Source organism: Xanthomonas arboricola pv. populi (assembly GCF_002939945.1).
GTDB lineage: Bacteria > Pseudomonadota > Gammaproteobacteria > Xanthomonadales > Xanthomonadaceae > Xanthomonas > Xanthomonas arboricola_A.
The window spans coordinates 1-57,671 of record NZ_MDEB01000009.1; the positions used below are offsets into that span (position 1 = coordinate 1).

A 57,671-nucleotide genomic window follows, 5' to 3' on the forward strand; every position below is an offset into this window, starting at 1 on the left:
GACTGGGGGTTTCTTTTTGTCCAAAATTCGACGCAACTCGACAAAGACAAGCCTATTCTTCGCCGAGGTGTCGTGTGGTCGACAGGCGTGCGCTTGACCACATGACTTATGGCTTTCGCACGAGGTTTTAGTAGGGGTACAGGCCAATAAAAACCCCGCCTGAGCGGGGTTTTTGTTTGTTCAATCGAATGCACTATGACATTTGCGTCGTGACGAGTATCAGTCGCCCAGTGTCAGGAGTGAGGCATTGCCGCCTGCGGCTGTCGTGTTGACGGTGACGACCTTCTCGGTGGCGAAGCGCAGCAGGTAGTGCGGGCCGCCGGCTTTCGGGCCGGTACCTGACAGGCCCTGGCCGCCGAAAGGTTGTACGCCGACGACTGCACCGATCTGATTGCGGTTGACGTAGACATTGCCGACCGCAACGCGGGAAGTGATGCGATCGATGGTCTCGTCGATGCGCGAGTGCACGCCCAGGGTCAGTCCGTAACCGGTAGCATTGATCTGGTCGATGACGGCGTCGAGTTGGTCGGCTTTCCAGCGAATGACATGCAGGACGGGTCCGAAAATTTCGCGTTGCAGCTGCGCGAGCGACGCCAGCTCGTACGCACGGGGAGCGAAAAAGCTCCCGTTAGCGGTGGCTGGTTCCAAGGCGGTGGTGCCGATCAGGCGGGCTTCGCGATCCATGCGCGCAGCATGATCGTCGAGGATCTTGAGCGCATCTGCGTCGATGACGGGACCAACATCCGTAGACAACAGGCTGGGATCGCCGATCTTCAACTCCCCCATGGCGCCGGCCAGCATGGTCATGACCTTGTCGGCGATGTCGTCCTGCACGAACAGCACGCGGGCCGCCGAGCAGCGTTGGCCGGCGGACATGAAGGCGCTGGAGATCGCATCCTTGACGACGGCTTCCGGCAACGAGGACGAGTCGGCGATGAAGGCGTTCTGGCCACCGGTTTCGGCAATCAGCACGCCGATCGCGGCGTCGCGGGACGCCAGAGTGCGGTTGATGACGCGTGCGGTCTCCGTGGAGCCGGTAAAGGCAACGCCCGCTACGCGCGGATCATTGGTCAGCGCGGCGCCGACGGTGGCGCCGTCGCCTGGCAGGAATTGCACGACCGCTTCGGGGATGCCCGCTTCGTGCAGTAGTTTCACCGCGGCGTAGCCGATCAGGTTGGCCTGCTCTGCAGGCTTGGCAATGACGCTGTTGCCGGCGGCCAACGCGGCGGCGACCTGGCCGAGGAAGATGGCGAGCGGGAAGTTCCAGGGGCTGATGCAGACGAATACGCCGCGGCCATGCAGCTGTAGTTCGTTGGATTCGCCGGTCGGCCCGGGTAGACGCTCGGGCGCACCGAACTGCGCGCGTGCCTGGCTTGCGTAATAGCGCAGGAAATCCACCGCCTCGCGCACTTCGGCCACCGCGTCGGGCAAGGTCTTGCCAGCCTCCTTGACGCAGATCGCCATGAACTCGGGCATGCGTGCTTCGAGCAGGTCGGCAGCATGCTCCAGGATGGTGGCGCGGCTGGCGGCAGGCGTGCGGTTCCAGGCCGGCTGCGCGGCAGCAGCGGTTTCCAGAGACGTCTGCACGGTGGACGGATCGGCCGCCTGCCACTGCCCGACTGTTTCGCGTCGGTCCGCCGGGTTGAGCACCGCCTGGTTGGGCGTGCTGATCACCGCGCCGGGCACCAATGGGCCGGCCTTCCACGGCTTGATGGCGGCATTGAGTTGCTCGGCCAGCTGACGCAGATCGTTGTCGTTGGCGAGATTGGCGCCCATGGAGTTTTTCCTGTGTTGGTTCTGGCTGCGCAACAGATCGGTCGGCAGCGGAATCTTGGGATGCGGAATGGAGCCGAACGCCGACACCACCTCGACCGGATCGCGGATCAGGTCTTCGATGGCGACGTCCTCGTCGGTGATGCGATTGACGAAGCTGGAATTGGCGCCATTTTCGAGCAAGCGACGCACCAGGTACGGCAGCAGGTCCTCGTGCGAGCCGACCGGTGCGTACACGCGGCACGGCAGCCCCAGGCGATCGGCCGGAATCACTTCGGCATACAGGTCATCGCCCATGCCGTGCAACTTCTGATGCTCGTAAGTCTTGCCCGCTGCGATCGCGCGCACTGCGGCAATGGTCTGCGCGTTGTGCGTGGCGAACATCGGATACAGCGCATCGCTGTGCGCGAACATGCGACGCGCGCAGGCCAGATACGACACATCGGTATTCTGCTTGCGGGTAAATACCGGATAGCCGGGGTGACCTTCGATCTGTGCGCGCTTGATCTCCGCATCCCAGTACGCGCCCTTGACCAGGCGCACCGGAATCCGACGACCGATGCGTCGTGCCAGATCGGCGAGAAAATCGATCGTGTACGGCGTGCGCTTCTGGTACGCCTGTACCGCCAGGCCGTAGCCTTCCCATCCATCCAGCGATGGGTCGGAGAAGGTGGCCTCGATGATGTCCAGCGACAGTTCCAGACGGTCGGCTTCTTCGGCATCGACGGTGTAGCCGATGCCGTAGGACTTGGCCAGTTGCGCCAGCTCGAGCACGCCCGGCACCAACTCGGCCAGCACGCGTGCGCGCTTGGCATGTTCGTAGCGCGGATACAGTGCGGACAATTTGATCGAGATGCTGGGCGCTGCAAATACATCAGTGCCGACGAAACTGCCGCTGCGGCCGATCGAGTGGATGGCATCGCGGTACGCCTGCAGATAACGCTGCGCATCCTTCATGGTCAATGCGCCTTCGCCGAGCATGTCGAACGAATAGCGGTAATCGGCGTTGTCGCCCTTGCGCGAGCGCGAGAGGGCTTCGCCGATGGTGCGGCCCATGACGAACTGGTGGCCCATGATCTTCATCGCCTGGCGCACGGCCAGGCGAATCACCGGCTCGCCGACGCGGCCGATCAGGCGCTTGAACGCACCCGGCACGTCGGCGCGGGTGAGGTCGTTGAGTTGCACCAGCTTGCCAGTGAGCATCAGGCCCCAGGTCGACGCGTTGACCAGCACCGAATCGCTGCCGCCGACGTGCTTTTTCCAGTCCGCATCGCCGAGCTTGTCGCGGATCAGCTTGTCTGCAGTGTCCTGGTCGGGAATGCGCAACAGCGCTTCGGCCACGCACATCAGCAGTACGCCTTCTTCGCTGCCCAGGTCGTACTGGCGCATGAAAGCTTCGATCGCGCCCTGGTCTTGCGCGCGTGCGCGGACGCGGGTGACCAGATCGGCGGCCACCGCCTGCACCTTGGCCTGTTCGGCGGCGGGCAGACGCGCCTGGTCGAGCAATTCGCGGACGTGTTCGGTTTCGTCCTTGAGCCAGGCGGCGGTGATCGCCGCACGCAATGCGCCGGGTGCGGCAGGCAGCTCGGGCGCCAACAGCGGGCGCGCAACTGAGGGAGAGGCAAGCGGGTCGAGCTGAGCGTTCATGCGAAGGGCGCCTGGGAATCCGTGCTCATTCTAGAGAGCCGCAGCCCCTGCGCACTTGTGTGGAAGCGGCAGCTTTTCCGCCGTTTTGTGCACGTGGCAAGCTAAGGCCAAGAAGGGCTCGATCGTTGCCGGCCGCAGCTGCGGGTATCGGTGCAGGCATCGGGAAGTGGTTGATTTACGCGTGTTTTTAGCTGCACTGCAGCAATTCGATGATTGCCGGAAACGCTTGCCGCATGCGTTCGCGCGGGTCTACCATCGGGCTGTTCCCGCAGTGCGCTGCGTGTTGCCAATGATCGAAGTACTGCCGTTGATGTCCGAAGGGGGCGGGACGCAGTTGCGGTTGCGGCCTCCGCGGGCATTGTCGGCCAGGCAGTTCGTGCAGCTGTTCGCAGTATTGGCGGGAACGATGTGGGTATGTGCGGGCCTGGGGTGGTGGACCGGCAATGCGTTCGCGCCGGTGTTCGCCCTGTTGCACAGTGGTGTGGTGGCGCTGGCGCTGCGGCAGTTGTGGCGAAGTGGCGAGCGCGAAGAAGCGATCCGGGTGGGAGATACCGTTGTCGAGGTGTTTGCGTCCGGACATGCGCCACCAGCGTTTCAGGCACATCCGCATTGGGTGCGGTTATGCACGGAACGCGACGACAGGGTGGTACTGGTCAGCAGCGGCAAGCAGATCGAGATTGGAAGTTTTCTCGGGCCGGCCGAACGTGTGGAACTGGCAACTACGCTGAAACGCTTGCTCGCGGCCGCCAATGGCCGTCACCGATGACGTAAGGGTCTAGGCAATGACGCAACGCAGCAGCTGGAAGGCGACGTATTCGAAGCTGGCCTTGGCAACGGTGGCGCTGCTGAGCGCTTCAGTTGCGGGGGCGCAATCGGCCGATCCCAAGGAATGGCAGCTCAACATGGGCCGCGGGGTCACCCAGACCGCGCGCATGGCCTACGAGGCGCACATGGTGGCGCTGTGGGTCTGCGTGGTGATCGGCGCGCTGGTGTTCGGTGCGATGGGCTATGCGATCTTCAAGTTCCGCAAGTCCAAGGGCGCGGTGGCTGCGCAATTCAGCCACAACACCACGGCCGAGGTGTTGTGGACGGTGATTCCGGTGCTGGTGCTGATCGCGATGGCCTGGCCAGCGACGGCCAAGCTGATCGCGATGTACGACACCCGGGAGTCGGAAATGACCGTCAAGGTCACCGGCTACCAGTGGATGTGGAAATACGAGTATCTGGGCCAGGGCGTGGAGTTCACCAGCCGGCTGGCGCGCGAATCCGACCGCATCCGCCAGAGTGGCGAGCGTCCGACCGCTGCCTCGCAGCCGCATTACCTGCTGGATGTGGACAACCGCCTGGTACTGCCGGTCGGCACCAAGATCCGTTTCGTGATCACTGCCGACGACGTGATTCATGCGTGGTGGGTGCCGGCCCTTGGCTGGAAGCAGGACGCCATCCCCGGCATCGTCAACGAGGCATGGACCAACATCGAGCAGCCCGGGGTGTATCGCGGGCAGTGCGCCGAGTTGTGCGGCAAGGATCATGGCTTCATGCCGATCGTGGTGGAGGCGCTGCCCAAGGCCGAATTCCAGCGCTGGCTGGCGGCGCGTCGCAATGCCAGCGCACCGCCTGCTGCACCGGCAGGCATGCCGGCACCGGCTTCCACACCTGCAGCAGCGCCTGCCGGCGAGGCCGCTCCAGCCGCTGCACCTGCTCCGGCCGCCGCGCCGACTGCCGCTCTTTAATCGCCCGCAACCGCATCGCTTCGTAGAGGTCGTTCCGTCATGGCGCATACCGCAGTCGATCACCACGGACACCACCAGCCCAGTTTCGTCGAGCGCTGGTTTTTCTCGACCAACCACAAGGACATCGGCACGCTGTACCTGCTGTTTTCCTTCGTGATGTTCATCGTCGGTGCGGCGATGAGCGTGGTGATCCGCGCTGAACTGATGCAGCCAGGGCTGCAGTTCGTCAAACCCGAATTCTTCAACCAGATGACCACCGTGCATGCACTGGTGATGATCTTCGGCGGTGTGATGCCGGCCTTCGTCGGCCTGGCCAACTGGATGATTCCGCTGCAGATCGGCGCGCCGGATATGGCGTTGCCGCGCATGAACAACTGGTCGTTCTGGTTGCTGCCGGTGGCCTTCACCTTGCTACTGCTGACGCTGTTCCTGCCCGGCGGCGCGCCCGCCGGTGGCTGGACACTGTATCCGCCGCTGTCGCTGCAGGGCGGCTACAACGTGGCTTTCAGCGTGTTTGCGATCCATGTCGCCGGCGTCAGTTCGATCATGGGCGCGATCAACATCATCGCCACCGTGCTCAACATGCGCGCGCCCGGCATCGATCTGTTGAAGATGCCGATCTTCTGCTGGGCCTGGCTGATCACCGCCTTCCTGCTGATCGCGGTGATGCCGGTGCTGGCCGGTGCGGTGACCATGCTGCTGACCGACAAGTTCTTCGGCACCAGCTTCTTCAACGCGGCCGGCGGCGGCGACCCGGTGATGTACCAGCACATCTTCTGGTTCTTCGGGCACCCGGAGGTCTACATCATGATCCTGCCGGCGTTCGGCGTGGTCAGCGAGATCATTCCGACCTTCAGCCGCAAGCCGCTGTTCGGGTATCAGGCGATGGTCTATGCGATCGCGGCGATCGCGTTCCTGAGCTTCATCGTGTGGGCGCACCACATGTTCACCGTGGGCATGCCGCTCGGTGGCGAAATCTACTTCATGTTCGCCACGATGCTGATCTCCATTCCGACCGGGGTGAAGGTGTTCAACTGGGTCAGCACGATGTGGAAGGGCTCGCTGACGTTCGAATCGCCGATGCTGTGGGCGGTGGCCTTCGTGATCCTTTTCAGCATCGGTGGATTTTCGGGCTTGATGCTGGCGATCGTGCCGGCGGATTTCCAGTATCACGACACCTATTTCGTGGTCGCGCATTTTCATTATGTGCTGGTCACCGGAGCGGTCTTTGCGCTGATTGCGGCGGTGTACTACTGGTGGCCGAAGTGGACCGGGCGGATGTACAACGAGGCCTGGGCCAAGTTCCATTTCTGGTGGACGATGGTATTCGTCAATCTGCTGTTCTTCCCGCAGCATTTCCTTGGCCTGGCCGGCATGCCGCGGCGGATTCCCGATTACAACGTGGTATTTGCCGACTGGAACCTGATCAGCTCGATCGGCGCGTTCGGCATGTTCGCCACGCCGTTCCTGATGGCCGGCATCCTGCTCGCCTCGCTGCGCAGCGGCGCCAAGGCCGACGCACGTGCCTGGGAAGGCGCCAAGGGACTGGAGTGGACGGTGCCGTCGCCGGCACCGGCGCATACCTTCACCGTGCCGCCGGTGATCAAGCCTGGAGATCTTGCGCATGAAGACATCGGTCACTGAGTCCGCGCCGCCGGCTGTGGCACGTCTGCTCTCGGCTGCCGAACGGCAGGCGCAACAGCGTCGCGCGGTACGCCGCACGGCGATCACCGTCGGCATCATCGCGTTGCTGATCTACGCGGGTTTCATCATGTCGGGAATCATCGGGCGGTGAACGCACGTGCGCCTGCACCTGCACCGACGGCCGGCTTGTTCAAGCTGCTGGGCGTGGTGCTGGGCGTGTTCGTGCTGACCTTTTCGCTGGTGCCGCTGTATCGCATCGCGTGCGAAAAAGTGTTCGGCATCCGCATGGAGCGCGCACCGGGCAGTACGCGCGGTAATGCCGCTGCGAGTGCAGGGGCTGGCAAACGCACGGTGCGGGTGGAGTTCGATGCCGGGGTCAATTCCAAACTGCCGTGGACCTTCCATCCCGAGCAGATGACGATGGATGTGGTGCCGGGCGAACTCAACGAGGCGCTGTATTTTGCGCGCAACGACAGCGCGCGTGCGGTGGTCGGCAGTGCGGTGCCATCGGTCGCACCGGCGCGTGCGTCCGGATACTTCAACAAGACCGAATGTTTCTGTTTTACCGCGCAGACCTTGCAGGCCGGCGAAACGCGCGACATGCCGCTGCGTTTCATCGTCGACCCTGCGCTGCCGCCGGAAGTCACCACGATCACCCTGTCCTACACGTTCTATCGCAACGACACCCTGACCTCGGAGTTGCAGGGCGGTGGCGTATCCAGCGCGCCGCGCGCGGCGCCGTAGTCCTTCATCCACACGCAGTCCCGACACGGAAGCAACGCCATGGCCGACCATAGTCCCAACGCCGATGCGTATTTCGTCCCGAGCCAGAGCAAATGGCCCTTCGTCGGGTCGATTGCGATGTTCGTGATGATGATCGGCGTGGCCAGCTGGCTCAACGACGCGGCATGGGGGCGCTGGACGTTCTTCGTCGGCATGGCGATGTTGCTGGCGACCTTGTTCATGTGGTTCGGCGATGTCATCCGCGAATCCAATGCCGGGCACTACAACCGTCAGGTGGACGGCTCGTTCCGCATGGGGATGGTGTGGTTCATCTTTTCCGAGGTGATGTTCTTCGGCGCCTTTTTCGGTGCGTTGTTCTACACGCGCGTGCTGACGCTGCCCTGGCTGGGTGGCGAAGGCGATGGCGTCATGACCAACGAACTGCTGTGGAACGGCTATTCCGCTGCGTGGCCGACCAATGGCCCCGGCACGATCGGTGGGCAGTTCCAGACCATTCCGGCCTGGGGCCTGCCGCTGATCAATACGCTGATCCTGCTCAGCTCCGGCGTGACATTGACCATCGCGCACCACGCGCTCAAGGGCGGTCGTCGCGGCGCGCTATTGCTGTGGCTGGGGCTGACCGTGCTGCTGGGCTGCGTGTTCCTGTTCCTGCAGGCCGAGGAATACATCCACGCCTACACCGAGCTCAATCTGACGCTGGGATCCGGCATCTACGGCTCGACCTTCTTCATGCTCACCGGCTTCCACGGCATGCACGTGCTGCTGGGCACGATCATGCTGGCGGTGATGTGGCTGCGTGTCGCGCGTGGTCACTTCACCCGCGACAACCACTTCGCCTTCGAAGCGGCCGCCTGGTACTGGCACTTCGTCGACGTGGTGTGGCTGGCGTTGTTCCTGTTCGTGTATGTACTTTGAGAATCGGGAATCGGGAATCGGGAATCGGGAATCGCCAGAGCGAGCCTGCTTTTGCTCTTACGATTCCCCATTCCCCATTCCCCACCGCGTCAGCGGCCGAGTCCATGCGGCTTGATCCAGCCGGTATAGATGCCCAGGATCACCACGGCGATCAGTGCGACCGATAGACCGATGCGCCAGGTCAGTGCGTTGACGGTGCGCTTGGTCTCGCCACGGTCGGTCAGCAGGTAGTACAGGCCTGCGCCCAGGTTCCACAGGATCACGATCAGGAAGGCGACAATCAGCAACGTCTTGAGCGAATCGTTCACAACAGCCCCGGTGGTCGTCGGCGTGGTAGCGGCATTGCACGCTTTTTTGCGTCGCTTGTCATGATGCGCAAGCACACGGCGGCGTTGGGATGGTGCCTGGCCGTGCTGGTCAGCGCGGGGTTTGCGTCGCTTGGGCAGTGGCAGCTGCAGCGCATGCACAGCAAACAGGCGTTGCTGGAACGCGCGGCGCAGGTGCGGCAGACGCCGTTGACCCTGGTGCAGGCGCTAGCCACGCCGCATGCGCTGGCCTGGGTGAGCGGAGAGGTGCGGTTTCTGCCGCAGCAGGTGCTGCTGGACAACCAGCTGCATGCCGGACGTGCCGGTGTGCGGATCTATCAACTCGCCGCGCCGCAAGGCAGCCCGGTCACGCTGCTGGTCGAGTTGGGCTGGCTGCCGTTGCCGGCCAATCGGCAGTTGCCGACGATCACCCCGCTGCAAGGGACCCGGGCACTGCAGGGGTTGCTGAGTGCGCCGCCCTCGGCCGGACTTGCGATGGGGCCGGCGTTGGCCGCCGCCGATGCGCCGCAGACCTGGCTGGCCACGCGTCTGGAGACCACCGCCCTGCGCAGCGCGTTTGGCAGGCGCGACATTTCGTCGCAGGTCTTGCGCCTGGATCCGGCACTACCGGTCGGTTATGCACGCGATCTGGAGATGCTGCCGAACACGCTGCCACCCGCGCGGCACTTGGGTTATGCGGTGCAATGGTTCGGTCTGGCCGCAGCCGTGCTGGTCACCGCGACGCTGTTGACGTGGCGGGCGCGTCGCCGCCGTCGACGCGGGCACTGATGCCTGCGGCATGAGAAAATCGTGGGCATGACCCCCTCCACTTCGGCTACGCCGCATTCGGTCAACCGCGGCCGCAGGATGCTGATCGCCCTGGCGGTGCTGTTCTTCGGCTCGATGTTGCTGGCCGGCGTGCTGCGCTTTTCCGGATGGCAGCCGGCATCGATGCGCAACCACGGCGAACTGCTCACCCCGCCTGCCGACCTGCGCGGGTTGGTGCCGCTGCGCGCGGACGGGCAGCCGTATGCATGGATGCCTGCCGAACGTGTGTGGCGGATTGCGCTCGCACCGCCTATCAATTGCACGCAGCAATGCGTGCAACTGGCGGCCGAGCTGGACAAGGTGTGGCAGCTGCTCGGGCATCGCGCTGACAAGGTGGAGGTATTGTGGATCGGCAGCCCGCCGGCCGGGTTGCCGCCGATGCCGGCCCTGCGTGTGCTGCGCGACGACGCGCGGCTGCGGCAGGGCTTGCCGCGTGCCGACGATGCCGCCGGCGTGCCGGTGTATGTGATCGACCCCAACGGCTTCGTGATCCTGCGCTATGCCCCGGGGTTCGACCCGGCCGGCCTGCGTGCCGATCTGGTCAAGCTGCTGAAACTGATGTGAGCCCGTTTCGATGAATCTGTTTGCGCCACCGGCATTGTTCCGCCACTTCCATCGCATGGCCTGGCTGGCTGCGCTGTTCACTGCGAGCACGATCCTGTTCGGGTCGTTCGTGCGGTTGTCCGATGCCGGCATGAGCTGCCCGGACTGGCCGACCTGCTATGGCCGCGTCACCTGGCCGCAGACCAGCGACGAAGCCAACGCGCATGTGGCCAGCAAGATCCGGCCGCTGGAATCGCACAAGGCCTGGCGCGAGCAGGTTCACCGCTTCCTGGCCGGTGCGCTCGGTGTGGAGGTGCTGGTGCTGTCGTTGCTGGCGGCGCGCCGCCGCCGCATGGGCATCGCCCAGGTGGTCTCTGCCGCGGTGCTGGTGGCGTTGTCGATTCCGCTGTACATGTCCGGCTGGCACGCGCTGGCGTTCGGCGTGGCGATTGCGGGCGAGGCCATCCTGTTGTTGGCGGCGCTGCGCTGGAGCAATATCGATCTGGCACGTGCGGCGGTGCTGACGCTGGCGGTGGTGATTTTCCAGGCGCTGCTGGGCATGTGGACGGTGACGTTGCTGCTCAAGCCCATCGTGGTGATGGGCCATCTGCTCGGCGGCATGCTGATGTTCTCGCTGCTGGTGTGGATGGCCTGGCGCGCGACCCACTTGCCGATCACGCTGGCGGACGCATCGCGGCTCAAGTGGCTGTTGCGCGCGGGCGTGGCGGTGCTGGGCCTGCAGATCGCGCTTGGCGGCTGGGTCAGTGCCAATTACGCGGCGCTGGCCTGTGGCGGTGGCAGCTGGTCGGCCGACAATTTCCCGCGCTGCGTCAGCCAGTGGTGGCCGCCGCATGACTTCGGCGAAGGCTTCACGCTCTGGCGCGGGATCGGTGTGGATTACGAAGGCGGCGTGCTCGATGGCGCGGCGCGTATCGCCATCCAGATGGCGCACCGGTTGTGGGCAATTGCGACGGCGCTGTATCTGTGGTGGCTGGCCTGGCGTCTGTCGCGCTCGCCGGGTATGCGCGTGTGGGCCGGTGCGCTGGCGGTGCTGGTGGCGGTGCAGGTGACGCTGGGCATGCTCAACGTCAAGTTGGCCCTGCCGCTGGAAGTGTCGGTGCTGCATAACGGCGGCGCAGTTGCACTCTTGTTCGTGCTGGTCTCGCTGCTGGCGCGGCTGCGCGCGCCGGAGTGAGCATGGCTGTCAGCGCACGCGATTACTGGGATCTGACCAAACCCAAGGTGGTGGCACTGATCGTGTTCACCGCCCTGGTGGGCATGTTCCTGGCCATCCCCGATATGCCGACGTGGGTGCAAATACGCACCGGTGCGTTGGGCTTTCTGGGTATCTGGCTGGCAGCGTCGGCCGCGGCGGCGATCAACCAATTGCTGGATGCCAAGATCGACGCGCAGATGGCGCGCACCTCGTGGCGCCCGCTGGTGGTGGGCAAGGTGCGGCCGTGGCAGGTACTGCTGTTTGCCAGCGTGCTGATCGTGATCTCCATGACCATCCTGGTGGTGTGGGTGAATGTGATCACCGCGGTACTGACGTTTGCGTCGCTGATCGGTTACGCGGTGATCTACACCGTGTACCTGAAGCGGGCGACCTCGCAGAACATCGTGATCGGGGGCCTGGCCGGCGCCACGCCGCCGATGCTGGGCTGGGCCGCAGTGACCGGCTTGCCGACCAGCGCCGACTGGATCAACGCCTCGCTGCTGGTGCTGATCATCTTCATCTGGACGCCGCCGCATTTCTGGGCGCTGGCGATCTTCCGGCGTGCCGACTACGCCAAGGCGGCGATCCCGATGCTGCCGGTCACCCACGGTGTGCCGCATACGCGCAGGCAGATCCTGGTGTACACGGTGCTGCTGGCGATCGTGACCCTGCTGCCGGTGGCGGTGGGCATGAGCGGGCTGTTCTACCTGGGCGGCGCGGTGGTGCTCAACGTGGTGTTCCTCTGGTACGCGTGGCGCATGCTCGATCCGCCGGACGAGCTGTTCTCGATGAAGATGTTCGGTTACTCCATCGTGTATCTGATGGCGCTGTTCGCGTTCCTGATGGTGGATCACCTGCTGTTGCCGTGGGTGCGCTAGCGGCAGCGCAGTGAAGCCCGCCGCCGCCAACAGCCATCGGTAGACCTGCGACGTCGTTGTCGGATGGAGAGGGCCGGTAGCTGGAACCGGCCCATCTCGCTGGTACCCGCCGGCTGCGCGCGCGGTCGGGCATCCGGCGGCCAACCGCCAAACCGCCGCTGCGATCTTGTCAGCGTGCCCACACTCGCGGTGCGGCTGGCTGCGCCGTCATGCCGGCTCAGCCCAACCAGCTGGCGCATTCGCCGGTGTTCTTGCTGCCGCAGCTGCTCTGCATCTTCTGCTGCAGTCGCGTCAGCACCGCATTGCCTTCCGGGCGATGCTGCTTGCTCCAGGTCTTCAAGGCGGCGCCCAGCGTGGCGAAGCGCTGCCGGGTGCGTTGGCGGTAACCATCGGGTTGCCCGGCCAGTTCGCCGATCACCTGCGTGGCAGCGGCCTCGATGCCGTCGGTGTCGTCCGGGCTGAGCCGGATCAGGCCATCCACATACATCACGCCCCACTGCACGCGGGTGGCCGGTCCTTGCGCGCTTTCGTACGCCTTCCTGAGCCAGGACAGCGCGGTCTTCTTATCGCCGCGTTGTTCGGCCAGATCGGCCAGTTCGGGCATGTAGTAGTAGGGCGTCTTGCTGCGCGTCAACTCGGCCAGCAGCAACTGTTCGGCGCCGCTGCGGTCGCCCACCTCGCCGAGCAATGCCGCGGCGGTACTGATGGTGGATTGGCGCTCCTCATCGGTCTTGGCGGTGTCGGTCGCCCAGTGCACGCGTTGCTGCACGGTGTCGACCACGGCCTTGGGCAGCGGCGGTTGCGGGCCCTTGGCCTCGGTTTCGGTGGACTGGCCTTGTGCCAGACGTGCCAGCTGGATCCGTGCATACGCGGTGCCGAGCCGGTCGGCGATCGGCAGGGCGGTGTCGGCATAGACCTTGTCCAGCGCCAGATTCAGCGCGTTGGACAAGGTGGTGCGCTCGCCGGCATCGCCGCTGGCAGCGGCGACCAGCCGTGCGGGCATGTAGCTCAGCGTGCCGAGATTGGCGCGGACCTCTGCCGGATCGGCCAGCACCGCTTCCAGCAAGGTGCGCGACGTCGCGCTGGCGGCCGGCGGCTCCTTGGCTGCGGTAATCGCTGCCAGGGCGAAGCTGCGTTGCAGGGCCGGCTGTGGCGCCGACCTGGACAGGCGCGTGAGCACATCGACGGCCTGCTCCGGCTTGACCAGCCGATCGTCGCTACCCCAGGCGTAGTTGCCGAGCACGGCCCAGTCGTCCGCGCTGAGTCGCTGCGGGGTCTGCAATGCGGTGTCGAGCAGTTGCCTGGCGGTGCTGGTGCTCTTGGCCGCCACCCGCAGCACATCGGCCAGACGCGCGTTGTCGGCATCGCCGGCCAGGCGGGTGATCTCGCTGCGATCCGGGCGCAGCACGATGATGGTCGGGTAGCCCTTGATGCCGAAGCGCTCGCCCCAGGCCTGCGCGCCTTCCGAATCGCCATCCAGATGCACCGCCACGAATTGCTGGGTGCGGGCGATGAAGGTAGGGTCCTTGAACAAGGTGGCCTTCAGGCGATTGCAGGGCGGGCACCAGGCCGCCCCCCAGTACAGCAGGATCGGCTTGCCGCTTTCCCTGGCCTCGGCGAAGGCATCGTCGACATCGCCCTCGCGCCAGGCGATGCTGGACGCGGGCGCCGGCGTGGTCGCCGCCTTGGTCTGTGCCGGGGCTGGCGGCGTGGCGGGCTTGTTGCAGGCAGCGAGCGTGGCCAGCACCGCCAGCAGCGCGATCAGGGGCGGGGCAGGGCGTCGGAACGACAGCGTCATGGCAATCACCGGTGGGGACGGCAGCAAGGTGGATCGAACACTCTAGTGAGCGGCACTGTGGCAGCGGCGGAGTGCGTCATGACCGTTGTATCTCTGCTTATAACCGGCTCCGGCACGCAACGCGAACCAGTGTCGCGCCGGGCGTAGCAGCCTGGCGATGGCGGCGCAGGCACCGCGCCGGCGGCAATCGGGCCTTCGCAGGTCACGCAGCGCGCGCTGCGCTGGGTGTCATCGATCAGAGCACCGCCGTGCACTGGCCGTTACATTCAATGACCACCGGGATTGGTCTGTGGCTCGCCCGGCGCGGTGCGCGCATAACGCGCGGCCACGAAGGCGCAGACAATCAGCTGCAGCTGGTGATACAGCATGATCGGCAACACGATCGCGCCCAGGCCACCGCCGGCAAACATCACCTTGGCCATCGGCACGCCGGTGGCCAGGCTCTTCTTCGAGCCGCAGAACACGATCGCGATCTCGTCGGCGCGGTTGAAGCGCAGGCGTCGCGCAATGAAGGTGATCGAGAGCATCGCCACTGTCAGCAACAGCGCGGCGGCACCGAGCACCGCGAGCAAGGCCGGCAACGGCGTCTTCTGCCACAGGCCTTCGTTCACCGATGCGCTGAAGGCGGTGTAGACCACCAGCAGGATGGTGCCCTGGTCGGTGTAACGCAGCACGGCGCGATGCCGTTCGACCCAGCCGCCGATCCACGGGCGCATGAAATGGCCAGCCAGGAACGGCACCAGCAACTGCAGCAGGATCTTGCCGATCGCCTCGGCCGGGTGCGCCATGGCGCCCTGACTGCCGACCAGGGCACCCATCAGCAACGGCGTGAAAAACACCCCCAGCAGGCTGGAAAGCGAGGCGGCGCACACGGCTGCTGGCACGTTGCCGCGCGCCATCGAGGTGAAGGCGATCGACGATTGCACCGTGGACGGCAGCGCGCACAGGAACAGCACGCCGATATACAGCTCCGGTGTCAGCGCAAGATGCGCGAGCGGTTTGAACAATAACCCCAGCAGCGGGAACAGCACGAAGGTGCAGGCCAGAATCAGCAGATGCAGGCGCCAATGCAGCGCGCCGGCCTTGACCGCCTCGCGCGACAGGCGCGCGCCATGCAGGAAAAACAGCGCGGCGATCGCCACGTCGGTGACATCGTCCATGATCGCCGCGGCAGTGCCCGAGACCGGCAGGAACGAGGCGAGCGTGACCGTGCACAGCAGCGCGAGGGTGAATGGATCAATGCGCAACCGCGCCAGCAGCTTCTTCATCGAGATCCCGGGAAATCCGCGCTTAGGCGCCTAGTGCGCGCCATTCTACGACGCGTACTCGCACGGCACCGTACCCGCCAGCGTGAGCTGATCCCGTTGCGCCAGTCCGCGTTACAACGCGGCGAGCGCCTTGAACAGCTCGCGCAGCTCGTATTTGTCGGTGTCGTCCAGGCCCTGCGCGCGCTGCTTGTCCTGCAGCTCGTCCAGGCGCTGACGCAGCAATTGCTTGTCCAGTTGCGCGACGACGTCATGCAGCTCCATCGCCCAGCTGTGTTCGTCGCCGGGCAGTGCCTGTGCGGCCAGTTTCTGCAGGGCAGCCTGTTCGTCGCGTTCGGCGAAGTGTTCCAGCAGTGCGCCGGTGCTGATTTCCGGGCGTTGCCGCACCAGTGCCAGCAGCTCCATCAACAGCTCGATGCCGGGCAGGCGCAGGCCGGAAAAATCGTGGTCGCCCTCCAGGCTCATCGCCAGCGACGGCCGCTGCAGCAGGATCGCGATCGACGCGCGCACCAGGCTGCGTTTTTGCGTGGGCGCGCCCATGCGTGCAGATGGCCGTCCTTGCGGTGCGGACACCTGTGTCGCGCTGGTGGCGCCCACGCCGGTCAGGCGCGACAGCTCCTGCTTCATCAGGTCGCCGAACGCGCCTTCGGGAATCTGCGCCAGCATCGGTTTTGCGCGTTCGGCCAGACGCGCCTTGCCATCGAGCGTGTGCAGATTGATCTCACGCGACATCTCGTCGAAGAAGAACTGCGACAGCGGCGTGGCCTGCTTCAGCCGCTGATCGAAGGCCTGCGCGCCTTCCTTGCGCACGATGGTGTCCGGGTCCTCGCCGTCGGGCAGGAACAGGAAGAACGCCTGGCGGCCGTCCTTCATGCGCGGCAGTACCGATTCCAGTGCACGCCAGCCCGCCTTGCGACCGGCGTTGTCGCCGTCGAAGCAGAAATACACATCCGGCGCGTTGCGGAACAGCAGTTCGGCATGTTCGGGCGTGGTCGCGGTGCCCAGCGTGGCCACCGCCTGGGTGACGCCGAACTGGAACAGCGAGACCACGTCCATGTAGCCTTCCACCACGATCAGCCGCTCGATCTTCTGATTGGCCTGGCGCACCTGCCACAGGCCGTACAACTCGCGGCCCTTGTGGAACAGCGCGGTTTCCGGCGAATTGAGGTACTTCGGCCCCGGGTCGCGGCCATCGGCCGGCGCGCCCATGATGCGGCCGCCGAAGGCGATCACGCGGCCACGGCGGTCGAAGATCGGGAACATCACCCGGTCGCGGAACTTGTCGTAGACATGGCCGCGATCGTTCTTGGAAAACAGCCCGGCGCGTTCGAGCACGCTCATGCGGCGCGCATCGGTGCCCAGCGTGTCCTTCAGTGCGCTATAGCCATCGGGCGCGTAGCCGATCTGGAAACGCGCGCGGTTGTCGGCATCCACGCCGCGGCCGTCCAGATAGTCGCAGGCGCGTTCGCTGCCTTCGAGCTGACGCTGGAAGAACTTGGTCGCCGCTTCCAGTGCCGAATACAGCTCGCGGCTGTCGTCCTGCTGCTGCGGGGTGCGTTGCTGGGTCTCGCGCGGGATGTCCATGCCGGCGCGCTTGGCCAGCTCGTCGACCGCATCGAGAAATTCGAGGCGGTCGTAATTCATCAAGAAGCTGATCGCGGTGCCGTGTGCGCCGCAGCCGAAGCAGTGATAGAACTGCTTGGTGGGGGACACCGTGAACGAGGCCGAGCGCTCGTCGTGGAACGGACAGCGCGCCGAGTATTCCTTGCCCTGACGCTTGAGCGGCACCCGGCCGCCCACCACCTCGACGATGTCGGTGCGTGCAAGCAGTTCGTCGATGAATGCGTCGGGGATGCGGGCCATCCCGCTAGGATATCCCAGCGGCCGGCGCTCGCTGGTGTCAGTGAGCGATGGCCCTCAGCGAAGCGGTGCGTGCCGCCCGGGTATGCGCGGCACCAGGCGCATCAAGTCGCGATCAACTGCGTGTCGGTGCTGCCGGGGGCTGCAGCGTGGCGCCTGGTTCGGCGGCGACCGGCGGCAGGTTGTCGGTATCCACACCGGCTTCGCGCAGCTTGCGATGCGAGCGCACGCGCTCGTCGATCACGGCAGTCAGCAGGGCGCCGACGAAGAACACCACCGAGGCGTAGTACATCCACACCAGCAGGATCACCAGAGTGCCCATCGAACCATACGCGCTGCCGGGGGCGGCCCTGGCGATGTACAGGCCGATGCCGTAGCGACCCAGTGCGAACAGCAGCGCGGTGATCACGCCGCCGACGAAGGCCTGCCGCCAGTTGACGGTGCGATCGGGCAGATAGCGATACAGGAAAGCGAAGGCGAGCGAATACAGCGCCAGGGTGGTGAGGTAGCCGATCGCCGGCAGCACCGATGGCAGACGTGCGAACACCACCTGCAACGCGGTGGTGGCAATCATCGATACGATCAACAAAAAGCCCAGTGCCAGGATGACGCCGAACGAGAACACGCGCTTCTTCAGCCACGCCATCAGGCCTTCCAGGCGCTGCTTGTCGGTGCGGAAGATCAGGTTCAGTGCGTTCTGCAATTGCGCAAACACCGCCGTGGCGCCGATGAACAGCAGCAACGTGCTCCACAGTCCGGCCAACGAGCCCACACCGGGCTGATCGGTGGCATTGCGGATCACCGTGTCGGCCACTTCCGCCGCGCTGCCGCCGGCCAGTTGCGCGATCTGCTGCACCAGCGCTTCCTGCGCAGGTGGATACAGCGATGCGGTCAGCCACAGCAGCAGCACCAGCAGCGGTGCCAGCGACAGCAAGGCATAGAACGACAGCGACGCGGCCTGCGTCATCACGTCGATCTCGAGAAAGCGATTGAGCAGTGCCATCGGCAGGCTGCGCTGCAGGCGGCCCAGATGCTTCTGCAGGTGTTCGGTTGAGAGCGTCGTCACCGGCGGGGGAATCCTTGGGCATACCGTTGTGTGCACGGGCGTCATGAGGCGAAGCCGGCATGCGGAATGCTTCGCCCGGACCTGTGCTGGCGAAGGTGTTCTAACAGGGCGCGTTCAAAGATCTGGTGAAAGCGAGCGCTGGATGTCGCGCGTCTGCTGCCGTTGAAACGGCGCTGCAACCAGCCGCACTCAGGCGGCTCGCTGCAGTGCCCTGGCCATCGGGCAACAGGGCACTGGGCAGGCGAGAACTCAGCCTGCCAGGTGCTGCTTGACCAGCGTCGAGACCTGGCCCATGTCGGCCTGACCGGCCAGCCTGGGCTTGAGTGCGCCCATCAGCTTGCCGATGTCGGCCGGGCTGCTGGCACCGGTCTGTGCGATTGCTGCCTGGATGGCGGCGACGATCTCGGCTTCGCCCATCTTGGCCGGCAGGTAACGCTCGATCACCACGATCTCCTCGCGCTCGATCTGCGCCAGGTCTTCGCGTGCGGCGGCTTCGAACTGTGTGACCGAGTCCTTGCGCTGCTTGACCATCTTGTCGAGCACGGCGATCACGGCGGCATCGTCCATCTCGATGCGCTCGTCCACTTCCTTCTGCTTGATCGCGGCATTGATCAGCCGGATCACGCCCAGGCTGTGCTTGTCGCCGGACTTCATGGCGGCTTTCATGTCATCGGTGAGCTGCTGCTTGAGGGGCATGGTGTAACTCCTGGGAGTGCGTGTTGCAGATGTGCCGATGCGCCATGACGGGCATTGCATCGGCAGGAAGTAGGGCCAGGCGCGGATGACGGCAGAGATGCCGGTCGCCTCTGCAGTTGCGCAGAGCGCAACGCTCGCCTGGCATCGGACCAATACAAAAAGCCGGCGACGCTTGCGCGTGCCGGCTCTTGGGTTCCACTCCGAAGGGCCGCGCCTTCAGCGCATGCCCGTCGGTAAGGAACCGCGTTCGATCAGTACAAGCGCTGGCGCTTGGTGACGTCGCGCGAGGAACGGCGCAACTGACGCTTCACAGCAGCGGCAGCCTTGCGCTTGCGCTCCTGGGTCGGCTTTTCATAGAACTCGCGCTTGCGGGTTTCGGCCAGCACGCCGGCCTTTTCGCAGGTGCGCTTGAAACGGCGGAGCGCAAATTCGAAGGGCTCGTTCTCGCGGACTTTAACGCTGGGCATGGGTTCTCCAGATAATGGGATTTCCGTCCGGGAGCCCCGGGCGGGTGCGAGCGGACTCGCGTGACGGAATTTCCGGGTTGCCCCGGCGAGCCGCGCATTATAACGACTTGCAGGCGGCCTGCAAGTCCCCGGCAGCATGTGCGCGTGCAGGCCTGATAAACCTTGCGCTTGCGCGGGATCCGGTGCCGATCACACGGCAGCGCAGCAGATCACCCTTGGCCGATCTGCGCAGGACAAAAGCTGCGAAAATAGACCGCATGTGCCTGCCTGCCGAGTTGCCGTGAAAGTTCTTGGGATTGAATCATCGTGCGATGAGACCGGCGTGGCGGTCTACGACACCACGCTGTCCGGCGTGCCGGCGCTGCGTGCCCACGCGGTCTACAGCCAGATCGCGCTGCATGCCGAATACGGCGGGGTGGTGCCGGAGCTGGCCAGTCGCGACCATGTGCGCAAGCTGCTGCCGCTGATCCGCCAGACTCTGGACGAGGCTGGATTGGGGATCGACGAACTCGATGGCGTGGCCTATACCGCCGGCCCGGGCCTGGTCGGCGCACTCCTTGTAGGTGCCGGGGTGGCGCGGTCGCTGGCCTGGGCGCTGGATGTGCCGGCGATCGGCGTGCATCACATGGAAGGCCATCTGCTGGCGCCGCTGATGGAAGACGACCCGCCGCAGCCGCCCTTTGTGGCGCTGCTGGTCTCCGGCGGGCACACCCAGTTGGTGTCGGTGAAGGCGCTGGGCGAGTACGCCGTGCTCGGCGAGACCCTGGACGATGCGGCCGGCGAGGCCTTCGACAAAACCGCCAAGATGATGGGCCTGCCGTATCCGGGCGGACCGCAGCTGGCCGCCCTGGCCGAAACCGGCACCCCGGGGCGCTACAAGTTCGCGCGGCCGATGACCGACCGGCCCGGGCTGGATTTCAGTTTCAGCGGGCTCAAGACCCAGGTACTGCTGGCCTGGCGCGCCAGCGACCAGTCCGACACCACGCGGGCGGATATCGCACGCGGGTTCGAGGATGCGGTGGTGGAGACGCTGGCGATCAAATGCCTGCGCGCGCTGGATGCGGCCGATTGCAACACCCTGGTGGTGGCCGGGGGCGTGGGCGCCAACAAGCGCCTGCGCGCGCGCCTGCAGGACGCGGCGCAGCGGCGCGGTGGCCGGGTGTGCTTCCCGCGGCCAGCCTTGTGCACCGATAACGGCGCGATGATCGCCTTCGCCGGCGCGCTGCGGCTGCAAGCCGGCGAGCGCGCCGACGCGGCGGTGCATGTGACGCCGCGCTGGGATATGGCTGCGCTGCCGCCGCTGGCGGCGGGGGAATCGGGAGTAGGGAATCGGGAATCGTAAGAGCGCTATTTCGATTCCGTTCGCGCTGCCCTGTCGTTGCTTGTGCTTCTCACCATTCCCTAATCCCCATTCCCGATTCCCCACCTATGGACAAAGTTTTTATTGAAGGCCTGGAAATCGATGCGCTGATCGGCATCTACGACTGGGAGCGGCGCATCCGCCAGACGCTGCGGTTCGATCTGGAGATGGGCTTCGACAACCGTATTCCGGCCGCCAGCGACGATATCGCCGATACCTTGAACTACAAGGCGGTGAGCAAGCGCGTGATCGAATTCGTGCAGGCTTCGGACTTCGGGCTGGTCGAGACCCTGGCCGAGCGCTGCGCGGCGATCGTGCTGGACGAGTTCGGCGTGCACTGGCTGCGGTTGAAGCTGAGCAAGCCCGGTGCGGTGCGCGGCGCGCAGGCGGTAGGGGTGATCATCGAGCGCGAACGGGCCCGCTGACGGCCACCGAGTGCTGCATCGGGCGGCGACTTCGAGCCATGGCCTTGCCCCGGAGATCCACCTGGCGCCGGACTAGCGATCCACAACCACGTTGCCGATCCACGGCACCAAAGCGCGGTTCAACCGGGCCCTACAAATCCCCAATCCCGAATTCCAAATCCCGCCACTTGCACCCTCGCGGTCGCGTCAGGCTAGAATTGACGGCCATGTAAACGTTTTCTCAAGGATCTCATGGCTGCTGATCGTATCGAAACCCTGATTGCCCAGATGACCGTCGAAGAGAAGGTCGGACAGTTGGGTGTGTTCGCCGACATGGTGCGGCCGTTCGCGCCGGACGTGAATCCCGAAGCCAATGTGCTCAACGCCGACGAGGTGCTGCAGCAGGTGCGCGCGGGCCGGGTCGGCTCGTTGTTCAATGGCGTCGGCGCCGCGCTGGGCGTGCAGATCCAGAAGGTGGCGGTGGAGGAAAGCCGCCTGGGCATCCCGGTGATCCTGGCGGCGGATGTGATCCACGGCATGCGCACGGTGTTCCCGATTCCGCTGGGCGAGGCGGCCAGCTTCGAGCCTGAGCTGGCCGAGCGTACCGCGCGCGCCACCGCGATCGAAGCGACTGCCGCAGGCCTGCACTGGACCTACGCACCGGCCGTGGACATCGCGCGCGACCAGCGCTGGGGCCGTGGCGCGGAAGGCGCCGGGGAAGACGTGGTACTGGGCGCGGCGTTTGCCGCCGCCCGCGTGCGCGGCTTCCAGGGCGGCGATCTGAAGGCCGACGATTGCCTGCTGGCCACGCCCAAGCACTTCGCCGCCTACGGCGCGGTGGCCGCGGGCATGGAATACAACACCGTGGACATCGCGCCGCAGACCCTGCGCGATGTGCATCTGCCGCCGTTCAAGGCTGCCTTCGATGCCGGCGCACTGACCGTGATGTCCTCGTTCAACGACATCAACGGCGTGCCGGCCAGTGCCAATCACGAATTGCTGACCGAGATCCTGCGCGGGCAATGGCAATTCCCCGGCGTGGTGATTTCCGATTACACCGCCGACATGGAACTGATTGCGCACGGCTATGCGGCCGATGAACGCGATGCGACCAAGAAGGCGTTCCTGGCTGGTCTGGATCTGAGCATGCAGAGCGGCTTTTATGCCGCGCATCTGCCGTCGCTGGTGGAAAGCGGCGAGGTGCCGATGGCCACGCTGGATGCCAGCGTCCGCCGCATGCTGCAGCTGAAGGAAGCGATCGGGCTGTTCGACAACCCGTACCGCTCGCTGGATCCGGCACGCGAAGCCGACACCGCGCATCTGCCCGCGCACGATGCGCTGTCGCGCGATGCGGCGCGGCGTTCGATCGTGTTGCTGAAGAACGACGGCGACGTGTTGCCGCTGAAGAAAAGCGGACAGCGCATCGCGCTGATCGGGCCGTTCGTGCAGGACCGCGAGAACATCGAGGGTTGCTGGACGCTGTTCGGCGACAAGCAGCGCTATGTGACCCTGGAGCAGGGCGTGCGTGCGGTGGTCGGCAGCGAGCATCTGACTGTGGTGCCGGGTTGCGGTTTGGAAGAGGCGCTGCCGGGCGGTATTTCCGCCGCCATCGATGCGGCGCAGGCCGCCGACGTGGTGGTGCTGGCGCTGGGCGAGCCGCAGCGGTTCAGTGGCGAGGCGCAGTCGCGTACCGAGATCGTGTTGCCGCCGGCGCAGCAGGCATTGGCCGAAGCCATCGCCGCCACCGGCACGCCGATGGTGGTGTTGCTGCGCAATGGCCGCGCGCTGGCGCTGAGCGGTGCGGTGCGCGACGCCGATGCGATTGCAGTGACCTGGTACCTGGGCACACAGACCGGCACCGGCGTGGCCGATGTGTTGTTCGGCGACTACAACCCGTCCGCGCGTCTGCCGATCAGCTTTCCGCAGGTGACCGGGCAACAGCCGTATTTCTACAATCATCTGCGCACTGGTCGCCCGGAACTGCCGACGCTGTCCGAGTACAAGGCACGCTGGCGCGAGATGCCCAACGAGCCGTTGTATCCGTTCGGCCATGGCTTGAGCTACACCACCTTTGCGTACGCGCAGCCGCAGTTGAGCAGCGCGCAGCTCGGCTGGGACCAGACCCTGACCATCACCACACGCGTCACCAACACCGGCCGCGTGGCCGGCGAAGAGGTGGTGCAGCTGTATGTGCACGATCGCGTGGCCAGCCGGGTGCGTCCGGTGCGCGAACTCAAAGGCTTTCGCAAGGTGTTGTTGCAGCCTGGCGAAAGCGCGGACGTGACCTTCACCCTGGCGCGCGATGCACTGGCCTTCACCAATCACAAGAACGTGTTTGGCGCCGAGCCCGGCGTGTTCGATGTATGGGTATGCGCATCGGCCAAGAGCGGCGAGGCAGTGACGTTCGAGTTGCTTGAGGCCTGAACGCGCGCGGGCATGGTATGGCGCACTCACGCCATAAGCAGCGGGGGGCAACTACTGCACCGGGTTCGACGATGACGGACGTGGCCCAAGGGCGCGCCGCCATCGGGTCAGAGGTGATATAGGCGCGTGCCTGGTCGATGTAGGGCCAGGGTCCGCTGGCACCGGCATGTATCGTGCCATGCACCGCACCGGATCGACCGCAGCGTTACCGCGAAAATCGTGACCACCGCCAGCACGCGGGTGACGCGTGTCGGTGGCACGATTCGCCTGGACGCGATCTTGCGGAGTTATGCGTCGTTGTCGACTGCCGCCTTGCTCTTGGGCGTCAGCTTGAGCAGGCGCCCGGTGCTGCCGCTGGCTTCGTCTTCCAGCAACCACAGCGCGCCGTCCGGACCCTGTTCTACTTCGCGAATGCGTGCGCCCATGTCGTAGCGGGCCACTTCGCGTGGCTGATCGCCGAGCGAAACCTGCACCAGCGCCATCGACGACAACCCGCCGATAAAGCCGTTGCCGCGCCATGCCGGGAACTGCGTGCCGCTGTAGATCACAAAGCCGGCTGGCGAGATCACCGGTGTCCAGCTGATCTTGGGTGCGGCAAATTCCGGGCGGGTGTCGTGATCCGGGATCGGGGTGCCGTCGTAGTTGTCGCCGTTGGAGACGACCGGGTAACCGTAGTTGGCGCCGCGCTGGATCAGGTTCAGCTCATCGCCGCCGAGCGGGCCCATTTCGTGCTCCCACAGGCGGCCCTTGCCGTCGAAGGCCAGGCCGAGAATATTGCGGTGACCCAGCGACCACACCTGCGCGGCAACGCCGCCCTGCGCAGCGAACGGGTTGTCGGCCGGTACGCTGCCGTCATCGTTGAGACGGATCAGCTTGCCGAGATTGGCTTGCATGTCCTGGGCGGGGGTGAACTTCTGGCGTTCGCTGGAGCTGATCCACAGCTTGCCGTCCGGGCCGAAGGCGAGCCTGTGCCCGAAGTGGCCGTTGCCGGTGACCTTGGGATCCTGGCGCCAGATCACCTTCAAATCCGACAGCGTGCCGCCCCCGGTGGCATCCAGCGTGAGCTTGGCGCGTGCCACTGCCGCGCCGCGGGTATCGCCCTGCCCGGGTTCGGCGTAGCTGACATAGACCAGGCCATTCTTGGCAAAGCGCGGATGCGCCAGGACATCGCCGAAGCCGCCCTGGCCGCCGTAGGCCACTGCCGGAATGCCGGTAATGGCGCTCTTGCGCTTGGTCTTGGGGTCCAGCCGCATCAACGCCCCGCGCTTTTCGCTGACCAGCAGGCTGCCGTCGGGCAGAAAGGTCATTGCCCAGGGTTCGTCGAAATCGGCAACGGTGGTGGCCTGGAACGGCCACTGCGCCTTGGGAATGGCGGCAGCCGGCGCGACGGCAGGCGCAGCACATGCGGCGGTGGTGGTAAACAAAGTGGCCGAGCAGGCCAGAGCAAGCAGACGTTGGACAGACATGTGGTCCTCCAGGGGATGGGGCGCAGTGACGTTGCAGCCCTCCCGCAACGTGTCCTGCGTTGGGTTTTCAAACACCTTACACGACGCCGTCGAGGCCGCCCTTGTCCTAGATCACTCTCTGCGGAACGCACTTATCCCGGATCGTTGTTTCACTATGAAAAGGAGGTTTCATGGCCGCATCGCGAAAACCTCGGCTGCATTCACCGCTGCGTGCTGCGTGCGTGCCGCGCTGCATAGCTGCTGGGCAGCGCTGCCCATCTGATTGGGCTGCGGAAGGCGCAAATGCTGCTGATGAAGTGGCTTACTGCCTGACGTCGCTGTTTGTTGGTGTGTTCGCATCGGTATCGTTGCAAGAGCGCGTGTGTGATCGCGTGGACGGCATTCCGGTGAGGGACGGTACTCACTGGAATGCCGGTTTCAGTCCGCAGCCGTTGCTGCGCGAGCCGTTGATACGACAACGCCACCTCGACGGTGGCGTTGTTGTGTTCAGGGCTTGGATTTGTTATCGCCAGTCACTAAATCTGTCGCATTCTCCCAGGCACGCTTGACCGCATGACGGGCCTTGCTCCAACTCAAGCCATCGGTGCCGCGGTTGGCTTCCCACTCGCGTTGCAATTCTGCTTCCACCTGATCGTAAGCACGTGCGTTTTCGCGGATACGCGCCTCGTGTCCTGCCAGGTAGGCTCCCTCGTAATCTTCGTAGCGGTCACCTTCGGTGTAATACGATTCTTCGGTGAAGCGTTCGCGCCAATAATTGGATACGTTCTGGCTGCGGTCTTCGTCAGGCGCGCGGCCTGGAATCTGATACGGCACGTTCATGCCCGTCTCCGTAATGAATGTGTGCTCTAACGTAGGCGGGCAGGTGTTAAATCCGTTGCCAGGCCCGGTGAGGAAGGCATCAAGACATGCGGCGTTTGTTGTCGATGCGGGCGCTGCGTGCGGCTTGCATGACGCGTTGCGCGCTCTCGATATCGGGCGTGCTGTAGACACGGCGCAGTTTCATTGCAAGTTCCCGTGCAGGTGAGGCCTGCAGCCTTGGACGGGCACGGGTAGTCGTGCGTGAGCGCTACGCGAGCGTCCTGCGAAAGCCGTTAGGCGGGCTTGCGCGGAAACAGGTAAATCACCCAGCCCACCAGCAGCGCCACCCCGGCAGCCGCCAGGTTCTGCCAGCTGGCGCTGGCGAGCAGGCCCAGCGACAGCAGCAGCGCGGCGATGGGAATGGCCGGCCCGCCAGGCAGGCGCAAGGTGTCGGTGCGTTGCCGGTAGCGACGCGCCAGCACGATCACTGCTGCAGCCGTGCCGATATAGGCAAACAGCCGGGTGACCATCGACAGCAATGCCAGCTGCGTAAACGAGCCCGACAGCGCCAGCGCCAGCGACAGCACGCCCTGGGTCAGCACTGCCGCTGCCGGGGTGTGGAAGCGCGGATGCACGCGTGCCAGAAATACGGGGCCGTAGCCATCGTGTGCCAGCGCGAACAGAAACCGCGGCCCGAGCATGACCGTATTGCTGGTGGTGCCGAGGATGGAAATGGTGGCGCCCACGGTGAGGATCAATGCCAGCGCTTCGCCACCGAAACGGCTTGCGGCATCGGCCAATGGCGTCGGCGAGGCGGCAAGATTGGGCAGCGTGCCCTGTGCGACGACCTGGACCGCCGCATAGATCAAGGTGACGGTGACGATCATGGTGATCAGCGCGAATGGCACGTCGCGACGCGGGTTGCGGTATTCGCCAGCGGCCGCAGGAATGTTTTCGAAGCCCGCATAGGCAAACAGCAGCAGCAAGGCCGCTTCGCCCAGATTGCCCAGATCGCGCAAATCCGGCGTGGTGCCGGCAAAGGCCCACGACCAGTCCACGTAGAACACACCGATTGCCACGAACAGCAGCAACGGCACCAGCTTGCCGATCACCAGTGCGATGCCGGTACGCGCAGCCGATTTCACGCCGATCACGTTGATGGCGGTGAGCATACCCAAAGAACCGACGACCACCAGCAAGCGTGCCCAGTGATCGGTCGCCACGGTCGGCCAGAACCGCGCGACCGCGTCGGCCAGGCCGTTGCTCAATGCCGCTGCCGAACTGATGCGGGTGAGCCAGATCATCCAGCCGATCTGAAAGCCGACAAACGGGCCGAACGCCTCACGCGTGTACAGATAACTGCCGCCCGGCGTGTCGAAATAGCTCGCCGCCTGCGCGTAGCACAACACCAGCAACGCCACCGCCAGACCCGCCAGCATCACCGCCCACAGGCTCATCGGCCCCAGCAGCGCAGCGGTGGCCGCCGGCAGCAGATAGATGCCGCTGCCGATGACATCGTTGATGGACAAGCCGACGATCTGCCAGCGGCTGACCACGCGGACCAGGCCAGTGGGGTCGGGTGCGGGAGCCGCGCTGCTCATCGGCCCACCTCCTTCAACTCGGGCAACTGCCACCGGGCTTGCAGGCGTGCGTATTCGGCACGCGGCAACAGCACGAACAGCGGTGTGTCGTCGGGCTTCAACCAGGCCAGCAGGCGTTGCATATCGGCCGGCGCCATCGCGGTGCAGCCGGCGGTGAACTGGCCCGGCGTGCGCCACAGGTGCGCGAAGATGCAGCTGCCGCGCCCGGGAACCGCGTTGGGATTGTGGGCGATCACAAAGCCCTCGCTGTAACGCGCATCGCCGGGATGTTGCAGGTCCAGGCGCATCGGTTCGGTCGATCCGGCCACTGCGGCCTCACCGACCTGCGCGGCGTCGACGATGCGGTTGTACAGCGGCGAACCCGGCACGTCCATGCAGTAGTGGGTGGCGCTCATCGCCTGGTACGGCATGGCGCTGTCGATCTGTTGGGCGTAACCGAAGGCCGGGCCGATCGCGAATACGCCGGCCGGGCTGCGACCGTCGCCTTCGCGCTTGTGCGGGCCTTGCGTCTGCGCCGGATGCAGGCCATCGCCCCAGGCGCTGCCACGGCGCCCGAGCGCGACTTCAAAGCCCGGTGCGGCCGGTTGCCAGTGGCCGTCCACGCGGGTGAATGTCTGCAGGCGCGCCTGTGTGCTATCCCAATCCGGCGTGGTCACCACGATCAATGCGCGCGCTTGATTCAGGGCATCGATTGGCCCGGCAGCGACGGCAAGGCTGCTGCAGCTCGCCATCGCCAACAGCGCAACGGATCGAAACAAGGTGGCAAGGCGCATGCAGGCTCCGGGGAATGGGTCGAGCGGGGACGAGTCTGGGATCGATACACGGTTGGCGGAGACAGTGCGCTGCGGTGGCACCGCGTTGCGCACACCATCGTGTCGCTACTGTACTCAGCAATGCGGCCGTGTGCCGCATGCGCGCACCATGTCCGTGCGCCTGCTTGGCGGGGCTTGTAACGGTTAACTAAACTATATTTCGTTGTCTTGGGAGGCTTGGACCGCATGAATGAGCTGGTTACAGAGCGTCGGGTCTGCAACTTGGTTGCAGGGTCCTTGCCCGCCCACCATCGCGGGACACGCCGCAAGTACGTCCCTGCAGGCTCTTACGCGGCATCCATGCCGCGTAAGGTCCCGCGACGGTGGGCCGGCAAGGACCAGTCGAGAGTGTGGGTATGCATGGTTTTCAGTAAAGCAACCGACTAACTCTCTGGTGCGGTGCCCTCGCCGCTCGCGGGACACGCCGTGAATCCGTCCGTGGAGGCTAGGTGGCGGCATCCATGCCGCCACACGGTCCTGCAAACGGCGAGGGCACCGCGCGCTCGATAGACCGACCGACGCGGCTTGGAAATATCCAATGGCGCTTTAACCGGACAACAGCTCCAGCCCGCGAATGCGTCGGATGCCCAGACCAGGCGAGTCGTCGATATGGATCTGGGCATCGTCGAAGTGTACGCCGCCCTCGGTGGGATCGAATTGCCCGAGTGCGGGCGCATCCAGGTCCGCCACGGTGATGCTGTCGGCCTTGGCCACTGCCAGATGCACTGCCGCAGCCACACTGATGCTGGATTCGATCATGCAGCCGATCATGCACGGCACGCCGTACAAGGCCGCGATATCGGCAATGCGGATCGCATTGGACAACCCGCCGGTCTTCATCAGTTTGATGTTGACGATATCGGCGGCGCGGCGCTGGATGAGGTCGATCACCTGGACAGGTGAGAACACGCTTTCGTCGGCCATCACCGGTGTGTCGATCCGTGCGGTGACAAACGCCAGTCCGTCGATGTCCGCGGCCTTGACGGGCTGTTCCACCAGTTCCATCACGATGCCGGCGTGTTCCAGCGTGCGCATGGTGCGCACGGCTTGCTTGGGCGTCCAGCCCTGGTTGGCATCCAGGCGCAACGATGCGCGACCAGCGACCGCGGCATGAATCGTTGTGATCCGCTCGACGTCCGAGCTGCTGTCCTTGCCGACCTTGATCTTCAGCGACCGATAGCCGCGTGCGAGCGCGGATTGCACCTGCGCCACCATCACGTCGATGCTATCGACGCTGATGGTGATGTCGGTGGTGATGCGCGGCGTGCCACCGCCAAGCGCGCGGTAGAGCGGGATGCCGAAGGACTGCGCCCACAGATCGTAGAGCGCGATCTCCACCGCCGCCTTGGCGTTGGTGTTGCGCTCCAGCGCGTGTTGCACCAGCGCGCATAGCCGGTTGAGATCGGCCACGTCCTGGCCGATCAACGTCGGGCCGATGCAATGGCCGATGGCGGCGATGATGGCGCCGTGCGTATCACCGGTGATCGGGGCGGTGGCCGGCGCGGCGCCATAACCGATATGGCCGCTATCGGTTTGCAACAGCACCACCACGTCCTCGATCGCCTGCACGGTACGGACTGCTGTCTTGAACGAGGTTTTCAATGGCACACGCAGCATGCCGAGGCGAAAGCCGGTGATCTTCATGGGGAGCCAATCGGTGCGATACGCTGGATGCGGGTGATGTGATCGACGAACGGCGTGCCGTCGCTGGCGAGCAAGGGCAACAGCGGCGTCACCGACACGCCGTTCAAACGCGCGCGCTGCACGTTGCCGGTCGCGTCGCGGTAATAGGCGCCGGCCACATCATGGATCACCCATGGCAGACCGCGCTCGTGTCCGATCACCAGCATCACATGGCCGGGGATATAGATCAGGTCGCCGACCTGCAGCCGGGCAAGTTGTTGCAGGCGCTGCGGCAGTGCGGCCTGCGCCTGGAACGGAACGCTCAGCAGCGCCGGGCTGCGTGCCTGGTCGCCGGTATTGCGTGGCAATGCAATGCCCAGGCTGCGATACACATCCAGCACGAACCCACTGCAGTCGCGCGCATCGTAATCGTTGCCCCAGCCGTAGCGTTCGCCGAGAAATTTGAACGCCTGCCGCAACAACGCTGCATGGGTGGCCGGCAGCGGACCAATGCGCACATCGGCGCCGCGCCGGATCAGTGCCGGCACCAGCTGCAGGCGACCATCGCCATTGCGCAGCGGCAACTGCACGACGTAGGCAGCCTGCGGCAACTGCCCGTTGACCAGCTGCTGCTGCGGCCAGTCGCCGAGCAGCGGTACGCTGGTACCCATGTCCAGCGTCAGTGCGGAGACGGCCGGCACTTCCGGGGTGTAGGCGCTTTGCACGCGTGCGCCGGTGACCACCAGCTGCGGGCGGCGGCGTGCGTAGTCCAGCACCTCGCTCCGCATGCCCACGGCAAGCCGGTCGGCGGCGATCCAGGCCGCATAGTTGGCCGCCTGCACGAAGTGCCATGCACCATCGGCGCTGGTGTGCAGCACCGCCACCGGTGTGCCGGGGTAGAGCGCCGATTCCTGGAAGCGGTCGATGTCGTGGTCGTCGGTGGTGCTGAACACACGTTGCGCGGTGGGGAAGGTGCGCAGTGCCGCGCGCTGCACCACCAGTGCAAACCGTGGCGTGACCTGTGCGGGCAGTGCATCCAGTGCCAGGGCGCGGCGCAGCGTCGCAAGGCGAGAGGCATCGATGCTGCGACCTTCGCTGTCGTACAGCGCACGCGCCGGCATGGCCGACACTGTTTCGATGCGCGCGCGCACTTCGGCCGCCGGCAGCACCTCGGCCAGCTGCGACAGGTCGTGCATGGAGCCATCGTCACGCAGTAAGCGTGCATTGAATCCGGCGATCTGTGCGGTAGTCATGCGCGGCGTTTGCGCGTTGCCACTGCGCTGGATCCAATAGTCGGCCGTCAACTGCGCATCGCTGGCCGCAAATGGCGCCGTGTGCGGCATTGGGGTGGCAGGGGTTGCCGCAGCGGCATCGCAGGGCAGGCCGATGACCAGCAGCAACAACGTCAGCAGGCGGCGCGACAGTGACATGAAGAAGGCTCTTGATGGATGCAGCGACTGGCGAGGCTTTTTACAGGCAATCACGACCGCAGGCGCGCGGACCTGTGCCGACCGCGCCGGCTTGTAGTGTACGCATGCGCAAGTATCCCCGGCGCGTGTCGCATGGGGCAGCGGCGTTGTAAGGTCTTTCGGTCTCTGCATACGTGCAGTCTGTCTGCCACCGGCCGCAGCCGCGTGATGCACGCCATCGCCCGCCCGGCAGATAATGGGCGCATCGCATGCGCGGCCCATCGGGGTGCAGGCACAGCGCAGGCCCTTGTCGTTCCCAGGAGAATCCGATGTCATCTGCTCCCACGCTGTCGCCATCGTCGTGGCTACGCGCCACGCTGTGTCTGGTGGTGCTGTCATTGGGTGCGTGCGCGCATGCGCCGCAGCGCAATCCGCTGGCCCAGTGGGTGCCTTCGCCCAATTACGACACGCGGCGGCCGATCCTGATCGTGCTGCACTTCACCGACCAGCAGTCTGTGCGGCAGAGCCTGAGTACGCTGCGCGGACGTAATAGCGGGGGCCGGGTCAGTGCGCACTATCTGATCGGCGAGGATGGTGCGCGCTATCAACTGGTCAGTGACGACCAGCGCGCCTGGCATGGCGGCGCCGGGCGCTGGGGCACCATCACCGACATCAACTCCGCCTCGATCGGCATCGAACTGGACAACGATGGCGGCGAACCGTTCGCGCCCGCTCAGATCGACAGCCTGCTGGTGTTGCTGGACGACCTGTGCACCCGCCTGCGCATCCCGCGCACGCAGATCGTCGGCCACGAAGACGTGGCCCCGACCCGCAAGAACGACCCCGGCCCGCTGTTTCCATGGAAACGCCTAGCCGACGCCGGCTTCGGCCGCTGGCCTGCCGCCGATGCCCCTGCCGCTCCGGCAGGTTTCGATCCCTGGCAGGCGCTCGCCCTGCTCGGCTACAGCCTGGACGATCCCGCCGCCACCCTGCGGGCGTTTCATCATCACTACCGCGGCAGCGAAGCCCGCACGCTGGATGCCGAGGATTTGCGCATTCTGCATGCGTTGACCGGGTCGCTGCGGCCACTCCGCCCGCCGGTTTCGGTCGAACAGCTTGAGAGCGAAGGCTCCTAGGTGCATCGTGGACGCGTTCGCCATGCGCCATCCTGGCGACCCGATTCGAACGTGCTGCCTGGCGTGCAATGTCCCCCTGATTACAAAGGAAAAATAATGAGGCAAACCAGGTCGGTACGGGTACTGCCTCGATGGGTTGGAGGGGCGGTCTGTTATGCACTGCTGTCGATCGCGGTGGCGCCGTTGGTTGCCGCAGCCGCCGAGGTGCATGTCTCTTCGGCAACGACCGCCGCACAAGCCGGTCTGGTCAATGTGCAGGGCCTTGCGCCGGAGATCGCGGTGGACATGCGTTATGCGGGCAGCGACAACTTCACCGGGCGCGTGGTGCCGGGATATGTGGCGCCCACGTGCTATCTGTTGCGTCCGGCGGCGCAGGCCCTGGCGCGGGTGGCGCGGTCGCTCAAGCCCCAGGGATATCGATTGCAGGTGTTCGATTGCTACCGGCCGGTGCGGGCGGTGCAGGCGTTCGTGGCCTGGGCTGCGGATCTGCAGGACCAGTCGACCAAGGCGCAGCACTACCCGCGCGTGGACAAACGCGCGCTGCTGGGCGACTACATCGCCGAGACCTCCGGGCATAGCCGCGGCGCAACGCTGGACGTGGGGCTGCTGGACTGCCGGCACGGTCCATGCCAGCCGGTGGAGATGGGCACCGACTTCGATTTCTTCGATGCGCGTGCGCATACCGATGCGCGCGACATCAGCCCGGCACAGCGTGCCCACCGCCAGCAGCTGTTGCGTGCAATGGCGGCGGAGGGATTTGCCAACTATCCGATGGAGTGGTGGCACTTCACGTTCCGCCCCGAGCCGATGCCGGAGACCGCGTTCGATGTGCCGGTCGACTGAGCAACCGCGCCGCAGGTGATGACGCGGCCACCGCACTGTCCATATTGTTCATCACCCCAAGCCGCTGCAAGGAATTGCCATGTCCGACCCGGAACGCTTTGTCGATATCGCCTGCCCGTATTGCGGGGAGTGGATCACCCTGACGCTGGATCTGACCGGCGGCGACCAGCATTACATCGAAGATTGCCAGGTGTGCTGCAAGCCGATCTCGGTCAGCGTGCAATGGGATGAAGAAGGCGAGGCGCAGGTGAGTGCGCGGGGGCAGGACGATGCATGAGCGCGGTGTGTCGCAGCATCGGGCAATCGGAGCGCCCGGCCAATCCGCGCACGCGTGACCGCACGCGCTTGCGGCTGCGGCCGGGATCCACCGCCCGCAACCGCTAGACTGAGACGCCTGCTGCCTGGATCTTGACGATGAATCTGCCCCTGCACTTCGGTCTGCTCGGTTCGCTGGAGGCTGGCCTGATCGCGTTGGTGCTGGGTGTGCTGGTCTTCGCTGCGGTCGAGCACATCGGCCGGCGTCTGCACTTCACCCACGGGCACACGCTGGGCATCGCCTGTCTGCTCGCGGTTGCCATCGGCGGCGGCTACGACATCTGGAATCTCGTCTACACCAGCATCGTGCGGCTGGAGTCGCCGCTCTACGCGCGCCTGGCATTGGCCAAGATCCAAGATCCCAACGAATTGGGGTCGCGTGTGGTGCTGGAAGTGGCCGGGGTGATCGCCGGTGTCGTGGTGGGTTGGAAACTGTTCAGTTCCGGAAGCTGGGATGACGAAGCGCCGAACGCGTAAATCCACGCGCTGAAATGCGGCGTGGTTCGCATATTTCGATGCATTGAATGATGTGCTTCTGTTTGGCTCACCGAGGTCTAACAGATGGCTAGGCGCAAATGTCCGGCGGGTGGTTAAGAGGATGTTTTGCGCGAAATTTCGGCGGGTTTTACGTTCATTCGGGCTGGGTAAGGTGAGGCCATGTGCGGCGACACCGCGCATTCCCAAGCCAAGGAGACCACCCTAATGAAGAATCGCAACCGCACCTCGCTGCTCGCCGCCACCGCCGCTCTTGCTGCCGCTCTGGCGCTGCCGGCCATGGCGCAGAGTACGCAGCAGGATGCCGCCGCGACGTCGGCCCAGTCGGGAAGTTCTGCCACCACTGCGGCACAGCCAGCGCAGTCCTCCGGCGGCGGCCAGACCTGGGCGAGTGTCGATACCGATAGCGACGGCGCCATCAGCACGCAGGAGGCCCAGGTCAATGCCGGGCTTGCGCAGATCTTCAATGACGCCGATTCCGACAAGAATGGCAAGCTGACCCCGGACGAATACAAGGCGTTTGTCGCCAAGCAGCAGGGCGGCGCAGCGGGAAGTAGCTCGCAAGGCAACTGAGGCAGGACGTCGCAAGGTAGTGAGTTCGTTTGCTGACATGTTTTTTCGACATCAGGAGGCAGCTTTCGCAATCGCAGTCGTTCGAGCATTGTTGTCGTTTGATCCGTGGCATCGCCTTGTGGATGCCCCTGATCAGCAAGTAACAGCATGACCACGTAACAGGATGGACACGCGGGAGCGATCTGCCAGGGTCGCTCCCGTTTTCTTTACGTGCGCCGCGCTACATTTGCGGGCTCGTCCCTTCGGCACACTCTCATGCTGCTGCGCATCGCCGTGCTGGTTGGCCTGTCGAGTCCACTGTGGGCACTCGCGGCGCCGCCGGAGTTGCCGCCAGCCAACCCGCTGCGTGGGTCCTCCACTGCAGGGCCGGCAGCACCGGCAATGGCGCCGTTGCCGATCGACCCACCACCCCCTGCCACCACGCCCTTGTTACCGGCCGACGCTGCAGCGCCATCGGCTGCCAAAGGCGGAGCGGAGGCCGCACTGGCGCCGCCAGCCGGCACGCTGGTGCCACGCACGTTCCGCAGCCTGGACAGCGACGCCGACGGTTCATTGACCGTGGCCGAAGCCGGCGCCGACCCGGTCCTGCGCGAGAATTTTGCCGGCTTCGACAGCAACGGCGATGGGCGCCTGTCGCGCGACGAATTCGCCAGCTACCAGCCCGGTCCGGGCGATGCCGCAGGGGATTGACCGCAGCAGCGCTCCAGTGCGCTGCTAAACTGGCGCGATGACCTCTTTTGCACAGCGCGACGGCCACGCGATCCAACTGGTCGGCTTCGACGGCGACGATACCCTCTGGAAAAGCGAGGACTATTACCGCACTGCCGAAGCGGATTTCGAAGCGATTCTGGCCGCTTATCTGGATCTGGGCGACAGCCGCATGCAGCAGCATCTGCTGGCGGTGGAGCGGCGCAATCTCAAGGTGTTCGGCTACGGCGCCAAGGGCATGACGCTGTCGATGATCGAGACGGCGATCGAACTGACGCAGGCGCGCATCGCCGCACGCGACATCCAGCGCATCGTCGAGATCGGCCGCGCCACGCTGCAGCACCCGGTGGAGGTAATTGCCGGCGTGCGCGAGGCGGTCAGCGCGATTGCCGCCGACTATGCGGTAGTGCTGGTCACCAAGGGCGACCTGTTCCATCAGGAGCAGAAGATCGAGCAGTCCGGTCTGGCCGATCTGTTTCCCCGCGTGGAGGTGGTGTCTGAAAAGGATCCCCAGACCTATGCGCGCGTGCTGGGCGAGTTCGACCTGCCGGCGCAGCGTTTTGTGATGATCGGCAATTCCTTGCGCTCGGACGTGGAGCCGGTGCTGGCCATCGGCGGCTGGGGGATCTACACCCCGTACGCGGTGACCTGGGCGCACGAGCAGGAGCATGGCGTGGCCGCCGACGAGCCGCGTATGCGCGAAGTGCCCGACGCCGCCGGCTGGCCGGCGGCAGTGCATGCGCTGGATGCATTGGCCCGGCAGCACGCGCTAAGCTGACATCTGTCGCGGCCAGCGCCGCGACCTGGATCTGCAGATGCAACCGGGCGGCGCAGGCACTGCGGTCGGCCTGACAGCGACGCGGGCATGCGGCATCATCGGCACATGTCTTCACTGCCGACCTCGCCGTTGCGATTCCTGCTGCTGAGCGCGCTGTTGCTGCCGACGCTGGCGGTTGCGCAGACGCCGCCTGCGCCAGCATCCGCGCCCACCGCCGCGGTACCGGCTGCTACGCCGACAGTGACGCCGGGCACCGGCGATGCCTGGGTGGACCAGCATCTGGCCGACATGGGCAGCTACGCGCAGCGCTACCCGGACAGTTTCATCGGCGAAGTTGCGCGTTACACCGGTACCCCGCGCGGCTATGTGCAGGCGCTGCTGCAGGTGCATGGGTGGCACGCCGGCGACATCTATTTCGCCTGTTTCTGGGCGCAGACGTTGCAGTTGTCCTGCCGCGACACCGTGCGCGCCTACAGCCGTGACCATCATGACGGCTGGGAAGGTGTGGTTATGCGGCTGTCGGTCGCGCCGGAGACCGTGCATATGCGCGCGCTGCGGCACGCCATCGTCGCCAGTTACGACCGCTGGGAACGCCCGATCACCCTGGACGCGCTGCTGCGCCGCCAGCTCGGTGATCACGCGCAACGGCTGGAAGCCGCGCGCCGGGCCAGCGAGGCGGCCGAGGCGGCGGCGCAAGCAGGGCTTTAGCGCGGCTGGCAAAAAAACTGCGTAGCCGCCAGGCGGGCGCGGCCGGCGTATGGATCGACATGGGCCATACCGTACGCTGTGGTTTTGCACGTGCTGTCCGCACCCAACGGACGACTGCTCGCTACGTTTTGCTGGCCATTTCGGTGCGTTTTTATGCTGGTTGGAAACCTGCGCAGCGGCAGGGCGTGCCGTGACCAAGCGGCTGCGCGGCTGTCTGCGCGGCAACGCGCTTGCCGGCCATGCTGCCGTGCAGCTGGTCGCCGCAGGGCGCGGTCGGCGAGAATGCCGCAACGCCGGCGTTGACCGGCCCTGCCAAGACCAGCCCATGCGCGATACCGTGTTTGTCTCCCCCGATCACATCCGCAGCCTGTTCGCGCAGGCGATGTCGGACATGTATCGCGCCGAGGTGCCGTTGTACGGCGACCTGATGACGCTGGTGGCGCAGGTCAACGCCGACACCCTGGGCGCCGATCCTGCCCTGGCCGCGCGCCTGCAGCGCAACGACGAGCGCGCGCGGCTGGATCTGGAACGGCATGGTGCCATCCGGGTCGGCACGGCGCAGGAACTGGCCACGCTGCGCCGGCTGTTTGCGGTGATGGGCATGCATCCGGTGGGGTATTACGATTTGTCGGTGGCCGGCGTGCCGGTGCATTCCACCGCGTTCCGCCCGATCGACGAGGCGGCGCTGTCGGCCAATCCGTTCCGCGTGTTCACCTCGTTGCTGCGGCTGGAATTGATCGAGGACACCGCGCTGCGTGCGCAGGCGGCGCAGATCCTGGAGCAGCGGCAGATCTTCACCGCCGCTGCGCTGGAGCTGATCGCGCAGCACGAGCGTCACGGCGGGCTGGAAGCGGCGCAGGCGCAGCAGTTCGTGGCCGAGGCGCTGGAAACCTTCCGCTGGCATGGCGATGCCATCGTGTCGCTGCCAACCTACCGCGCGTTGAGCGAAGCGCACAAGCTGATCGCCGACGTGGTGAGTTTCCACGGCCCGCATATCAATCACCTGACGCCGCGCACGCTGGATATCGATGCGGCGCAGGCGCAGATGCAGCGCGCCGGTATCGATGCCAAGGCGGTGATCGAGGGGCCGCCGCGTCGGCGTGTGCCGATCCTGCTGCGCCAGACCAGCTTCAAGGCCCTGGAGGAGCCGGTGCGCTTTGTCGGCGACAGCGGGCAGGCCGAGCACGGCACGCATACCGCGCGCTTCGGTGAGATCGAACAGCGCGGGCTCGCGCTCACGCCCAAGGGCCGCGCGCTGTACGACGCGCTATTGGCGCAGGCACGCGATAGCGATGGCGCGGGCAGCACCGGCACCGATTACGCCACGCGGCTGCAGACCGCGTTCGTGGCGTTTCCCGACGACGAAGCCGTGCTGCGTCAGGAAGGCCTGGGCTACTTCCGCTATGCGCTGACCGAGGCCGGACGTGCCGACCCCGCGCAGGTGGCGGCAATGCCGGCAGAAACCGCGATTGCGCTCGGTCTGCTCAGTGCCGATCCGATCGTCTACGAAGATTTCCTGCCGGTGAGCGCGGCCGGCATCTTCCAGTCCAATCTCGGTGGCGCCGAACAACGCGCCTACGCCGCCCATTCGAGCAAGCGCAGTTTCGAACAGGCGCTGGGCGCGCAGGTACACGATGAGTGCGCGTTGTACGCACAGCTGGAACGGGCGTCGCTGCAGGCGTTGCTGGTGTAGCGGTCCCGCCGCGACGCGTGCGTGTGCAGGCCTGCGATCTTCCGGCTTTGTCGCGCCTGACGTGTCGTGATCGCGCAGTGCACATTGCAAGAATGTGCGCCGCTGTGATTCGGATGGCGCACTCTCTACGTCAGTCCAGGAAAGCAGACGAGATTCCGCTCAGTAACGGCGTCTGGATGCGGTCAGGCGGTGGGCTCAGGCCAAAAGCTCAGTGAGTCGAGGGCGCGGTGCCCTCACCGCTTGCGGGACACGCCGCAAGTACGTCCCTGTAGGCTCGGTGGCGGCATCCATGCCGCCACACGGTCCCGCAACCGGCAAGGACACCGCACCAGAAAGTCGGTCGATTGCCGCTTGAAAAGCCGCGTGTGCTCGATGTGCATCTGGCATTGAGCCGGCGCATCATTATCGAACGAGATAGTTTTCGAACAACGTGCATCGTGCATTGCTCGCACCATGCACACGACCATCTCGATAGGTCCTTGCCTGCCCACCGTCGCGGGACCTTGAGCGTACAAGGACGTACTTGCGGCGTGTCCTGCGATGGTGGGCGGGCAAGGGCCCCGCAGCCAACCCACAGATCAGCCGCTCTAAGACTGATCCATCAGCACTGCCCAATCACACCAAGACATCCAAGAATCGACTCTTGGCATCGTTCAAGTTCAGTCAACGCCGAGCACGTCGAGGGCATCGCACCTGCCAACGTGGTCGTGTCCTGATGGGAACCAGAAAGCCTGCGACATCCATCTGGCGGCGAGCTTAGTAAAAAATAGCCCGATCTGTTACCCAAAAAAAGACCGCACGCGTCTGGCGGAGTGCGGTCTTTTGACCAGGCTCAGTGCGCCGAGGCTGCCGGGCGCCGCGCCGCCGCGCGCTCGGCCCGACGTGCCCGTGCGCGTGCGCGGCGCGCCTTCCAGCGCTCGCTCAGGCAGGAGAAGATCACGTACAGCGCCGGGGTGCTGAGCAGGGTCAGGCTCTGCGAAAAGATCAGCCCGCCGATCATTGCGATGCCCAGCGGGCGGCGCAGTTCGGAGCCTTCGCCCAGGCCCACCGCCAGCGGTACTGCGGCCAGGATCGCCACCATCGTGGTCATCATGATCGGGCGGAAGCGCACGATCGAAGCCTCGCGCGCGGCCGCGCGCGCATTCATGCCGTGCACGCGCTGCGCCACCAGCGCGAAGTCGATCATCATGATCGCGTTCTTCTTGACGATGCCGATCAGCAGCACCAGCGCGATCATCGAGATCACCGACAACTCGGTGTTGGTGAGGAACAACGCCAGCAGCGCGCCGACGCCGGCGGCCGGCAGCGTGGACAGGATGGTCACCGGATGGATCAGGCTCTCGTAGAGCATGCCCAGCACGATGTAGACGGTGAGCACTGCGGCCAGCAGCAACACGCCCATCGAGTTGGGGCTGAGTTGCACGTTGAAGCTGTCGTCGCCGCTGAGGCGGATGCCGTCGGGCATCCGCAAGCCCTCCACGGTGGACTTGATGATCAGATCCGCCTCGCCGGTGCTCACGCCCGGTGCGAGGTTGTAGCTCAGATCCATCGTGGTGTACTGATTTTCGTGGATGATCTGCGGCGGTGCCAGCCCGGGCACCTGGGTGGCGACTGAGGTGATCGGGACCATCAGGCCGGCGCGGTTGGGCACGAAGATCTGGTCCAGCGCCTTGGGCGTTGCCGTCTGCGAGGGCAGTGCATTGACCACCACGCTGTACTGATTGAGATCCGAATAGATGGTGGAAATGGAGCGCTGGCCGAACGCACCATACAGCGCGCCGTCGATGGCACCGACCGAAATGCCCAGGCGCGCCGCCTTGGCGCGGTCGATCACGATGTTCTGGCGCAGGCCCGACGTATCCACGTCGGTGCCGACATCGCGCAGGCGTGGATTCTTCTTCAACGCGGCCTGCAGTTTGGGCAACCATTCCTGCAGCTGCGCCAGATCGTTGCCCTGCAGCGAAACGCGGTATTGCGCACCCTGACTGGTGCCGCCACCGCCGTCGCTGGGCAAATCCTGGATCGCGCGCAGGCGCAGATCCAGATCCGGGTAGCGGTCGGCCTTGGCGCTCAGGCGTGCGACCACTTGCGCAGTGGTATCGCGGCGGCCTTCGTCGCGCTTCTTCAATTCGATGTTGAACGAGGCGCTGGAGCCCTGCCGGCCGGAGCCCAGCCGCGCGCCGACGGTCTTCACCGCCGGGTCGGCCATCAGCATGTCGGCGATGCGGCGCTGGCGGCTGACCATGTCGGCAAACGACACCGTGGCGCTGGAATTGGCACGGCCCCAGATCAGGCCGGTGTCCTGCGCGGGAAAGGAGCCCTTCTTGACCGCGCTGCCGAGAAAAACGGTTGCGGCGATCAGCAGCAGCGGTGTCAGCGACAGCAGCAAGGCGTGCCGCAGCGCGAAATCCAGCGCCACCGTGTACACCGCCAGCATGCGCTCGTGCATGCGGTCCAGCCAGGCGCCGAAACGACCGGGCTTTTCCGGCTCGGTATGCGCCGACAGAAAGCGGCTGCACAACGCCGGCGTCAAGGTCAGCGACACCAGCATCGACACCACGATCGCCGCCACCAACGTTACCGTGAACTCGCGGAAGAACGCGCCGACCATGCCGCTGGCGAACAGCATCGGAATGAACACCGCCACCAGCGACGCAGTGATCGACACGATGGTGAAACCGATCTCGCGCGCACCGGCCAGTGCGGCGTCCAGACGCGGCATGCCTTCGTCGAGATGCCGCATGATGTTTTCGATCACCACGATCGCATCGTCGACCACAAATCCAATGGCGATCACCAGCGCCAGCAGGCTGAGGTTGTTCAAGGTGAAGCCGAGCACGTACATCACCAGCGCCGAGCCGGCCAGCGACAGCGGCACGGTCACCGCCGCGATCAGCGTCGGCGCCAGTCGGCGCAGGAACAGCGCCATGGTCAGGACCACCATCGCCAGGCTGATCATCAGCGTGGCCTGCACCTCGTGCAGCGAGGCGCGGATGGTGGGCGTGCGGTCGAAGTAGGGCGTCAGCGTGGTGCCGGGCTGCAGGTAGCCGCGCAGTTCGGGAATCTGCGCCTTCACCTGGTCCACGGTCTCGACGATGTTGGCGCCGGCGCGGGTGAAGGCATACATCACCACCGCCGGTTTGCCGTCGAACCAGGCCGCCTGATACGCATCCTGCTGGCCGTCGTAGACGGTGGCCACATCGCTCAGCCGCACGATGCGCCCGTTGGACTGGGTGGAGATGGCCAGCTGCGCGAAATCGGCGGCCTTTGCCACCGAATCGTTGGCGACGATGGCCATGGTGGTGCTGCCGTCGGACAGGAAGCCGGTCGGCGAGGTCACGTTGGCCGCGCGCACCGCATTGCGCAGATCGTCCGGGGTCAGCCCCAGCGCATTGAGCGCGCGCAGATCCACGTCCACGCGCACCGCCGGCGTGGACGCACCGGCGATGTCCACCGAACTGATGCCGGTGATCTGGCGCAGTCGTTGCGCCAGTAGCGAATCGGCCACGTTGTAAAGTTCATCGGCCGACTGCGTGTCCGAAGTGAGCGCGATGGCGATGACCGGATCGTCGTTCGGATTGGCCTTCTGGTACATCGGCGTGCCCAGGCCGGAGGGCAGATCCGATTGCGAGGCGTTGATGGCGGTCTGCACGTCCTGCGCGGCCGAATCGATGTCGCGATTGCTCTGAAACACCATGAACACCATGCTGCTGCTCTCCGAACTGGAGGAGCGCATGCGGTCGATGCCGGGCAACTGGCCCAGATGCCGTTCCAGTGGCGCGGTGACGGTAGAGGCCATGGTGCTGGCATCGGCGCCGGACTGCGTGGCGTGCACGAAGATCACCGGGATCTGGATGTTCGGCAAGGCCGCTACGCCCAGGCGCAGGTAACACATCACGCCAATCACGAACAAACCGATCGCCAGCAACGAAGTGCCGATCGGGCGTTTGATGAAAGGGGCGGAGATGTTCATGGCGTGACCGCCGGGAATCGGGAATCGGGAGTCGGGATTCGGCCAAAGCCAAAGCCAAAGCCAAAGCCAAAGCAGATGCCGCCCGTGCAGGCGCGCCGGCGATGCCGCGGGCCGGCAGACCGATTGGCGATACCGCCACCGGTCGTCATGCCGGGCGCTCCGACGTGGCGGCCGGGGTCACGCCGTCGCGGCGGGCGGCACGCCGCGCGCGCCAGGCACGCAAGCGCTCGCCGGCACGTTCCATGTACAGGTAGATCACCGGCGTGGTGTACAGCGTCACCAGCTGCGACAGCAGCAGGCCGCCGACGATGGCAATGCCCAGCGGACGCCGCAGTTCCGAGCCGATGCCGGTGCCCAGCGCCAGCGGCAGCGCGCCCAGCATCGCCGCGGCGGTGGTCATCATGATCGGGCGGAAGCGCAGCAGGCAGGCACGCCGGATCGCGTCGTGCGCGTTGGCGCCTTCGCGGCGTGCGTCGATGGCGAAGTCGATCATCATGATCGCGTTCTTCTTGACGATGCCGATCAGCAGCACGATGCCGACGATGCCGTCCACCGACAGGCTCAACCCGCACATCATCAGTGCCAGCAGCGCACCGACGCCGGCCGGCGGCAGCGTGGAGATGATCGTCAGCGGGTGGATGTAGCTCTCGTAGAGCACGCCCAGCACGATGTAGATCACCACGATCGAGGCCAGCAGCAGCCACACGATATCGGTCTGGCTGCCGGTGAATTCGGCCGCCTTGCCGACGAACGCCGCATGCACCTGGGTCGGGATCTTCAACTCCTGGCGCGCTTGTTCGATCGCCTCCACCGCCTGCGACAGCGAGTGGCCCGGCGCCAGATTGAACGAGATCGTGACCGCCGGCAGCTGTTGCTGGTGGCTCACCACCAGCGGCGTGTTGGTGACCTTGGCCTCGGCCAGTGCGGCCAGCGGAATGATGCTGCCGGCGCCGACCACGATGCCGGTGTTCTGCGCGCCCACACCGGTGGCGGTGGAGGAGTTGGACGAGGTCAGCTGACCGAAGCTGGTGGCATTGGTGCCGGTCAGCGCGCCGCTGCCGTTGCTGGCCACGGCCAGCTGATTCATCAATGCGGTGCTGCTGCGGAACTCCGGCGCCACTTCCAGCACCACCCGGTACTGATTGAGCTCGGTGAAGATGGTGGAGATCTGGCGTTGGCCGAAGGAATCGTACAGCGTGTCGTCGATGGTCTGCATCGGCACGCCGAGCATGCTCGCCTTGTCGCGGTCGATGGTCAGTTCCAGCGCACGGCCCTGGTTGGCCAGGTTATTGTCCACGTCGGCCAGCTCGGGCAGCTTGCGCATCGCCTCGGTCATGCGCCCGGCCCAGCTGGCCAGCTCGCTGCTGTCCACGTCCGACATCGAATACTGGTATTCGGTGGCGGCCACGCGGGTGTCCAGGGTGACGTCCTGCACCGGCTTGAGGAACAGCGCCACGCCGGGAATGCCGGCCACGGCTTTCTGCAGGCGCGGCAACACCTCATCCAGGCTGTCGCGATCGCCGCGCGTCTTCAGTACGATCGACAGCTGGCCCTGGTTGATGGTGGGGTTCATGGTGCCGGCGCCGATGAAGGCGGCCACGCCGGTCACCGCCGGGTCTTTCTGCAGGGCAGCGGCCACCGCCTGGGTACGCTGCTCCATCTGCGGGAACGCCACGTTCTGGTCGGCCTGCACCACGCCGGTGATCAGGCCGGTGTCCTGCTCGGGCAGCAAGCCCTTGGGGATCGCCAGATACAGCGCCACGGTCAGCGCCACCGCGCCGATCGCTACCGCCAGGGTCAGCGGTTGGTGCGCCAGCACCCAGTCCAGGCTGCGCTCGTAAGTGCCCACGGTACGCGTCCACAGGTTGGTCCTGCCGGCGGCGGCGGCACGTTCGTGCGCGTCCTCGCCTTCGGGCAGGGCGTCGGGCTTGAGCAGGTAGGCGCACATCATCGGCGTCAGCGTCAGCGACACCAGCATCGAGATCACCACCGCAATCGACAGCACCCACGCGAACTCGTGGAACAGGCGCCCGGTCACACCCGGCATCAGCAGCAGCGGCAGGAACACCGCCACCAGCGACACGGTCAGCGACAACACCGTGAAGCCGATCTGCTTGGCACCGATCTCGGCGGCTTCCGGCCCGCTCTTGCCCTGTTCGATGTAGCGCACGATGTTTTCGATCATCACGATCGCATCGTCGACCACGAATCCGGTCGCCACCACCAGCGCCATCAGCGACAGGTTGTCCAGCGACATGCCGGCAAACGCCATCACCCCGAAGGTGCCGGCCAGCGACAGCGGCACCGCCACCGAGGGAATGATGGTGGCCCACAACCGGCGCAGGAACACGAAGATCACCGCCACCACCAGCGCGATGGTCAGCACGAGGGTGAACTTGACCTCGTGCACCGAGGCGCGGATGGTTTCGGTACGGTCGGAGAACACCTCCAGGTGCACGTCGGCCGGCAGCACCGATTGCAGCTGCGGCAGGATGCTGCGGATCTGCTCCACCGTCTGCACGATGTTGGCGCCGGGCTGGCGGCGGATTTCCAGCAGCACCGCCGGCTTGCCGTCGGCCCAGGCGGCAAGCTGGTCGTTCTCCACCCCGTCGACCACGTTGGCCACATCGGCCAGCCGCACCGGGCGGCCGTTGCTGTAGCTGATGATGGTCTCGCGGTATTGCGCCGCATCGGTGAGCTGGTCGTTGGTGCCGATACTGTAGGACTGGGTCTTGCCGTTGAGCGAGCCCTTCGGCGCGCTGACATTGGTCTGGGTCAGCGCGCTGCGCAGCGATTCCATGGTCAGGCCCATGTTCGACAGCTGCGCCGGGTTGACCTGGATGCGCACCGCCGGGCGCACGTTGCCGGCGATCGACACCAGCCCCACGCCCGGCACCTGCGACAGGCGCTGGGCCAGGATCGCATCGGCGTAGCGGTTGACCTCGCGCAGCGGCAGCGAGTCGGAGGTGAGCTTGAGGGTCAGGATCGCCGCGTCGGCCGGATTGACCCGGTTGTAGACCGGCTGGTACGGCAGCGACGAGGGCAGGGTGGCCTGGCGGATCGCCGCCTGCACGTCCTGCGAGGCGATGTCGATGTCGCGGTCCATCGAGAACTGCAGCACGATCGTGGACAGGCCCGCCGACGAATCGGAGGTCATCATCTGCAGCCCGGAGATCTGCCCGAACTGGCGCTCCAGCGGCGTGGTCACCAGCGAGGCCATGGTGGTCGCGTTGGCGCCGGGATACTGGGTGGTGACGACCAGACTGGGCGCGTCGATTTCCGGCAGCGCCGAGACCGGCAATTGCCGGTAGCCCAGGATGCCCAGCAGCAGGATGCCCGCCATCAACAACGAGGTGGCGATGGGACGGCGGATGAAGATGGTCGAAAAGCCCACGGGGGGTGTCCTTGCTGAAGACGTCAATCGATGCCGACGCGTGCAGCGCCGATGCACACCGGCGACGGAAGTCCCGTCGCCGGTGCTCGCGAGTTAGCGCGGACCACCGCCGCCGCGTCCGCCGCCGGCGCCGCTACGGCTCTTGTCCTGGGCGGCCTTGAGTTCGGCCTCGGTCGGCTCCGGCGGAGTTTCGCCGGGCTTGAGCGCGCTGACCTTGCTGCCCGGCTTGAGCCGGAACTGGCCTTCGGTCACCACGCGCTCGCCCGGCTTGAGCCCCTTGGTGATCTGCACATGGCTGTCGTCCACCTCCACGCCCTGCACCACGGTGCGCATCTGCGCGGTGTTGTCGCTGCCGACCACGTAGACGTAATCGCCGTCCGGGCCGCGCTGCACGGCCTGGGTCGGCACCACGGTGCCGTCGGAGATGGTGCGCAACTGCAGGCGCACGTTGACGAACTGGCCCGGCCACAGCGCGTTGTCGGCATTGGCGAAGATCGCACGCGCACCGAAGGTGCCGCTGTCGGCGGCGATGCGGTTGTCGATCACGTCCAGCTTGCCGTCGCCGCTGATCACGTGCGCGTCGCCGCGGTCCAGCGCCGCCACGTCCAGCGGGGTGGCGGCCTGGCCGCTGCGCACCGCCTGCAGCTCGCGCTCGGGCAGGTTGAAGGACACGTAGATCGGGCGGATCTGGGTCAGGGTGACGATGGTGGAGCTGGCGCTGACGATATTGCCCACATCCACGCCGCGGATACCGGCGATGCCGTCGATCGGCGCGGTCACGCGGGTGAACTGCAACTGCACCTGCGCCGAGCGCATCTGCGCATCGTTGGCCGATACCGCCGCCTCGTACTGCGCCACCTGGTTACGCTGGGTATCCAGGTCTGTGCGCGAGACGTACTGCTTGTAAGCCGGGTCGTTGGAGCGCTGGTAGTTCACCCGCGAGGTCGCCAGCAGCGCCTGGTTCTGACGCTTGGCCGCCCGCGCCTGGTCGTAGCTGGCCTGCAGGGTGCGCGGGTCGATCTGCGCCAGCAGCTCGCCCTTCTTCACCTCCTGGCCTTCCTTGAAGTTGAGGCTCATCAGCTGGCCGCCGACCTGCGGGCTGACCGTGACCGTATTGAGCGCGGTCACCGTGCCCAGTGCGCTGGCGTAGACCGGCACATCCTGGGTAGTGGCGGCCACGACCGTGACCGGCACCGGGCCGCTGTTCTCGGTGCCATTGCCGTCCGGCGCATCCGCCCGCTTGCCGTGATTGCCGCCGCCGAACATCCGCATTGCGACGAACACCACGACGAGCACCGCTACGACCAGCAGTGTGATCTTCCAAAAACGCGACATGCGACAACTCCTGAGGGCGGGCCGGGCGCTGGTGCGACCGTGGGGCGGCTGTGCGAAGCATATCGTTGCGATCAGGCAATTGAGCGTTACTGAAGTAACGGCCCGTCAGACGAAACGACCGCAGCGTTCACAGATGCAGTGCAGCGGCAACGCGTCAGGGCCGATGCGGTTGACCGCAGGACTGAATCGAGCCCCACTGCTGCCCACCGGGCGTGCACCTGCACTACATTAAGCAACCATCTTCAGAGGATTGCCGATGCGCCACTCCCGTCTGCTGACCAGCGCGTTGCTGCTTGCCCTGCCTACCCTGGCCGCCGCTCAGGCCGCGCCCCGGCCCGACGTCCAGGCCGCCGCCGCGCCGTTGCAGAGCAAGCTGGTGCAGTGGCGCCGCGACTTCCATCAGCATCCGGAACTGTCCAACCGCGAGGAGCGCACCGCCGCCGCCGTGGCCGCGCAGCTGCGCAAGCTCGGCCTCAAGCCACGCACCGGCATCGCCCATCACGGCGTGGTGGCCATCATCAAGGGCGGCAAGCCGGGTCCGAAGATCGCCTTGCGTGCGGACATGGATGCACTGCCGGTCAAGGAGCAGACCGGCCTGCCGTTCGCCTCCAAGGCCACCGCCGAGTACCGCGGCGAGCAGGTCGGGGTGATGCACGCCTGCGGCCACGACGCCCACACCGCCATCCTGCTCGGGGTGGCCGAAGCGCTGGTCGGCATGCGCGAGCAGCTGCCCGGCGAAGTGATGCTGATCTTCCAGCCCTCCGAAGAAGGCGCGCCGGGCAACGAAGAGGGCGGCGCGTCGCTGATGCTCAAGGAAGGCCTGTTCGCCGACTTCACCCCGCAGGCGGTGTTCGGCCTGCATGTGTTCTCCAGCGTGCAGGCCGGCAAGATCGCGGTGCGCAGCGGCCCGCTGATGGCGGCCTCGGACCGGTTCGCGATCAAGATGATCGGCCGCCAGACGCATGGCTCGGCGCCGTGGAACGGCATCGACCCGATCGTGGCCAGCGCCGACATGATCGGTGCCGCGCAGACCGTGGTCAGCCGCCGCGCCAACCTGTCCAAGCAGCCGGCGGTGCTGAGCTTCGGCGCGATCAAGGGCGGCATCCGCTACAACATCATCCCCGACGACGTGGACATGGTCGGCACCATCCGCACCTTCGACGAAGGCATGCGCCAGCAGATCTTCGCCGATCTCAAGACGGTGGCCGAGCACACCGCCGCCGCCCACGGGGCCAAGGTCGAGGCGCAGGTGCCGGACCAGCCCGGCAACCCGGCCACCGTCAACGACCCGGCACTGACTGCCAGGATGCTGCCCAGCCTGCAGGCCGTGGTCGGCGCCGACAATGTCTATGAGCCGCCGTTGCAGATGGGCGCGGAAGATTTCTCCTTCTACGCCCAGCAGGTGCCGTCGATGTTCTTCTTCGTCGGCTCCACCGCCAAGGGCATCGACCCTGCGACCGCGCCCAGTAACCATTCGCCGCAGTTCCTGCTCGACGAATCGTCGCTGGATGTGGGCTTGCGCGCGCTGTTGCAGGTGTCGCTGGATTACCTGCATCAGGGCGAGGCTGGCTGAATCGGGAATCGGGAATCGGGAATCGGGAATGGGGAATGGGGAATGGGGAATGGGGAATCGTGTGCGGTTGCTCGGTTCCCGCGGAGTGTTGGTGATTGCGTGGGGCGGCGGGCCGCTTGATGGCCCGTTAGCTTTTGTCGCCAGTTCGCTCCCGCGTCCGCCATATACCTCACGGCCAGCCCGCCCGGCCTAAAATGGCGCGATGAATACCCCAGAAGATTCCACCCTCGGTCGTGAGGTCGCCTATCCCAGCGGCTACGATCCGTCGCTGCTGTTTCCGATTCCGCGCGCGGCCGGGCGCGAGGCGATCGGCCTGAGCGGAGCCTTGCCCTTCATCGGCCGCGACCGCTGGCATGCCTACGAGCTGAGCTGGCTGGATGCACAGGGCAAGCCGTGCGTGGCCACCGCCACCTTGCACGTGCCCAGCGATTCGCCGTCGCTGATCGAATCCAAGTCGCTCAAGCTGTATCTCAATTCGCTCAATGCCACCCGCTTCAATAGCGCCGAAGCGGTGCGTACGCGCGTTGCCACCGACCTGTCCACGCGCGCCGGTGCCGATGTGGCCGTGGAATTCGGTCTGCCGCCGATCGATGCGGTGGGCGAGGGCGAATCGATCGACGCGCTGGATGTCAGCATCGACGACTACGGCCCGCCCAATGCTGCGTATCTGTCGGTACACGCGCAACCGGTCGTGGAAGAAGTGCTGACCTCGGCCTTGCTCAAGTCCAATTGCCCGGTCACCGGTCAGCCGGATTGGGCCAGCGTCACGCTGCACTACCGTGGCGCGCCGATCGACCGCGAAGGCCTGCTGCGCTATGTGGTGAGTTTCCGCGACCACGCCGAGTTTCACGAGCAATGCGTGGAGCGCATTTTCAATGACGTGCTGCTCCGTTGCGCGCCCGAGTGGTTGGTGGTGGAAGCGCGGTATACCCGCCGTGGCGGGCTGGACATCAACCCCTTGCGCAGCTCGCCCAGCGTGCCGGCACCGCTGTCGATCTTCCGCGACCTGCGCCAGTAAGCGCGCCCCTTCAAGGATCGCGCCAGCTTCACGGTGGCGCGATCCACGCTTAACAGCACACCGCGCACCCTTCAGGCATCGTGATGCACAGGGATTGCGGCAATGAATAGCGACAAGAAAGCAGATTTCTCCAACGTGACGTCTTCGGTCGACAGCACCGCAGACGTCGCGCCAGCGGCGGATTTTTCCAACGTGCGTACCAGCGTGCAAAGCACCGCGCAACTGGTCGGCGAATCGGTCACCGTGCAGGCGGGCGACAGTCTTTCCAGCATCGCCAAGCGCCATTACGGCGACGGCAATCTGTGGCCGCGTATTTTCGAGGCCAACCGCGAAACGCTCAAGGATCCGGACAAGATCTTTCCCGGTCAGGTCCTGCAGTTGCCGCCGAAGTCATAGGCGCATCGCTCACCTGGCATTTCTCGAATCCACTTTTCAAAGCCCACTTTCATTTTGATCTCCGGAGATTGATCCATGCGTACCAAATCCGTTTCCAGCACCCTCGCCATTGCGCTGGTCGGCGTGCTCGCTTTGTCGGGCTGCAGCAAGAAGGCCGACGACGACAGCGTGTCCAAGGACCCGACCTCCGGCGCTGCCACTGAAGCGATGCCGGGCCCAGCCGCGACACCGCCGGCAAGCGACCAGGCCGCCCAGAGCACTGCGACCGGCGCCGCCAGCACCGACAGCGCCGCGACGGCTGGATCGGCAGTTACGGTTTCCAGCGTGGTGGTCGGCACCCAGGCCGCTGCGGACAAGAGCGTGACGCCGTCGGCCAACATCGGAAACAAGAACACCATCATCGTGTCGATCAAGACCGATGGCAGCGCCAACAACGTGCCGGTGTCGGCCAAGATGACCTATCAGGACGGCCAGGTTGCCGGTGAGCAGACCGCCACGCTCAACACCACCGGAGCAGAGACCACCAATCTGAGCTTCAGCAAGCCCGATGGCTGGCCGGCCGGCACCTATACCGTGCAGGCGATGGTGGACGGCAAGCCAGCCGGTACGCCGCAGACCATTACGGTGAAGTAAGCGCGCCGACAGGCAGGCATCTCGCACATCGCTGGCAGCCGACGGCCCGCAAGGCAATTCTTGCGGCTGTCTGATGATGGCCAGGAGATGTCGCGCAGTATGCTTGACTCGCTACATGACGCAGCAGGGCGCGATCGCAAGGTCGCGCCCTTTTGCGTGTATGGCGTGTTCGTTACAGCTGCATCCATTGTATTGGCCGGGTGGCGGGACGGAGCATCCGCCTGTGGTCGCTTTACCCGGGCGCGGCTCAGACGCGACAATGCCATGCTGATCCATTGCCGCGTTCCATGCGCAGGCCGATCGGCGTGCCAGCAGCGACCCCCGTCGCGCACGCCAACGCCGGTGCCGTGAACACCGGCGCTCCTTCCGACCACACGAGCCATCGCACCTTATGTCGAAGACACCGAAGATCATCTACACGCTCACCGACGAAGCACCGTATCTGGCCACGCAGTCGCTGCTGCCGATCATCGATGCCTACACCGATACCGCCGGTATCGTGGTCGAAACCCGCGATATCTCGCTGGCCGGCCGCATCCTGTCGCTGTTTCCCGAATACCTGACCGACGCGCAGAAGATCGCCGACGACCTCGGTGAGCTGGGCGAGCTGGCCACCACGCCGGAAGCCAACATCATCAAGCTGCCCAACATCAGCGCCTCGGTGCCGCAGCTCAAGGCCGCGATCGCCGAACTGCAGGGCCAGGGCCATGCGCTGCCGGCGTATCCGGATACGCCCAAGGACGATGCCGAAAAGGACATCAAGGCGCGCTACGACAAGGTCAAGGGCAGCGCGGTCAATCCGGTGCTGCGCGAAGGCAACTCCGATCGCCGCGCGCCGCTGTCGGTGAAGAACTACGCACGCAAGCATGCGCACCGCATGGGCAAGTGGAGCAGCGATTCCAAGTCGCACGTGGCCCACATGGACGAAGGCGACTTCTTCGGCAGCGAGAAATCCACCACCGTGGCGGCCGCTGGCGCGTTGAAGATCGAATTCGTCGGCAACGACGGCAGCAGCAGCGTGTTGAAGGACAAGGTCGCGGTCAAGGCCGGCGAAATCGTCGATGCCGCGGTGCTGAGCAAGCGCGCGCTGGCCAGCTTCATCGACACGCAGATCGCCGATGCCAAGGCCAAGGATGTGCTGTTCTCGGTGCATCTGAAAGCCACCATGATGAAGGTCTCCGACCCGGTGCTGTTCGGTGTGGTGGTCGGCGAGTTCTACAAGGCCACGCTGAGCAAGCATGCCGATGCGCTTGCGTCGGTCGGCTTCGACCCCAACAACGGCATCGGCGACCTGTACGCACGCATCGCCACGCTGCCGGACGACCGGCAGGCGCAGATCAAGGCCGATATCCAGGCCGAATACGCGCAGCGTCCGGCCCTGGCCATGGTCAATTCGGACAAGGGCATTACCAACCTGCATGTGCCCAGCGACGTGATCGTCGACGCGTCGATGCCGGCGATGATTCGCGACTCCGGTCAGATGTGGAATGCCGAAGGCAAGCTGCAGGACACCAAGGCGGTGATCCCTGATCGCTGCTACGCCGATGTCTATCAGGCGGTGATCGACGACTGCAGGGCGCATGGCGCATTCGATCCGTCCACCATGGGCTCGGTGCCCAACGTCGGCCTGATGGCGCAGAAAGCCGAGGAATACGGCTCGCACGACAAGACCTTCCAGCTTGCCGCCGCCGGCACCGTCAAGGTTACCGACGATACCGGCGCCACCGTCTTCGAACATGCGGTGGAAGCCGGCGATCTGTGGCGCATGTGCCAGGTCAAGGACGCACCGATCCAGGACTGGGTCAAGCTGGCCGTGGAGCGCGCGCGCCTGAGCGACACGCCTGCGGTGTTCTGGCTGGACAAGGCGCGTGCGCACGATGCGCAGGTCATCGCCAAGGTCGATACCTATCTGAAGGATCACGACACCTCCGGCCTGGACATCCGCATCCTGCCGCCGGTGGAAGCCACCACCTTCTCGCTGGAGCGCATCCGCAAGGGCCAGGACACCATCTCGGTCACCGGCAACGTGCTGCGCGATTACCTCACCGACCTGTTCCCGATCCTGGAGCTGGGCACCAGCGCCAAGATGCTGTCGATCGTGCCGTTGATGGCCGGTGGCGGCCTGTTCGAAACCGGCGCCGGTGGCTCGGCGCCCAAGCATGTGCAGCAGTTCGTCGAGCAGAACAGCCTGCGCTGGGACTCGCTGGGCGAGTTCCTGGCGCTGGCCGCCTCGCTGGAGCATCTGGGCAACCGTTACGACAATCCGTCGGCCACGGTGCTGGCCAAGGCGCTGGACGTGGCCAACGGCCAGTTCCTGGACAACAACAAGTCGCCAGCGCGCAAGGTCGGTGAACTGGACAACCGCGGCAGCCACTTCTATCTGGCGATGTACTGGGCGCAGGCCCTGGCTGCGCAGACCGAGGACACCGCCCTGCAGGCCAAGTTCGCACCGTTGGCCAAGGCCCTGACCGAGAACGAAGCCGCCATCGTGGCCGAGCTCAACGGCGCCCAGGGCACGCCGGTGGAAATCGGCGGCTACTACCACCCCGATCTGGCGAAGGTCAGCGAAGCGATGCGCCCGAGCAAGACCTTCAACGACGTGCTGGCCACGCTGAAGGCCTGATCCAGCGCACCGCCTGGCGGTGCGTCCAGCAGGTGCGACAGGCAGGGCCCGCCTCGACGAGGGGCGGGCCTTGTCGTTTTCGGCGTTTGCGTGCAACCGGGAGAACACGGTCGTTGCGTGCCAGGCCTCACGACCTGGCGATGCCTTGCCTGCGAGAGGTCCTGCGCCTCGTTGCAAGCGCCTCGGCATTTGATCGACTGTGCACTTGTTCGATTGGCCGACGCTCTCGGCTGCACGCGGCAACATGCGCTGGGTACACTGCCGGCATGAGCCAGCTCCCGTTACCGCCGCAGTCCGAGCGCCGTGCGCTGGCGATCGCCCATGCCGTGTACGACGCCTTCGAGGACTACCACGCCCGGTTTGCCGAGATTACCGCACGCGCCAAACAGCGCTTCGAGACGCGCGACTGGAGCGGCGCGCGCGATGATGCGGTGGCGCGGATCGCGCTGTACGACCAGTACATCAGCGAATGCATGCTGCGCTTGCGTGCGGTGCTGCTGGGGCAGGCGCACGATCGCGCGCTGTGGATGCGCGCACGCGTGCATTACGCCGCGCTGCTGAGCGGGCTGATCGACCAGGAGTTGTACAAGACCTTCTACAACACCCTGACCCGGCGTTACTTCGGCACCCAGGGTGTGGATGCGGAGATCGAATTCATCGCGCTGGATATCGAGCCGACCGACGCGATCACGGTGCCGGTCGCACGGCATACCTATGCAGTCTCGCCCGGCCGGCTGACCGACATGCTGGTGCGCGTGCTCGGCGATTATTCCTTCGACGTGCCGTATGCGCATCGCACCCGCTGTGCAGCGGCGGTCGCGGTGCGCCTGCTCGATGATCTCGCGCACTGGGGCGAGCACCCGGTGCGCAGTGTGGAGCTGCTGGAGACGGTGTTCTATCGCGAGCGGCGCGCCTACCTGGTCGGCCGCGTGTTCGGCGAACATCGTTTTTCGCCATGCGTCATCGCCCTGGTCAACGACGACGCCGGCCTGCGCGCCGAAGCGGTGCTGACCAGACGCAGCGACGTCGCGCAGTTGTTCAGCAACTCGCGCAGTTACTTCCAGGCCGATCTGGCCACCGTTGGCGATGCGGTGGTGTTTTTACGCAGCCTGCTCACCCACAAGCCGGTCGACGAGCTGTACACGATGCTCGGGCGCGCCAAGCAGGGCAAGACCGAACGCTATCGCACGTTTTTCAGCCATTTCCAGGCGCATCCGGCCGAGCAGCTGGTGCATGCCGATGGCACGCCCGGCATGGTCATGGTGGTATTTACCCTGCCCAGTTATCCGCTGGTGTTCAAACTGATTCGCGACCGCTTTGCCTATCCCAAGACCATGAGTCGCGCGCAGGTGGAGGGCAAATACGAGCTGGTGTTCCAGCTCGATCGCATCGGTCGCTTGCTGGACGCACAACCGTATCGCTTCCTGCGGTTTCCCAAGTCGCGTTTTTCGCCCGCGTTGCTGCAAGAGCTGCAGACCAGCTGTGCAACGAGTCTGAGCGAAGATGGCCAGGACGTGCTGATCGCGCTGTGCTACGTGCAGCGCCGCCTGCGCCCGCTCAATCTCTACCTGCGCGAACAGCTGCCCGAAGCCGCGCATGCGGCCGCGCTGGACTACGGCCAGGCGATCAAGGACATGGCGCGCAACAACATCTTTCCCGGCGACATGCTGCTGAAGAACTTCGGCATCACCCGCCATCAGCGCGCGGTGTTCTACGACTACGACGAGCTGTGCCTGATCACCGACTGCACCTTCCGCGACTGGCCAACCCCCACCACCTACGAAGAGCAGATGTCCGCCGAGCCCTGGTTCCACGTCGGTCCGCGCGACGTGTTCCCAGAGCGCTTTGCGCTGTTCATGGGCTTGCCGCCTTCGCAGCTGGAAGCGGTCAAGCACCTGCATCCGGAGCTGTTCGACCCGCAATGGTGGCGCGACCTGCAAACCCGGCTGCGCGAGGACGACTACCCCGACACCCCGCCGTATGCGGACTCGCGTCGGCTGGCGTAACCGTCCAATGAAGACATGCGTGGGGCGGAGGATAAAGAGGACTTATACGGACACACAAACGCCGCGGCCACAGAAAAGCCCCGCAATGCGGGGCTTTTTTGTATCGACAATGCCGACCGCGTCAGCGCTTCATCGAACTGAAGAACTCGTCGTTGGACTTGGTGGTCTTCATCTTGTCCAACAGGAATTCCATCGCCGCGATTTCGTCCATCGGGTGCAGCAGCTTGCGCAGGATCCAGATCTTCTGCAGCAGCTCCGGCTCGATCAGCAGATCTTCGCGACGCGTGCCCGAGCGGTTGATGTCGATCGCCGGATACACGCGCTTTTCGGTGATGCGACGGTTCAGATGCACTTCGCTGTTGCCGGTGCCCTTGAACTCTTCGTAGATCACCTCGTCCATCTTGCTGCCGGTTTCCACCAGCGCCGTGGCGATGATGGTCAGCGAGCCGCCTTCTTCGACGTTACGGGCCGCACCGAAGAAGCGCTTGGGACGGTGCAGCGCATTGGCGTCCACACCACCGGTGAGCACCTTGCCGGAGCTGGGCACTACGTTGTTGTAGGCGCGTGCCAGGCGGGTGATCGAGTCGAGCAGGATCACCACGTCCTTCTTGTGCTCGACCAGGCGCTTGGCGCGCTCGATCACCATCTCGGCGACCTGCACGTGACGCGCGGCCGGTTCGTCGAAGGTGGAGGAGATGACCTCGCCGCGTACGGTGCGCTGCATTTCGGTCACTTCTTCCGGGCGCTCGTCGATCAGCAGCACGATCATGTGCACTTCGGGATGATTGCTGGTGATGGCCGTGGCCACCTGCTGCATCATCATGGTCTTGCCGGCCTTGGGCGGGGAGACGATCAGCGCACGCTGACCCTTGCCCTGCGGCGCCATCAGATCCAGGATGCGGCCGGTGATGTCCTCGGTCGATCCATCGCCACGCTCCAGACGGAAGCGCCGGCGCGGAAACAGCGGGGTCAGGTTCTCGAACAGCACCTTGTTCTTGCTGGCTTCCAGCGGCTCGCCATTGATGGTGTCGACGATCGACAGCGCGAAATAGCGTTCGCCGTCCTTCGGGAAGCGGATGCGGCCGGACAGGTGATCGCCGGTGCGCAGGTTGAAGCGGCGGATCTGGCTGGGCGAGATATAGGTATCGTCCGGGCCGGCCAGGTAGCTGGCTTCCGCGGCACGCAGGAAGCCGAAGCCGTCGGGCAGGATTTCCAGCACGCCGTCGGCGGCAACGCCTTCGCCGTGGCGGGTCAGCACCTTGAGCAGGGCGAAGATCACGTCCTGCTTGCGCGCGCGCGCCACGCCTTCCTGGATGTTGAGCTGGTCGGCGATATCCAGCAGCTTCTGCGCCGGCATCCGCTTGAGATCGCTCAGCGAGTAGACCGGGAAGCCTTCCGGCACGGCCGGGTGCGGGCGCGCGATGAACGGCTCGTTGCTGCCATCCGACGACGGCATGCCACCACCCCCCTCGTTGCCGAAGCGGTCGCGGCCACGGTCGCGGCGGTTGCGGAAGCGGTCGCGGCGGTTGCCCTGCTGGTTCTGCCCTTGACCCTGGCCTTGCGGATTCTGGCCGCCATTCTGACCTTGGTCCTGACCTTGGCCTTGCGCCTGGGACTGGCCCTGACCCCGGTGTTGCGCCTGATTCTGGTTCTGCTGCTGCTGCGCCTGATTGAAGCGCTGCTGCTGCGTCTGGCCACCCTCGCGGGAGTCGCCATGGGTGTCGCCGCCCTGGTTGCCCTGATTGGCACTGGGGGCGTTACCGGCATAGGAGGTGCCATCGCCGGACGTCTGCATCGGTGCCGGGTCGGCAGCATGCGACGGTGCCTGCGGGGCACGTGGAGCGTCGGGTGCGGGGCTGGCGGGCAAGGGCAGGTTGGGCTGCTGCGCGCCACCATCGTCGGTGGCAGCGGCGGTCTTGCTCACGCGCGGCTTGCGCACGCGCTTCTCGACAGGAGCGTCGACGCTGCTCCCGGTATCGGAGGAAGGATGATCGGACAAGTGCGTGATTCCTCGCTAAGAGTGCGAGCGCCCGGCTGGGGGGCGAACTTTAGGTGATGGGAGTCTAGAAGAGGTTTCTAGAGGGGTACGTCGGCGCACGAACGTGCTCCGGATCGACTGACACTATCACCGCTGCGCGCAACCGCGCAAGCGCCTGCCGGAGCAGGGTTTAACTGCTGGCTCGTCACGGGGCGCCC

The 57,671-nt window shown here is 65.5% G+C and carries 46 protein-coding genes and 1 other RNA gene; 29 read left to right on the plus strand and 18 right to left on the minus strand.

Translation table 11 applies throughout. The annotated features are described in order from the left end of the window. Window positions 1–219: 219 nt before the first annotated feature. Window positions 220–3,420: a bifunctional proline dehydrogenase/L-glutamate gamma-semialdehyde dehydrogenase PutA gene (putA, locus tag XaplCFBP3123_RS18815; protein ID WP_104535419.1), complete on the minus strand. Its 3,201-nt coding sequence runs from the start codon at window positions 3,418–3,420 to the stop codon at window positions 220–222. A gap of 289 nt (window positions 3,421–3,709) precedes the next feature. Between putA and XaplCFBP3123_RS18820 the strand changes: the two genes are divergently transcribed. The 6 genes from XaplCFBP3123_RS18820 to XaplCFBP3123_RS18845 are packed head-to-tail and all read left to right on the plus strand — an operon-like array spanning window position 3,710 to window position 8,456. After that, a complete protein-coding gene (locus tag XaplCFBP3123_RS18820) occupies window positions 3,710–4,186 on the plus strand; it encodes a DUF2244 domain-containing protein (RefSeq protein WP_104535420.1) in 477 nt (158 codons plus the stop codon). Window positions 4,187–4,202: 16 nt separating this feature from the next. Beyond that, a complete protein-coding gene (gene coxB / locus XaplCFBP3123_RS18825; protein ID WP_104535421.1) occupies window positions 4,203–5,153 on the plus strand; it encodes a cytochrome c oxidase subunit II in 951 nt (316 codons plus the stop codon). Between the two features lie 39 nt (window positions 5,154–5,192). Further along, window positions 5,193–6,797, plus strand: coding sequence for a cytochrome c oxidase subunit I (ctaD, locus tag XaplCFBP3123_RS18830; protein WP_104535422.1), 1,605 nt, complete (start codon window positions 5,193–5,195; stop codon window positions 6,795–6,797). Next, window positions 6,778–6,948 (plus strand): hypothetical protein, encoded by a 171-nt coding sequence (locus tag XaplCFBP3123_RS18835; RefSeq protein ID WP_104535423.1) that lies wholly within the window; start codon window positions 6,778–6,780, stop codon window positions 6,946–6,948. Before ctaD ends, XaplCFBP3123_RS18835 begins: the two co-directional genes overlap by 20 nt. Further along, a complete protein-coding gene (locus XaplCFBP3123_RS18840) occupies window positions 6,945–7,541 on the plus strand; it encodes a cytochrome c oxidase assembly protein (RefSeq protein ID WP_104535424.1) in 597 nt (198 codons plus the stop codon). The genes XaplCFBP3123_RS18835 and XaplCFBP3123_RS18840 overlap by 4 nt, the downstream gene beginning before the upstream one ends. 39 nt (window positions 7,542–7,580) lie before the next feature. Continuing rightward, the gene (locus XaplCFBP3123_RS18845) at window positions 7,581–8,456 is read left to right on the plus strand and encodes a cytochrome c oxidase subunit 3 (protein ID WP_104535425.1); all 876 of its coding nucleotides are present in this window, start codon (window positions 7,581–7,583) and stop codon (window positions 8,454–8,456) included. Window positions 8,457–8,545: 89 nt separating this feature from the next. On the opposite strand, the gene XaplCFBP3123_RS18850 is transcribed toward XaplCFBP3123_RS18845, so the two are convergent. Continuing rightward, window positions 8,546–8,764 carry a twin transmembrane helix small protein gene (locus XaplCFBP3123_RS18850; protein WP_006449736.1) on the minus strand — a complete coding sequence of 73 codons (219 nt, stop codon included), beginning with the start codon at window positions 8,762–8,764 and terminating at the stop codon, window positions 8,546–8,548. Window positions 8,765–8,824: 60 nt separating this feature from the next. On the opposite strand from XaplCFBP3123_RS18850, the gene XaplCFBP3123_RS18855 reads away from it, so the two are divergent. The 4 genes from XaplCFBP3123_RS18855 to cyoE are packed head-to-tail and all read left to right on the plus strand — an operon-like array spanning window position 8,825 to window position 12,226. Beyond that, window positions 8,825–9,550, plus strand: a complete 726-nt coding sequence (locus XaplCFBP3123_RS18855; protein ID WP_104535426.1) for an SURF1 family protein — start codon at window positions 8,825–8,827, stop codon at window positions 9,548–9,550. A gap of 27 nt (window positions 9,551–9,577) precedes the next feature. Then, on the plus strand, window positions 9,578–10,153 hold the full coding sequence (locus XaplCFBP3123_RS18860) for a hypothetical protein (protein ID WP_104535427.1): 576 nt from the start codon (window positions 9,578–9,580) through the stop codon (window positions 10,151–10,153). A 10-nt stretch (window positions 10,154–10,163) separates the two neighbouring features. Continuing rightward, a complete protein-coding gene (locus tag XaplCFBP3123_RS18865) occupies window positions 10,164–11,327 on the plus strand; it encodes a COX15/CtaA family protein (protein WP_104535428.1) in 1,164 nt (387 codons plus the stop codon). A 2-nt stretch (window positions 11,328–11,329) separates the two neighbouring features. Continuing rightward, entirely contained in the window at window positions 11,330–12,226 is an 897-nt protein-coding gene (gene cyoE, locus XaplCFBP3123_RS18870) for a heme o synthase (protein ID WP_104535429.1), read from the plus strand. A 217-nt stretch (window positions 12,227–12,443) separates the two neighbouring features. Here cyoE and XaplCFBP3123_RS18875 read toward each other — a convergent pair whose 3' ends face one another. The 6 genes from XaplCFBP3123_RS18875 to rpsU all read right to left on the minus strand — a co-directional run bounded on the left by XaplCFBP3123_RS18875 (window position 12,444) and on the right by rpsU (window position 19,378). Continuing rightward, complete coding sequence (locus tag XaplCFBP3123_RS18875) at window positions 12,444–14,024, minus strand: thioredoxin family protein (protein ID WP_104535430.1); 1,581 nt, start codon at window positions 14,022–14,024, stop codon at window positions 12,444–12,446. Window positions 14,025–14,290: 266 nt separating this feature from the next. Continuing rightward, window positions 14,291–15,292: a bile acid:sodium symporter family protein gene (locus XaplCFBP3123_RS18880; RefSeq protein WP_104535431.1), complete on the minus strand. Its 1,002-nt coding sequence runs from the start codon at window positions 15,290–15,292 to the stop codon at window positions 14,291–14,293. 111 nt (window positions 15,293–15,403) lie between these two features. Then, window positions 15,404–17,152: a DNA primase gene (gene dnaG / locus XaplCFBP3123_RS18885; protein WP_104535432.1), complete on the minus strand. Its 1,749-nt coding sequence runs from the start codon at window positions 17,150–17,152 to the stop codon at window positions 15,404–15,406. A 112-nt stretch (window positions 17,153–17,264) separates the two neighbouring features. Continuing rightward, the gene (locus tag XaplCFBP3123_RS18890) at window positions 17,265–18,215 is read right to left on the minus strand and encodes a YihY/virulence factor BrkB family protein (protein WP_172453380.1); all 951 of its coding nucleotides are present in this window, start codon (window positions 18,213–18,215) and stop codon (window positions 17,265–17,267) included. A gap of 249 nt (window positions 18,216–18,464) precedes the next feature. Next, on the minus strand, window positions 18,465–18,911 hold the full coding sequence (locus tag XaplCFBP3123_RS18895; RefSeq protein WP_104535434.1) for a GatB/YqeY domain-containing protein: 447 nt from the start codon (window positions 18,909–18,911) through the stop codon (window positions 18,465–18,467). Between the two features lie 251 nt (window positions 18,912–19,162). Next, window positions 19,163–19,378: a 30S ribosomal protein S21 gene (gene rpsU / locus XaplCFBP3123_RS18900; protein WP_002808376.1), complete on the minus strand. Its 216-nt coding sequence runs from the start codon at window positions 19,376–19,378 to the stop codon at window positions 19,163–19,165. A 280-nt stretch (window positions 19,379–19,658) separates the two neighbouring features. On the opposite strand from rpsU, the gene tsaD reads away from it, so the two are divergent. The 3 genes from tsaD to XaplCFBP3123_RS18915 all read left to right on the plus strand — a co-directional run bounded on the left by tsaD (window position 19,659) and on the right by XaplCFBP3123_RS18915 (window position 23,566). Next, entirely contained in the window at window positions 19,659–20,720 is a 1,062-nt protein-coding gene (gene tsaD / locus XaplCFBP3123_RS18905) for a tRNA (adenosine(37)-N6)-threonylcarbamoyltransferase complex transferase subunit TsaD (protein ID WP_104535435.1), read from the plus strand. Window positions 20,721–20,806: 86 nt separating this feature from the next. Continuing rightward, window positions 20,807–21,163, plus strand: coding sequence for a dihydroneopterin aldolase (gene folB, locus XaplCFBP3123_RS18910; RefSeq protein WP_104535436.1), 357 nt, complete (start codon window positions 20,807–20,809; stop codon window positions 21,161–21,163). 231 nt (window positions 21,164–21,394) lie between these two features. Further along, entirely contained in the window at window positions 21,395–23,566 is a 2,172-nt protein-coding gene (locus XaplCFBP3123_RS18915; protein ID WP_104535437.1) for a glycoside hydrolase family 3 N-terminal domain-containing protein, read from the plus strand. A 287-nt stretch (window positions 23,567–23,853) separates the two neighbouring features. On the opposite strand, the gene XaplCFBP3123_RS18920 is transcribed toward XaplCFBP3123_RS18915, so the two are convergent. From XaplCFBP3123_RS18920 to XaplCFBP3123_RS18950, 6 genes are all read right to left on the minus strand, one after another. Next, window positions 23,854–25,032, minus strand: a complete 1,179-nt coding sequence (locus XaplCFBP3123_RS18920; protein WP_104535438.1) for a PQQ-dependent sugar dehydrogenase — start codon at window positions 25,030–25,032, stop codon at window positions 23,854–23,856. Window positions 25,033–25,518: 486 nt separating this feature from the next. Beyond that, the gene (locus tag XaplCFBP3123_RS18925) at window positions 25,519–25,851 is read right to left on the minus strand and encodes a hypothetical protein (RefSeq protein ID WP_104535439.1); all 333 of its coding nucleotides are present in this window, start codon (window positions 25,849–25,851) and stop codon (window positions 25,519–25,521) included. A 272-nt stretch (window positions 25,852–26,123) separates the two neighbouring features. Next, complete coding sequence (locus tag XaplCFBP3123_RS18930; RefSeq protein WP_104535440.1) at window positions 26,124–27,431, minus strand: APC family permease; 1,308 nt, start codon at window positions 27,429–27,431, stop codon at window positions 26,124–26,126. After that, window positions 27,428–28,204 (minus strand): L,D-transpeptidase family protein, encoded by a 777-nt coding sequence (locus XaplCFBP3123_RS18935; RefSeq protein ID WP_104535441.1) that lies wholly within the window; start codon window positions 28,202–28,204, stop codon window positions 27,428–27,430. The genes XaplCFBP3123_RS18930 and XaplCFBP3123_RS18935 overlap by 4 nt, the downstream gene beginning before the upstream one ends. A gap of 585 nt (window positions 28,205–28,789) precedes the next feature. Beyond that, window positions 28,790–29,887: a dipeptide epimerase gene (locus tag XaplCFBP3123_RS18945; protein WP_104535442.1), complete on the minus strand. Its 1,098-nt coding sequence runs from the start codon at window positions 29,885–29,887 to the stop codon at window positions 28,790–28,792. Continuing rightward, the gene (locus XaplCFBP3123_RS18950) at window positions 29,884–31,296 is read right to left on the minus strand and encodes an SH3 domain-containing protein (RefSeq protein WP_104535443.1); all 1,413 of its coding nucleotides are present in this window, start codon (window positions 31,294–31,296) and stop codon (window positions 29,884–29,886) included. The genes XaplCFBP3123_RS18945 and XaplCFBP3123_RS18950 overlap by 4 nt, the downstream gene beginning before the upstream one ends. A gap of 308 nt (window positions 31,297–31,604) precedes the next feature. Between XaplCFBP3123_RS18950 and XaplCFBP3123_RS18955 the strand changes: the two genes are divergently transcribed. The 10 genes from XaplCFBP3123_RS18955 (at window position 31,605) to hglS (ending at window position 38,524) form a co-directional block, all read left to right on the plus strand. Then, entirely contained in the window at window positions 31,605–32,411 is an 807-nt protein-coding gene (locus XaplCFBP3123_RS18955) for an N-acetylmuramoyl-L-alanine amidase (protein WP_104535444.1), read from the plus strand. A gap of 96 nt (window positions 32,412–32,507) precedes the next feature. After that, window positions 32,508–33,254 (plus strand): M15 family metallopeptidase, encoded by a 747-nt coding sequence (locus XaplCFBP3123_RS18960; protein WP_172453382.1) that lies wholly within the window; start codon window positions 32,508–32,510, stop codon window positions 33,252–33,254. Window positions 33,255–33,333: 79 nt separating this feature from the next. After that, complete coding sequence (locus XaplCFBP3123_RS18965; RefSeq protein WP_006449379.1) at window positions 33,334–33,531, plus strand: CPXCG motif-containing cysteine-rich protein; 198 nt, start codon at window positions 33,334–33,336, stop codon at window positions 33,529–33,531. 137 nt (window positions 33,532–33,668) lie between these two features. After that, window positions 33,669–34,046, plus strand: coding sequence for a hypothetical protein (locus XaplCFBP3123_RS18970; protein WP_104535445.1), 378 nt, complete (start codon window positions 33,669–33,671; stop codon window positions 34,044–34,046). Window positions 34,047–34,271: 225 nt separating this feature from the next. After that, complete coding sequence (locus XaplCFBP3123_RS18975) at window positions 34,272–34,637, plus strand: EF-hand domain-containing protein (protein ID WP_104535501.1); 366 nt, start codon at window positions 34,272–34,274, stop codon at window positions 34,635–34,637. A gap of 255 nt (window positions 34,638–34,892) precedes the next feature. Continuing rightward, the gene (locus XaplCFBP3123_RS18980; protein ID WP_104535446.1) at window positions 34,893–35,327 is read left to right on the plus strand and encodes an EF-hand domain-containing protein; all 435 of its coding nucleotides are present in this window, start codon (window positions 34,893–34,895) and stop codon (window positions 35,325–35,327) included. A gap of 37 nt (window positions 35,328–35,364) precedes the next feature. After that, a complete protein-coding gene (locus XaplCFBP3123_RS18985) occupies window positions 35,365–36,123 on the plus strand; it encodes an HAD family hydrolase (protein ID WP_104535447.1) in 759 nt (252 codons plus the stop codon). Between the two features lie 87 nt (window positions 36,124–36,210). Further along, window positions 36,211–36,831 carry a hypothetical protein gene (locus XaplCFBP3123_RS18990; protein WP_104535448.1) on the plus strand — a complete coding sequence of 207 codons (621 nt, stop codon included), beginning with the start codon at window positions 36,211–36,213 and terminating at the stop codon, window positions 36,829–36,831. Window positions 36,832–36,890: 59 nt separating this feature from the next. Then, window positions 36,891–36,968, plus strand: a non-coding RNA gene (locus XaplCFBP3123_RS18995) — sX9 sRNA. Window positions 36,969–37,156: 188 nt separating this feature from the next. After that, entirely contained in the window at window positions 37,157–38,524 is a 1,368-nt protein-coding gene (hglS, locus tag XaplCFBP3123_RS19000) for a 2-oxoadipate dioxygenase/decarboxylase HglS (protein WP_104535449.1), read from the plus strand. Between the two features lie 832 nt (window positions 38,525–39,356). On the opposite strand, the gene XaplCFBP3123_RS19005 is transcribed toward hglS, so the two are convergent. The 3 genes from XaplCFBP3123_RS19005 to XaplCFBP3123_RS19015 form a co-directional block, all read right to left on the minus strand. After that, the gene (locus XaplCFBP3123_RS19005; RefSeq protein ID WP_104535450.1) at window positions 39,357–42,497 is read right to left on the minus strand and encodes an efflux RND transporter permease subunit; all 3,141 of its coding nucleotides are present in this window, start codon (window positions 42,495–42,497) and stop codon (window positions 39,357–39,359) included. A gap of 145 nt (window positions 42,498–42,642) precedes the next feature. Next, window positions 42,643–45,891: an efflux RND transporter permease subunit gene (locus XaplCFBP3123_RS19010; RefSeq protein WP_172453384.1), complete on the minus strand. Its 3,249-nt coding sequence runs from the start codon at window positions 45,889–45,891 to the stop codon at window positions 42,643–42,645. 93 nt (window positions 45,892–45,984) lie between these two features. Next, complete coding sequence (locus tag XaplCFBP3123_RS19015) at window positions 45,985–47,226, minus strand: efflux RND transporter periplasmic adaptor subunit (RefSeq protein ID WP_104535452.1); 1,242 nt, start codon at window positions 47,224–47,226, stop codon at window positions 45,985–45,987. Between the two features lie 256 nt (window positions 47,227–47,482). On the opposite strand from XaplCFBP3123_RS19015, the gene XaplCFBP3123_RS19020 reads away from it, so the two are divergent. The 6 genes from XaplCFBP3123_RS19020 to aceK all read left to right on the plus strand — a co-directional run bounded on the left by XaplCFBP3123_RS19020 (window position 47,483) and on the right by aceK (window position 55,475). Next, window positions 47,483–48,799, plus strand: coding sequence for a M20 family metallopeptidase (locus tag XaplCFBP3123_RS19020; RefSeq protein ID WP_104535453.1), 1,317 nt, complete (start codon window positions 47,483–47,485; stop codon window positions 48,797–48,799). Between the two features lie 202 nt (window positions 48,800–49,001). Continuing rightward, entirely contained in the window at window positions 49,002–49,817 is an 816-nt protein-coding gene (gene queF, locus XaplCFBP3123_RS19030; protein WP_104535454.1) for an NADPH-dependent 7-cyano-7-deazaguanine reductase QueF, read from the plus strand. Window positions 49,818–49,919: 102 nt separating this feature from the next. Next, on the plus strand, window positions 49,920–50,213 hold the full coding sequence (locus tag XaplCFBP3123_RS19035) for a LysM peptidoglycan-binding domain-containing protein (RefSeq protein ID WP_104535455.1): 294 nt from the start codon (window positions 49,920–49,922) through the stop codon (window positions 50,211–50,213). Window positions 50,214–50,288: 75 nt separating this feature from the next. Continuing rightward, window positions 50,289–50,846 (plus strand): hypothetical protein, encoded by a 558-nt coding sequence (locus XaplCFBP3123_RS19040; RefSeq protein ID WP_104535456.1) that lies wholly within the window; start codon window positions 50,289–50,291, stop codon window positions 50,844–50,846. A gap of 391 nt (window positions 50,847–51,237) precedes the next feature. Continuing rightward, on the plus strand, window positions 51,238–53,469 hold the full coding sequence (locus tag XaplCFBP3123_RS19045; RefSeq protein ID WP_104535457.1) for an NADP-dependent isocitrate dehydrogenase: 2,232 nt from the start codon (window positions 51,238–51,240) through the stop codon (window positions 53,467–53,469). 266 nt (window positions 53,470–53,735) lie between these two features. Next, entirely contained in the window at window positions 53,736–55,475 is a 1,740-nt protein-coding gene (gene aceK, locus XaplCFBP3123_RS19050; protein WP_104535458.1) for a bifunctional isocitrate dehydrogenase kinase/phosphatase, read from the plus strand. Between the two features lie 121 nt (window positions 55,476–55,596). On the opposite strand, the gene rho is transcribed toward aceK, so the two are convergent. Beyond that, window positions 55,597–57,474, minus strand: coding sequence for a transcription termination factor Rho (gene rho, locus XaplCFBP3123_RS19055; protein WP_104535459.1), 1,878 nt, complete (start codon window positions 57,472–57,474; stop codon window positions 55,597–55,599). Between the last annotated feature and the right edge of the window lie 197 nt (window positions 57,475–57,671).

What these genes read in the sequence shown, in the direction of transcription:
- putA (WP_104535419.1), bottom strand. Translation starts at nt 3,420, where the DNA reads ATGAACGCTCAGCTCGACCCGCTTGCCTCTCCCTCAGTTGCGCGCCCG.
- XaplCFBP3123_RS18820 (WP_104535420.1), top strand. Translation starts at nt 3,710, where the DNA reads ATGATCGAAGTACTGCCGTTGATGTCCGAAGGGGGCGGGACGCAGTTG.
- coxB (WP_104535421.1), top strand. Translation starts at nt 4,203, where the DNA reads ATGACGCAACGCAGCAGCTGGAAGGCGACGTATTCGAAGCTGGCCTTG.
- ctaD (WP_104535422.1), top strand. Translation starts at nt 5,193, where the DNA reads ATGGCGCATACCGCAGTCGATCACCACGGACACCACCAGCCCAGTTTC.
- XaplCFBP3123_RS18835 (WP_104535423.1), top strand. Translation starts at nt 6,778, where the DNA reads ATGAAGACATCGGTCACTGAGTCCGCGCCGCCGGCTGTGGCACGTCTG.
- XaplCFBP3123_RS18845 (WP_104535425.1), top strand. Translation starts at nt 7,581, where the DNA reads ATGGCCGACCATAGTCCCAACGCCGATGCGTATTTCGTCCCGAGCCAG.
- XaplCFBP3123_RS18855 (WP_104535426.1), top strand. Translation starts at nt 8,825, where the DNA reads ATGATGCGCAAGCACACGGCGGCGTTGGGATGGTGCCTGGCCGTGCTG.
- XaplCFBP3123_RS18860 (WP_104535427.1), top strand. Translation starts at nt 9,578, where the DNA reads ATGACCCCCTCCACTTCGGCTACGCCGCATTCGGTCAACCGCGGCCGC.
- XaplCFBP3123_RS18865 (WP_104535428.1), top strand. Translation starts at nt 10,164, where the DNA reads ATGAATCTGTTTGCGCCACCGGCATTGTTCCGCCACTTCCATCGCATG.
- cyoE (WP_104535429.1), top strand. Translation starts at nt 11,330, where the DNA reads ATGGCTGTCAGCGCACGCGATTACTGGGATCTGACCAAACCCAAGGTG.
- XaplCFBP3123_RS18875 (WP_104535430.1), bottom strand. Translation starts at nt 14,024, where the DNA reads ATGACGCTGTCGTTCCGACGCCCTGCCCCGCCCCTGATCGCGCTGCTG.
- XaplCFBP3123_RS18880 (WP_104535431.1), bottom strand. Translation starts at nt 15,292, where the DNA reads ATGAAGAAGCTGCTGGCGCGGTTGCGCATTGATCCATTCACCCTCGCG.
- dnaG (WP_104535432.1), bottom strand. Translation starts at nt 17,152, where the DNA reads ATGGCCCGCATCCCCGACGCATTCATCGACGAACTGCTTGCACGCACC.
- XaplCFBP3123_RS18895 (WP_104535434.1), bottom strand. Translation starts at nt 18,911, where the DNA reads ATGCCCCTCAAGCAGCAGCTCACCGATGACATGAAAGCCGCCATGAAG.
- rpsU (WP_002808376.1), bottom strand. Translation starts at nt 19,378, where the DNA reads ATGCCCAGCGTTAAAGTCCGCGAGAACGAGCCCTTCGAATTTGCGCTC.
- folB (WP_104535436.1), top strand. Translation starts at nt 20,807, where the DNA reads ATGGACAAAGTTTTTATTGAAGGCCTGGAAATCGATGCGCTGATCGGC.
- XaplCFBP3123_RS18915 (WP_104535437.1), top strand. Translation starts at nt 21,395, where the DNA reads ATGGCTGCTGATCGTATCGAAACCCTGATTGCCCAGATGACCGTCGAA.
- XaplCFBP3123_RS18920 (WP_104535438.1), bottom strand. Translation starts at nt 25,032, where the DNA reads ATGTCTGTCCAACGTCTGCTTGCTCTGGCCTGCTCGGCCACTTTGTTT.
- XaplCFBP3123_RS18925 (WP_104535439.1), bottom strand. Translation starts at nt 25,851, where the DNA reads ATGAACGTGCCGTATCAGATTCCAGGCCGCGCGCCTGACGAAGACCGC.
- XaplCFBP3123_RS18930 (WP_104535440.1), bottom strand. Translation starts at nt 27,431, where the DNA reads ATGAGCAGCGCGGCTCCCGCACCCGACCCCACTGGCCTGGTCCGCGTG.
- XaplCFBP3123_RS18935 (WP_104535441.1), bottom strand. Translation starts at nt 28,204, where the DNA reads ATGCGCCTTGCCACCTTGTTTCGATCCGTTGCGCTGTTGGCGATGGCG.
- XaplCFBP3123_RS18945 (WP_104535442.1), bottom strand. Translation starts at nt 29,887, where the DNA reads ATGAAGATCACCGGCTTTCGCCTCGGCATGCTGCGTGTGCCATTGAAA.
- XaplCFBP3123_RS18950 (WP_104535443.1), bottom strand. Translation starts at nt 31,296, where the DNA reads ATGTCACTGTCGCGCCGCCTGCTGACGTTGTTGCTGCTGGTCATCGGC.
- XaplCFBP3123_RS18955 (WP_104535444.1), top strand. Translation starts at nt 31,605, where the DNA reads ATGTCATCTGCTCCCACGCTGTCGCCATCGTCGTGGCTACGCGCCACG.
- XaplCFBP3123_RS18960 (WP_172453382.1), top strand. Translation starts at nt 32,508, where the DNA reads ATGAGGCAAACCAGGTCGGTACGGGTACTGCCTCGATGGGTTGGAGGG.
- XaplCFBP3123_RS18965 (WP_006449379.1), top strand. Translation starts at nt 33,334, where the DNA reads ATGTCCGACCCGGAACGCTTTGTCGATATCGCCTGCCCGTATTGCGGG.
- XaplCFBP3123_RS18970 (WP_104535445.1), top strand. Translation starts at nt 33,669, where the DNA reads ATGAATCTGCCCCTGCACTTCGGTCTGCTCGGTTCGCTGGAGGCTGGC.
- XaplCFBP3123_RS18975 (WP_104535501.1), top strand. Translation starts at nt 34,272, where the DNA reads ATGAAGAATCGCAACCGCACCTCGCTGCTCGCCGCCACCGCCGCTCTT.
- XaplCFBP3123_RS18980 (WP_104535446.1), top strand. Translation starts at nt 34,893, where the DNA reads ATGCTGCTGCGCATCGCCGTGCTGGTTGGCCTGTCGAGTCCACTGTGG.
- XaplCFBP3123_RS18985 (WP_104535447.1), top strand. Translation starts at nt 35,365, where the DNA reads ATGACCTCTTTTGCACAGCGCGACGGCCACGCGATCCAACTGGTCGGC.
- XaplCFBP3123_RS18990 (WP_104535448.1), top strand. Translation starts at nt 36,211, where the DNA reads ATGCGGCATCATCGGCACATGTCTTCACTGCCGACCTCGCCGTTGCGA.
- hglS (WP_104535449.1), top strand. Translation starts at nt 37,157, where the DNA reads ATGCGCGATACCGTGTTTGTCTCCCCCGATCACATCCGCAGCCTGTTC.
- XaplCFBP3123_RS19005 (WP_104535450.1), bottom strand. Translation starts at nt 42,497, where the DNA reads ATGAACATCTCCGCCCCTTTCATCAAACGCCCGATCGGCACTTCGTTG.
- XaplCFBP3123_RS19015 (WP_104535452.1), bottom strand. Translation starts at nt 47,226, where the DNA reads ATGTCGCGTTTTTGGAAGATCACACTGCTGGTCGTAGCGGTGCTCGTC.
- XaplCFBP3123_RS19020 (WP_104535453.1), top strand. Translation starts at nt 47,483, where the DNA reads ATGCGCCACTCCCGTCTGCTGACCAGCGCGTTGCTGCTTGCCCTGCCT.
- queF (WP_104535454.1), top strand. Translation starts at nt 49,002, where the DNA reads ATGAATACCCCAGAAGATTCCACCCTCGGTCGTGAGGTCGCCTATCCC.
- XaplCFBP3123_RS19035 (WP_104535455.1), top strand. Translation starts at nt 49,920, where the DNA reads ATGAATAGCGACAAGAAAGCAGATTTCTCCAACGTGACGTCTTCGGTC.
- XaplCFBP3123_RS19040 (WP_104535456.1), top strand. Translation starts at nt 50,289, where the DNA reads ATGCGTACCAAATCCGTTTCCAGCACCCTCGCCATTGCGCTGGTCGGC.
- XaplCFBP3123_RS19045 (WP_104535457.1), top strand. Translation starts at nt 51,238, where the DNA reads ATGTCGAAGACACCGAAGATCATCTACACGCTCACCGACGAAGCACCG.
- aceK (WP_104535458.1), top strand. Translation starts at nt 53,736, where the DNA reads ATGAGCCAGCTCCCGTTACCGCCGCAGTCCGAGCGCCGTGCGCTGGCG.